Source organism: Deltaproteobacteria bacterium (genome assembly GCA_016874775.1).
Classification (GTDB): Bacteria; Desulfobacterota; Binatia; order Bin18; family Bin18; genus VGTJ01.
In genome coordinates, this window is the sequence record VGTJ01000012.1 from 1 (window position 1) to 53,762 (window position 53,762).

53 protein-coding genes and 1 pseudogene are annotated in these 53,762 nt (G+C 52.0%); 23 read left to right on the forward strand and 31 right to left on the reverse strand.

The window, feature by feature from the left end; translation table 11 throughout:
* Positions 1-41: 41 nt before the first annotated feature.
* The 4 genes from FJ147_03265 to mltG form a co-directional block, all read right to left on the reverse strand.
* Positions 42-1,415 (reverse strand): PAS domain S-box protein, encoded by a 1,374-nt coding sequence (locus FJ147_03265; GenBank protein MBM4254897.1) that lies wholly within the window; start codon positions 1,413-1,415, stop codon positions 42-44.
* A 214-nt stretch (positions 1,416-1,629) separates the two neighbouring features.
* Positions 1,630-2,628, reverse strand: coding sequence for an AAA family ATPase (locus tag FJ147_03270; GenBank protein ID MBM4254898.1), 999 nt, complete (start codon positions 2,626-2,628; stop codon positions 1,630-1,632).
* Positions 2,629-2,631: 3 nt separating this feature from the next.
* Complete coding sequence (locus FJ147_03275) at positions 2,632-4,083, reverse strand: hypothetical protein (protein ID MBM4254899.1); 1,452 nt, start codon at positions 4,081-4,083, stop codon at positions 2,632-2,634.
* Positions 4,080-5,105: an endolytic transglycosylase MltG gene (gene mltG / locus FJ147_03280; protein MBM4254900.1), complete on the reverse strand. Its 1,026-nt coding sequence runs from the start codon at positions 5,103-5,105 to the stop codon at positions 4,080-4,082. The genes FJ147_03275 and mltG overlap by 4 nt, the downstream gene beginning before the upstream one ends.
* Positions 5,106-5,270: 165 nt before the next feature.
* Between mltG and FJ147_03285 the strand changes: the two genes are divergently transcribed.
* From FJ147_03285 to FJ147_03340, 12 genes are all read left to right on the forward strand, one after another.
* Positions 5,271-7,274 carry a hypothetical protein gene (locus FJ147_03285; protein MBM4254901.1) on the forward strand — a complete coding sequence of 668 codons (2,004 nt, stop codon included), beginning with the start codon at positions 5,271-5,273 and terminating at the stop codon, positions 7,272-7,274.
* A gap of 63 nt (positions 7,275-7,337) precedes the next feature.
* Positions 7,338-7,739: an acyl-CoA thioesterase gene (locus tag FJ147_03290; GenBank protein MBM4254902.1), complete on the forward strand. Its 402-nt coding sequence runs from the start codon at positions 7,338-7,340 to the stop codon at positions 7,737-7,739.
* Positions 7,740-7,808: 69 nt separating this feature from the next.
* Positions 7,809-8,129: a 50S ribosomal protein L21 gene (gene rplU, locus FJ147_03295; protein ID MBM4254903.1), complete on the forward strand. Its 321-nt coding sequence runs from the start codon at positions 7,809-7,811 to the stop codon at positions 8,127-8,129.
* Between the two features lie 3 nt (positions 8,130-8,132).
* Positions 8,133-8,414, forward strand: a complete 282-nt coding sequence (locus tag FJ147_03300; GenBank protein MBM4254904.1) for a 50S ribosomal protein L27 — start codon at positions 8,133-8,135, stop codon at positions 8,412-8,414.
* An 88-nt stretch (positions 8,415-8,502) separates the two neighbouring features.
* A complete protein-coding gene (gene obgE / locus FJ147_03305) occupies positions 8,503-9,567 on the forward strand; it encodes a GTPase ObgE (protein ID MBM4254905.1) in 1,065 nt (354 codons plus the stop codon).
* Positions 9,568-9,569: 2 nt separating this feature from the next.
* Positions 9,570-10,703 carry a glutamate 5-kinase gene (proB, locus tag FJ147_03310; GenBank protein ID MBM4254906.1) on the forward strand — a complete coding sequence of 378 codons (1,134 nt, stop codon included), beginning with the start codon at positions 9,570-9,572 and terminating at the stop codon, positions 10,701-10,703.
* 151 nt (positions 10,704-10,854) lie between these two features.
* Entirely contained in the window at positions 10,855-12,111 is a 1,257-nt protein-coding gene (locus FJ147_03315; GenBank protein ID MBM4254907.1) for a glutamate-5-semialdehyde dehydrogenase, read from the forward strand.
* A gap of 40 nt (positions 12,112-12,151) precedes the next feature.
* The gene (locus FJ147_03320) at positions 12,152-12,871 is read left to right on the forward strand and encodes a nicotinate-nucleotide adenylyltransferase (protein ID MBM4254908.1); all 720 of its coding nucleotides are present in this window, start codon (positions 12,152-12,154) and stop codon (positions 12,869-12,871) included.
* The gene (rsfS, locus tag FJ147_03325; protein MBM4254909.1) at positions 12,868-13,263 is read left to right on the forward strand and encodes a ribosome silencing factor; all 396 of its coding nucleotides are present in this window, start codon (positions 12,868-12,870) and stop codon (positions 13,261-13,263) included. The genes FJ147_03320 and rsfS overlap by 4 nt, the downstream gene beginning before the upstream one ends.
* A gap of 157 nt (positions 13,264-13,420) precedes the next feature.
* On the forward strand, positions 13,421-13,852 hold the full coding sequence (locus FJ147_03330) for a hypothetical protein (GenBank protein ID MBM4254910.1): 432 nt from the start codon (positions 13,421-13,423) through the stop codon (positions 13,850-13,852).
* 51 nt (positions 13,853-13,903) lie between these two features.
* Complete coding sequence (locus FJ147_03335; protein MBM4254911.1) at positions 13,904-14,119, forward strand: hypothetical protein; 216 nt, start codon at positions 13,904-13,906, stop codon at positions 14,117-14,119.
* A 47-nt stretch (positions 14,120-14,166) separates the two neighbouring features.
* A complete protein-coding gene (locus FJ147_03340; GenBank protein MBM4254912.1) occupies positions 14,167-14,577 on the forward strand; it encodes a hypothetical protein in 411 nt (136 codons plus the stop codon).
* Between the two features lie 72 nt (positions 14,578-14,649).
* Here FJ147_03340 and FJ147_03345 read toward each other — a convergent pair whose 3' ends face one another.
* The 11 genes from FJ147_03345 to FJ147_03395 form a co-directional block, all read right to left on the reverse strand.
* Positions 14,650-15,852, reverse strand: a complete 1,203-nt coding sequence (locus FJ147_03345; protein ID MBM4254913.1) for an ArsA family ATPase — start codon at positions 15,850-15,852, stop codon at positions 14,650-14,652.
* Complete coding sequence (locus tag FJ147_03350; protein MBM4254914.1) at positions 15,849-16,889, reverse strand: ArsA family ATPase; 1,041 nt, start codon at positions 16,887-16,889, stop codon at positions 15,849-15,851. The genes FJ147_03345 and FJ147_03350 overlap by 4 nt, the downstream gene beginning before the upstream one ends.
* Positions 16,890-16,892: 3 nt before the next feature.
* Positions 16,893-17,867 carry a ketoacyl-ACP synthase III gene (locus FJ147_03355; GenBank protein ID MBM4254915.1) on the reverse strand — a complete coding sequence of 325 codons (975 nt, stop codon included), beginning with the start codon at positions 17,865-17,867 and terminating at the stop codon, positions 16,893-16,895.
* 61 nt (positions 17,868-17,928) lie between these two features.
* Positions 17,929-19,179 carry a beta-ketoacyl-ACP synthase II gene (gene fabF / locus FJ147_03360; GenBank protein ID MBM4254916.1) on the reverse strand — a complete coding sequence of 417 codons (1,251 nt, stop codon included), beginning with the start codon at positions 19,177-19,179 and terminating at the stop codon, positions 17,929-17,931.
* Between the two features lie 76 nt (positions 19,180-19,255).
* On the reverse strand, positions 19,256-20,044 hold the full coding sequence (locus FJ147_03365; protein ID MBM4254917.1) for an energy-coupling factor transporter transmembrane protein EcfT: 789 nt from the start codon (positions 20,042-20,044) through the stop codon (positions 19,256-19,258).
* 72 nt (positions 20,045-20,116) lie between these two features.
* Positions 20,117-21,346 (reverse strand): hydantoinase/carbamoylase family amidase, encoded by a 1,230-nt coding sequence (locus FJ147_03370; GenBank protein ID MBM4254918.1) that lies wholly within the window; start codon positions 21,344-21,346, stop codon positions 20,117-20,119.
* Between the two features lie 53 nt (positions 21,347-21,399).
* Entirely contained in the window at positions 21,400-23,214 is a 1,815-nt protein-coding gene (locus FJ147_03375; GenBank protein MBM4254919.1) for a hydantoinase B/oxoprolinase family protein, read from the reverse strand.
* Positions 23,211-25,289 carry a hydantoinase/oxoprolinase family protein gene (locus tag FJ147_03380; protein MBM4254920.1) on the reverse strand — a complete coding sequence of 693 codons (2,079 nt, stop codon included), beginning with the start codon at positions 25,287-25,289 and terminating at the stop codon, positions 23,211-23,213. Before FJ147_03380 ends, FJ147_03375 begins: the two co-directional genes overlap by 4 nt.
* On the reverse strand, positions 25,286-27,073 hold the full coding sequence (locus FJ147_03385) for an ABC transporter ATP-binding protein (protein MBM4254921.1): 1,788 nt from the start codon (positions 27,071-27,073) through the stop codon (positions 25,286-25,288). The genes FJ147_03380 and FJ147_03385 overlap by 4 nt, the downstream gene beginning before the upstream one ends.
* Positions 27,049-27,816 (reverse strand): QueT transporter family protein, encoded by a 768-nt coding sequence (locus tag FJ147_03390; protein MBM4254922.1) that lies wholly within the window; start codon positions 27,814-27,816, stop codon positions 27,049-27,051. The genes FJ147_03385 and FJ147_03390 overlap by 25 nt, the downstream gene beginning before the upstream one ends.
* Positions 27,817-27,877: 61 nt before the next feature.
* Positions 27,878-28,150: a hypothetical protein gene (locus tag FJ147_03395; GenBank protein ID MBM4254923.1), complete on the reverse strand. Its 273-nt coding sequence runs from the start codon at positions 28,148-28,150 to the stop codon at positions 27,878-27,880.
* A 301-nt stretch (positions 28,151-28,451) separates the two neighbouring features.
* Between FJ147_03395 and bamD the strand changes: the two genes are divergently transcribed.
* From bamD to FJ147_03410, 3 genes are all read left to right on the forward strand, one after another.
* Complete coding sequence (gene bamD / locus FJ147_03400) at positions 28,452-29,357, forward strand: outer membrane protein assembly factor BamD (protein ID MBM4254924.1); 906 nt, start codon at positions 28,452-28,454, stop codon at positions 29,355-29,357.
* 90 nt (positions 29,358-29,447) lie between these two features.
* Positions 29,448-30,002, forward strand: a complete 555-nt coding sequence (locus FJ147_03405) for a histidine phosphatase family protein (GenBank protein ID MBM4254925.1) — start codon at positions 29,448-29,450, stop codon at positions 30,000-30,002.
* Positions 30,003-30,054: 52 nt separating this feature from the next.
* Positions 30,055-31,230: a CoA transferase gene (locus tag FJ147_03410; GenBank protein MBM4254926.1), complete on the forward strand. Its 1,176-nt coding sequence runs from the start codon at positions 30,055-30,057 to the stop codon at positions 31,228-31,230.
* Between the two features lie 67 nt (positions 31,231-31,297).
* Here the strand turns inward: FJ147_03410 and ybeY are convergent, their stop codons facing one another.
* The 11 genes from ybeY to FJ147_03465 all read right to left on the reverse strand — a co-directional run bounded on the left by ybeY (position 31,298) and on the right by FJ147_03465 (position 42,445).
* The gene (ybeY, locus tag FJ147_03415) at positions 31,298-31,663 is read right to left on the reverse strand and encodes an rRNA maturation RNase YbeY (GenBank protein ID MBM4254927.1); all 366 of its coding nucleotides are present in this window, start codon (positions 31,661-31,663) and stop codon (positions 31,298-31,300) included.
* On the reverse strand, positions 31,554-32,756 hold the full coding sequence (locus FJ147_03420) for a PhoH family protein (GenBank protein MBM4254928.1): 1,203 nt from the start codon (positions 32,754-32,756) through the stop codon (positions 31,554-31,556). The genes ybeY and FJ147_03420 overlap by 110 nt, the downstream gene beginning before the upstream one ends.
* A gap of 18 nt (positions 32,757-32,774) precedes the next feature.
* A complete protein-coding gene (gene alaS / locus FJ147_03425) occupies positions 32,775-35,411 on the reverse strand; it encodes an alanine--tRNA ligase (protein MBM4254929.1) in 2,637 nt (878 codons plus the stop codon).
* Between the two features lie 11 nt (positions 35,412-35,422).
* Positions 35,423-35,932: a regulatory protein RecX gene (locus FJ147_03430; protein ID MBM4254930.1), complete on the reverse strand. Its 510-nt coding sequence runs from the start codon at positions 35,930-35,932 to the stop codon at positions 35,423-35,425.
* Positions 35,929-36,504: a Uma2 family endonuclease gene (locus FJ147_03435; protein ID MBM4254931.1), complete on the reverse strand. Its 576-nt coding sequence runs from the start codon at positions 36,502-36,504 to the stop codon at positions 35,929-35,931. The genes FJ147_03430 and FJ147_03435 overlap by 4 nt, the downstream gene beginning before the upstream one ends.
* A gap of 134 nt (positions 36,505-36,638) precedes the next feature.
* Entirely contained in the window at positions 36,639-37,688 is a 1,050-nt protein-coding gene (gene recA, locus FJ147_03440) for a recombinase RecA (protein ID MBM4254932.1), read from the reverse strand.
* 22 nt (positions 37,689-37,710) lie between these two features.
* A complete protein-coding gene (gene thpR, locus FJ147_03445) occupies positions 37,711-38,154 on the reverse strand; it encodes an RNA 2',3'-cyclic phosphodiesterase (protein ID MBM4254933.1) in 444 nt (147 codons plus the stop codon).
* 229 nt (positions 38,155-38,383) lie between these two features.
* Positions 38,384-39,667: a competence/damage-inducible protein A gene (locus FJ147_03450; GenBank protein ID MBM4254934.1), complete on the reverse strand. Its 1,284-nt coding sequence runs from the start codon at positions 39,665-39,667 to the stop codon at positions 38,384-38,386.
* A gap of 159 nt (positions 39,668-39,826) precedes the next feature.
* Positions 39,827-41,059 carry a hypothetical protein gene (locus FJ147_03455; GenBank protein MBM4254935.1) on the reverse strand — a complete coding sequence of 411 codons (1,233 nt, stop codon included), beginning with the start codon at positions 41,057-41,059 and terminating at the stop codon, positions 39,827-39,829.
* Between the two features lie 37 nt (positions 41,060-41,096).
* Complete coding sequence (locus tag FJ147_03460; GenBank protein MBM4254936.1) at positions 41,097-42,155, reverse strand: zinc-binding dehydrogenase; 1,059 nt, start codon at positions 42,153-42,155, stop codon at positions 41,097-41,099.
* Positions 42,149-42,445, reverse strand: coding sequence for a hypothetical protein (locus FJ147_03465; protein ID MBM4254937.1), 297 nt, complete (start codon positions 42,443-42,445; stop codon positions 42,149-42,151). Before FJ147_03465 ends, FJ147_03460 begins: the two co-directional genes overlap by 7 nt.
* Before the next feature lie 85 nt (positions 42,446-42,530).
* On the opposite strand from FJ147_03465, the gene FJ147_03470 reads away from it, so the two are divergent.
* The 4 genes and pseudogenes from FJ147_03470 (at position 42,531) to FJ147_03485 (ending at position 47,140) form a co-directional block, all read left to right on the forward strand.
* Positions 42,531-42,905 carry a hypothetical protein gene (locus tag FJ147_03470; GenBank protein MBM4254938.1) on the forward strand — a complete coding sequence of 125 codons (375 nt, stop codon included), beginning with the start codon at positions 42,531-42,533 and terminating at the stop codon, positions 42,903-42,905.
* Positions 42,906-42,971: 66 nt separating this feature from the next.
* A pseudogene (locus FJ147_03475) lies at positions 42,972-45,185 on the forward strand (site-specific DNA-methyltransferase).
* An 18-nt stretch (positions 45,186-45,203) separates the two neighbouring features.
* On the forward strand, positions 45,204-46,604 hold the full coding sequence (locus FJ147_03480; protein MBM4254939.1) for a 3-oxoacid CoA-transferase subunit B: 1,401 nt from the start codon (positions 45,204-45,206) through the stop codon (positions 46,602-46,604).
* Positions 46,605-46,606: 2 nt separating this feature from the next.
* Entirely contained in the window at positions 46,607-47,140 is a 534-nt protein-coding gene (locus FJ147_03485; protein MBM4254940.1) for a hypothetical protein, read from the forward strand.
* Between the two features lie 162 nt (positions 47,141-47,302).
* Here FJ147_03485 and FJ147_03490 read toward each other — a convergent pair whose 3' ends face one another.
* Both FJ147_03490 and FJ147_03495 read right to left on the reverse strand, forming a co-directional pair.
* On the reverse strand, positions 47,303-47,689 hold the full coding sequence (locus FJ147_03490) for a HEPN domain-containing protein (protein MBM4254941.1): 387 nt from the start codon (positions 47,687-47,689) through the stop codon (positions 47,303-47,305).
* Entirely contained in the window at positions 47,670-48,089 is a 420-nt protein-coding gene (locus FJ147_03495) for a nucleotidyltransferase domain-containing protein (protein ID MBM4254942.1), read from the reverse strand. Before FJ147_03495 ends, FJ147_03490 begins: the two co-directional genes overlap by 20 nt.
* Before the next feature lie 156 nt (positions 48,090-48,245).
* On the opposite strand from FJ147_03495, the gene FJ147_03500 reads away from it, so the two are divergent.
* Together FJ147_03500 and FJ147_03505 are read left to right on the forward strand one after the other, a co-directional pair.
* Positions 48,246-48,548, forward strand: coding sequence for a hypothetical protein (locus tag FJ147_03500; GenBank protein MBM4254943.1), 303 nt, complete (start codon positions 48,246-48,248; stop codon positions 48,546-48,548).
* 108 nt (positions 48,549-48,656) lie between these two features.
* A complete protein-coding gene (locus FJ147_03505) occupies positions 48,657-49,598 on the forward strand; it encodes an LLM class flavin-dependent oxidoreductase (GenBank protein MBM4254944.1) in 942 nt (313 codons plus the stop codon).
* Positions 49,599-49,708: 110 nt separating this feature from the next.
* Here the strand turns inward: FJ147_03505 and FJ147_03510 are convergent, their stop codons facing one another.
* Complete coding sequence (locus FJ147_03510) at positions 49,709-50,863, reverse strand: hypothetical protein (GenBank protein ID MBM4254945.1); 1,155 nt, start codon at positions 50,861-50,863, stop codon at positions 49,709-49,711.
* Positions 50,864-50,895: 32 nt separating this feature from the next.
* Entirely contained in the window at positions 50,896-51,558 is a 663-nt protein-coding gene (locus tag FJ147_03515; GenBank protein ID MBM4254946.1) for a DUF4124 domain-containing protein, read from the reverse strand.
* A gap of 157 nt (positions 51,559-51,715) precedes the next feature.
* Here FJ147_03515 and FJ147_03520 point away from each other — a divergent pair, with 157 nt between their 5' ends.
* Entirely contained in the window at positions 51,716-52,978 is a 1,263-nt protein-coding gene (locus FJ147_03520; GenBank protein ID MBM4254947.1) for a CoA transferase, read from the forward strand.
* Positions 52,979-53,054: 76 nt separating this feature from the next.
* Here the strand turns inward: FJ147_03520 and FJ147_03525 are convergent, their stop codons facing one another.
* Positions 53,055-53,519, reverse strand: coding sequence for an enoyl-CoA hydratase/isomerase family protein (locus tag FJ147_03525; protein ID MBM4254948.1), 465 nt, complete (start codon positions 53,517-53,519; stop codon positions 53,055-53,057).
* 17 nt (positions 53,520-53,536) lie between these two features.
* Between FJ147_03525 and FJ147_03530 the strand changes: the two genes are divergently transcribed.
* Positions 53,537-53,762: hypothetical protein (locus tag FJ147_03530; protein ID MBM4254949.1), on the forward strand; the 226-nt coding region annotated here is incomplete at its 3' end.

Here is a 53,762-nt window from a genome sequence, read left to right on the forward strand (position 1 = left end):
GTCGCCCGCGTTCATCCAGCTCTTCGACCAGACTTCGATACTTAGACCGAAGCCAGCACACAATGGTCTCGTCTCTCATCCCTGCTCTTGTGCAGAGGCTCTCCACTCCGGTCAATCACTATTGCGGTAAGTTGTTTCCTGCCACCGCCTAACTTCACCAGGTTCTTACTCACCGCTAACCCCAGCCACTGGCTGCGTTGGATCCGAGTCAACGTTGTGTTTGGTGCAGAGAGCGGAAATAGCGGGGCGAGTTGCGAGAGTTCAAACCCAGGGGCAGTGACGGAGAAACGAAAAGTGACACACGTTGGTGCACGGTGCGTCATCATGCCACGGATGGTCACGCTGCCAGGGGAGGGACTCGCGAGCGCATTTTCAATGATATTGGTAAACACCTGCCGCAATCGTCCAGGGTCTCCCCATAATGGGGTTGGCACATCATGTGACATGAGGCATGTCAATTCGACGCCGATATTTTCAGCGTGCTTGGTAAAGCGCCCAATCGATTCCTCGATTGTTGTGCGCAGATCAAACGCAATGGGTTCAAGTGAGAGCTTGCCTGACTCGAAGTTGCCGAAGTCGAGAATGTCATTGACTGTTGTTAACAGCGCGTCTGCTGCTTGGCGGCCAAGTTCTGTATATTGTTTCTGTTCAGGAGTCAGTTGGGTATCGCGTAACAAGCCTGTCGTTTGTAATGTCCCACCAACTGACAGCAGGAGGCGTTGGCTGAGATCCGCCAGGAACTCCGCTTTGGCAGCATTGGCCGTCTCCACTGTTTCTTTGTCTTGCGCAGCTTTTTCTTCTCGCCGCTTGTGCTCGGTAATATCGATCACGCGTGCCAACAGAAACGGCTGCTGGGCACGACGGAATTCTTTGATCACTAATTCGCCCCACAGTTCTTTGCCGCGCCGAGTTGTGTATGTCGCCTCCTTCGCCCATCGTCCTTGCTTGTTGGTACTCGTGAGGACTTCCAGCGCCTTTTCGTCTGTCAAGCGAACTCGTTGTAGGCTGCTAAATTCCACTCCCACCAGTTCGTCTTTGCTTGCCGCTTCAAATAGTTCGAGCGCGCGGGAATTCGCGTCGACAATCTCACCACTGAGGGGCTCAAGAAGAAAAAGTGCGTCGGGTGACGAGGCAAAGAGTGCTGGTAGGAGGTCTTCGTCTTTTTTCGACTGTTCTTCGACAGTCTGACCTTCTCCGGCAGCGAGAAGAAACCCGACAATTGCGGCTGCTATGAGAAAGAGGAAAATCAGCGGGAGACTGAAATTACTTCCGACAAGCAGCAAATAATTCAATCCGGCAATGGGCAACGCCAGGGTGGCAATAAAGCGTCGTACACTGACGATACGACTGCTGCTTGTAGTCGACGAGGAAGATCCCTCGTTCCGTCGAGCCTTTGCTGACTTTGCGGCTGGCATGTCTATGTCCTTCTTTCCACGCTTTGGGAGCTCTGGATGCCTGGGGCTTCCCTTAACAACTCAGACCCTCTAGGGAAAGACCGCAGTGATCTTCGTAGTTGCCGAATGCCAGCGTGATACGCTGAGTACCCCCTCATTGGTCCTCGGCACGCTCCACAGTGACAGCGCTTATGCAGTCTTTGTGGGTATCGGCTTGTATGGGGCGAGATTTACCCTATTTCTTAGGGATTCTTTTCAAGAGGAGGTCAATAATTTGATCTGCCGTCACATTTTCTGCTTCGGCCTGGAAGTTGAGGAGACAACGGTGACGTAGGGCTGGTAGGGTGACGTCAGCGATATCCTCAAAACTGACGTTCACGCGGTTGTCGAGCAAGGCGTTAACTTTTGCACCAAGGACGAGCGCTTGAGCCCCTCGTGGTCCTGGCCCGAAGCGAAGATACTGTGTGACTTCGGGAATGCTGCCCTGCTCTGTGCCAGGAGTTGCTGCAGCAATAAGACGGGCGATATACATGCCCAATGGGGGAGCCAGTAACACTTCGCGCACGAGCAGTTTCAGCTCTTCCACCAGCAGGTGGGCGCGGTCAGACGGCAGGACTTGACGGATTTGATAGCGTGACCCAGCGGTCGTACGTGCGAGAATCTCGGTTAATTCAACTGAGTTTGGTGGTTGGATAATTAATTTAAACAAAAAGCGGTCGAGCTGCGCTTCTGGCAGTGGATACGTCCCTTCAATTTCAATCGGGTTTTGTGTGGCCAAGACGAAGAACGGTGAATCAAGTGCATGCGTTTCTCCAAAAACGGTCACTTGTTGTTCTTCCATTGCTTCTAACAGGGCGGATTGCGTTTTGGGTGTCGCCCGGTTTACCTCATCAGCTAAGACAATGTTGGCGAAGATCGGACCGCGCTTAAACTCAAAATGGCGTGCCCCTGCACTGTCGGCTAGTAGTTGAGTGCCAACAATGTCGGATGGCATCAAGTCTGGAGTGAACTGGATGCGCTTGAATGTCAGTCCGAGTGCCTGGCTCAGCGATTTGACCATGAGGGTCTTACCGAGGCCAGGAACCCCCTCGATCAACACATGACCACTCGCGAAAAAGGCGGTGAGCACTTTCCTGACTGCCGCACGCTGGCCGACGATCACTCGTCCGACTTCTTCTTCAATGGCGGTAAAGAACCGTCGGAATTCTTTCACTCGTTCTTCTGGTGTTGGCATATGTCACTTGAGAATTGTACGGTACTCTAATGGTATGGGTTGTTTTGGTTGAATTTCACTAGCTGGTGCGTCCTTTAGCGGAGCATTGCTGTACGGTGTCTTAGGTTGGGCAGCGTCGTCGTTGTCTGTAAGCGTATCCCCTTTTCCTTGCGGTTCATTACCTGTCGGTATCCGAACCTTCACAAAGCGTGCATCTTTGGTCAGAAAGCCTCCCGGTTGCTCGCCAGGTTGAGAGAAACGCTCACCGCGTCCACCACTCGTTGGACCTTTCCCACCTTCCCCTTGTCCTGATTGCTGCGGATTCGGAGTTTCGCCTTTCTTTTCCTGATCTTGATTCGACTGGTCCTGTCCACCAGGCCGATTGGGGTCACTTCCTGGCGTGTTGCTATTGGGCGCCTGATTTTGCGCTGACTGTTGCTGCTCACCTGGTCCTTGTCCTCTATCCTCTTTCTTTTCTCCACTCTGCTGTTGAGGTTGATTAAATTTTATTCCCCCGCCACTCTCTTTCGGCTGTGGCTGGTTCTTGTTGTCAGATTGTTTCGTCTCTTGTGTTCCCGGTTGCTGCTGTTGTTGCTCTCCGCTCCCCGAGGATGAGGTGCCTTTTCCCTGTTCGCTCGGATCATTCGATTTTCCTGATGATTTGCCGTCCTGTTTCTGTTTTTCGCTCTGGTTCCCGTCTCCTGAGTCATTTTTGCTGTCATTGGCAAAAATTTTGAGATCAAAAGGCAGTATCTGCGGCATGGAGAGCTGAATTTTCTTCTGTGTCTCTTCAATCAGCTGCTGCTTTTCCTCTTGGGATAGCGTTGGGTCTTTGAGTTTCTCTGCCAGAGAACGCAGTTGTTGGCCTGCAGCTTGTTCCTGTGGCGGTGCTCCTTGCCGTGTCAATCGACGAGCTGCTTCTTCAAGCTTCTGAATTTCTTGTTCGGTAATAGAAGGCAGAGAGGTCGGAATCGACGCTTCAATATCTCCTGTTGGGGTAAAAAGTGAGGAAAGGACGATCAAAGCAAGAGTACACAGCGTAGATCCAACCCAAGAAACAAGCACGCGTCGATCGAGCTGAAATGGCACATCACGGTCCGGATGAAACGCAGCCGCTTTCTGTGCTACTTGGCCTTGAAGAATGGGGAATAGCGGGGAGCTGGTTTGTGTCGATGACGCCGTGGAAAAAGTGAGAAATCGGTCTTTGCTATCGGTCTTTTCGTCGATGAGGGTTGCGGCAAGGTCTTGTTCCACCGACCGCTTTGTGTGTCGAGCGAGGAGCGCGAGCCAGGTACCAAGCATGACGAGAGGACCGAGGATAAGTAACCGTGGAAGTGCGAGAAGGTCAACGAGTATCCCACAGCACCAGACAAGGGCGATCGCGATCGGGAGCATCACTCCCAAGCCGTTGATCTGTCGCTGCCGAACCAGCCGTTGCCTGGTTTGCGTAAGCAGTTGATCTGGAGACTCAGTCACGAACGCTGCCTTTTTTGATACCGTTGGACTGCACGGTTATGGGAAGTCAGGTCTGAAGAAAACTGGTGCGAGCCGTCACCCTTTGCCACAAAGTAGAGGTAGTCTTCATCGGCAGGGTGCAAAGCAGCCTGGAGAGACTTGAGGCCTGGGTTTGCAATTGGTCCTGGAGGCAAGCCGCGGATGACGTAGGTATTGTAAGGGGTGAACGTGCGCAGATGTTGGCGTGTCAGGTTGCCATCAAAGTCTTCTATCCCGTAGGTCACCGTGGGATCGCATTGGAGCAGAATCCCCTTACGTAAGCGATTATGCAACACAGCAGAAACTAAGGGCCGTTCTGGAGGGAATCCGGTTTCTTTCTCAACCAGTGAGGCTAATGTCACAACCTGATGGAGTGAGAAATTCAAGCTATCTGCCCGCCGATACATATCCGGCTGGACGACGCTATAGAAGCGTTTAATAATGATTTCGAGAATCTCCTCGGCTGAGGCAAAGCGAGAGAAGTAATAGGTATCAGGGAACAGGTACCCTTCCATCCCGTGTGGTGGGAGCCCCCATGTCTCCAAGAATACAGGGTCGGAGTTGAGGCAGAAGAAACTTTCTTCTGCCGCGAGCCCTTTCTCACTTAGTGCTGTCACAATCTGTCTAAACGTGTATCCCTCTGGGATCGTAACAACTACCCCGAGGCCTTGCCCTATCTGCAGGCGCTCTAAGAGCTCTATCGGTGAGAGAGCTTCGGTGAACTCATACTCGCCAGTTTTGATTTTACGATCAGCTCCAGTCCACCGTGCCCACCAGGAGAACAAGGTGCTATTGGTGACTAACCCCTTTTCAACTAGTTCCTGGGAAATCGCACGGAGTGAGATGCCCTTCGGTACAAGAACGACGACAGGTTGCTGGAGTGGTGGCCCGGGCGTGATCAGAAAATTATGCGCATACCAGACGGTGATTCCACTGGCCAAAATAAGGCCAAGTACGCAGAGAATAAAAATTTTTTTCACTGGGTGCACTACTACCACTGCTATGCTTGCAACTCAACCGCTCCAGGGTGAGGACCTGGGAGGTAGGTCGGATTTCACTTGACATTTTGTGCCATAGCTGGCAGGGTAGGGCATTCTTCTTTCCAGGAGAGAAGTCCAGGGGTGGGGTTGTGGTGACCAAAAGAAAATTTCTGCATCCGGGGGTGAGGTATGAGGTATGTTGTCCAAGCGAGGATACGCACCCTTCTGGCTCAGCAGTCTGGCCATATCCAACTTCTTATCTTTGCACCTATTCTGACACTGTTCCTTTTGAGCCTGGTTGTTCGTACCGCGAATTCCGCAGTTGACCCAACGGTAGAAAAAAAGAAGATCACGCAACAGTTGAAGCAGCGCCTTATTGAGGTGCGTAATGCTGAAGGAAGTCCGTCATCCCTTGCTAACCGGCCAGGGAATGGCTCTCCAACAGTGGCAAAGACCTTCAAGAATGAAGAGTCTGGTAAAGCTACCGGTCACGAGTCTCCAGCTCTTGTTTCCGCGACCCAAAGTCATAGCCTCCAGAGTGAATCCTCAACTGGAGAACGGTGGATTACAGTCGAGACCGAAATTGACGCGAAGCTGCTTTTGCAGCCGCTACCAGAGTCGCAGAAGATTGTAGCGTCACAAGATACAAGCGGGAAAAATCCAGCTCCTCTCAGCGAACAGAATTTTGCGACCATCAAATGGCAGGTTGCCAAGAACGGCTTTCGTGGGTTTTCGCTTCCTTCCACAAAGCCGAGCAAGCAAAGTAAGCAGAAAGACGAAAAAGGGCTGGTTGGAGTAGCACTTCGTAGCCCTGAAGATGTGAAGCGGGAGCTAGCGAACGCGACACCAAAAAGTTCGGCTCCAATTCTCACTGCAGCTATCACCCCGGTTCCTCTTCCCATACCAAAACTGACGCCTCCTAAGGAGGAGTCAGTTGTCTCCTACCCTGAACATCTGTCGTACCACGTCAAACGTAATCAGACTCTGGAAAAAATACTGAAAGAGGTGAAAGTTCCAAGAAAAGAAATGAGCCAGTGGACGACCGCAGCTCGGAAGCTTTCTGAGTTTCAGAGGCTCAAACCCGGACAAGTATTGGAGTTGTCCTTTTCCCAAGATATAGACAGTCCTGGACTGAGAATGGTCAGTCTAGCTCCAGAAGAAGAATTACAACTCATTCTTGAACGAAAAAATGCAAAACAGATCTCAGCCTCACGGATCCAGCCGCCGCTCCAACCTGTTTGGATTGTCTTAGGTGGGCGTGTGGAAAAAGGACTGTCCAAGTCTCTCAAGAAAACCGGATTGCCAGAACAGTTGGTGAAGAATGTCGTCAACCTGGAATGGGATGTCGATCTTTCTGATTTGCGGACAGGGGACTCCTTTAAGATTCTGGTCGAAGCTGTTCAACGCGGGCGAAAGATCGTCGAATACAAAACTGTCCTTGCCGCTGAGTTATTGAATGGCGGACAGACGTTCACTGCATTTTCGATTTCAGAAGAGCGAGAGGTGCTACGGAGAAAGCGCTTTGAAGAAAAATATCGTGGACAAGGCCTTGAGATAGAAAGCGAAGGACAGAAATTTCTTCGTTTTCCCTTGGAGTTCTCACGTATATCTTCATCGTTCTCTGAGTCCCGTGTTCACCCTATCTTGCACCGCGCTCGCCGTCACAACGGGATTGATTTTTCTGCCCCATATGGGACACCTGTTTATTCTGTAGCTAAGGGAAAAATCACTTTCGTTGGACGCAAGTCTGGATACGGGAATCTGGTTACAGTTGATCACCCCGGACCTTACGAAACAGCGTACGCACACCTCCAAAGTTTTGCCGCAGGTATAGAGGAAGGATCAGAAGTCGAGCAAGGGCGTGTTCTTGGTTATGTTGGTTCGACTGGTCTTGCGACCGGCCCTCATCTGCATTTCGAGCTGTTGAAAGAGGGAGTCTTTGTCAACCCATTTTCTGAACGCGCAGAAGATGTCGATGTTGCGGCACGAGAAGAGCAACCTGCCCCTGTGGACCCCGTTGTTGAGGCCAAGAAGCAGTCTTTCTTAGAGAAGCTTGCTACTCTCGATATCAGTGGCAAGGGACTTTCCTCGCTCGTGATTCTGCAACAGCATGAAACATCGGCGACTGCGGCAAGTGGTCGCCAAGAGAATGGGCCGAAACAAGCGTCGTCCCGGCAACGTATTCAACGTTAAGCTCGGCGCATCAAGTGATCTGGTGATCTGGAGACGCGGTATTTTCCTCTACCTGAGTGATAGATCGTGCTGAAACACGTCGAGAAAATACGCGTCCGCTGGGTCGATACCGATGCTTCGGGCCGCATTCACTATACTGCGGCTTTCCGCTATTTTGAAATAGCTGAGTGGGAGTTGTTCCGTCGTGCCGGGATACCGTTCCGAGAACATGAGAGAGAGTTTGGTTTACCGCGAAAGGAAGTTAAAGCAACTTTTCATGAGATGATCTCGGTCGATGATGAACTTGCTGTTCATATCGAACCGGAACGGATGGGCACGACATCGATTTCGTTCGTTATTGAAGTTTTCAAAGAGAAGCGAAACTGTATAAGTGGGAAAATTACGGTCGTGTTTGTCGGAAACGATGGCCGACCGATTCCTATCCCTGATTATATCCGCCAGGCACTTGCAGCCGAAAACCGTTAAACGTATTGTTCTCAATTCAAATTTCGTCGGGTCGTTGACAGAAACCAGCGGCTCACATAGGTGAGACTCATGCCGTATGCTGTTATTCGCACAGGTGGGAAACAATATCGCGTGACTCCAGGAGAGTTACTGCGAGTAGAATCGCTCCCTGGAGAAAAAGGTGGCGATATTACCTTTTCTGAAGTGTTGCTGACTTCATCTGAAGGGGCTGTACAAGTGGGCACTCCGCTTGTCTCTGGAGTGACTGTCTCTGCTCGTATCGTTGAACATGGGAAGGAAAAAAAGATTCTCGTGTTCAAGAAAAAACGACGGAAGAATTACAGTCGCCAACGTGGACATCGACAACATTTCACTGCGGTGCAAATTAAATCTATTAATATGGGAGGATAAGCCATGGCTCATAAAAAAGGACAAGGGTCGACCAGGAACGGTCGAGATAGTCCAGGCCAACGCCGTGGTATTAAGTTGTATGCTGGTCAGGTTGCCCGGGCTGGGAACATCATCGTGCGCCAGCTTGGGACCCGTATCCATCCTGGATTGAATGTCGGTATGGGGCGCGATTTTACCATCTTCTCGAAGATTGAAGGTGTCGTTCAGTATGAACGTGTTGGTAAAGATCGCAAACGCGTAAGTGTTTATCCGCAGTCAGCCGCTGCACCAGCCGCAGTTCAATAACGTACACCCTCAGGGGAGACCAGAGGCCCTGGTCTCCCTTAAATGAGTCTTCCTTATGAGAGCCCCGCTTGGGGCTCTTTCTGTTGTTATGCACTTTGTTGATGAAATACGGCTCCATGTAAAAGCCGGTGATGGTGGACGCGGCTGCGTTGCGTTCTTGCGCGAAAAATATCGCCCAAAGGGTGGTCCGGCTGGAGGAAACGGTGGGGACGGTGGCAGCGTGATCTTTCGTGTCGACCCACAATTGAGCACTCTGGTTGACCTCACTGCTCATAAGCATCTGCGGGCAGACGCAGGTGAAAATGGTCGCGGCAAAGACCAGCATGGCAAGAATGGAGCGCCCCTCGTCATTCGTGTACCACAAGGGACGCTTGTGAAGGACGAAACCTCTGGAGAACTCCTTGCCGATCTCAATACCCCTGGAGTTGAGGTGATTGTCGCGAAAGGGGGAAAAGGGGGGAAGGGTAATGCCTTTTTTGCCACTTCAACGAACCGAGCTCCACGCTTCGCCCAACCAGGAATACCAGGGGAAGAACGAACGATTGTGCTTGAGTTGCGGCTGCTTGCTGATGTGGGGCTAGTTGGATTTCCCAATGCGGGAAAATCCACCCTTATTTCCACAGTTTCTGCCGCCCGCCCGCGGATCGCAGATTATCCCTTTACTACTCTTACTCCGAACTTAGGGGTGGTTCGTTACAGTGAAGAAAAATCCTTCGTCATGGCCGATGTTCCTGGTCTGATCGAAGGTGCACACGAAGGACATGGATTGGGTATTCGTTTCCTGCGTCATCTTTCCCGTACCTCACTGCTTGTCCATTTACTCGATATCTCAGACCCGGAGCGCGATCCCTTGCACGATTATGATGTCATCAACCATGAATTAACGTGCTTTGGCGATGAACTCGGGGGACGCAAGCAGATTTTGGTGATCACCAAAATCGATCTGCCAACGACGCGCGAACGTTTTCCCGAGGTCCTAGAGGCCTTTGCGCGACGTGGCGTAGACGCATTCGCGATATCGGCTGCTACCAGAGAAGGGCTGAAGCCGTTGCTTGATCGCATTGTGCAAGAACTGGAGTTGCAGCGGGTGCAGGCTGCTCCTCAATCTGCAGTGCCGCCGACACCGCGTTTTGAACCAATACCGTGGGAATAGTCATGCTCCAGCATGCGCATAAAATGCGGATTCTTCATCGTGCGCGTCGTGTCGTGATCAAAGTCGGAAGCAGTGTGCTCTCGACTGCCGATGGCATTCAACAAGAAAGTGTTATTCGCCTGGTTCACGACCTCGCCGATCTGCGTCACCGAGGCAACGAGGTCATTCTTGTCACTTCCGGTGCAGTGGCCTCGGGCATGAGTCGGTTAGGCATGAAGACTCGCCCCAAGACCATTCCTGGCAAACAAGCCGCCGCTGCCGTGGGCCAAATTGCCTTGATGGCTCTGTATGAACGATATTTTTCTCAACACGAGGTGCATGTCGCGCAGATTCTATTGACGCATGACGATCTGGCGAACAGGAGACGCTACCTGAATGCAAAACACACGATGTTAACTCTGCTTGAGGCAAAAGTTCTGCCGATCGTTAACGAGAATGATACTGTTGCAGTAGAAGAGATTCAGTTCGGTGATAACGATAATCTCTCAGCTCTGGTGGCTGTCCTCGTGGAAGCTGATCTGCTAGTCATTCTCAGCGACGTTGCTGGACTCTACAATAAAGACCCGCGAGCCCACGCTGATGCACAGTTAGTCTCCCTGATTGAGAAAGTCGATAACGACGTGTTTGCCCAAGCTGGTGGGGTAGGGGCGCTCGGTCGGGGCGGAATGCTGTCCAAATTACAGGCAGCGCAGAAAGCTGCAGTCTCTGGTATCCCCACGATCGTGGCCGATGGTCGGCAAACACACACACTTGCCGCGGTCTTTGATGTGACGAAGGAGACGGGCACGCTGTTTCTGCCAGAAGCCGATCGCTTAACGAGTCGTAAACACTGGATTGCCTATATCCTCAAACCAGCGGGCGATTTGATTGTTGATCCTGGGGCGTGTACTGCCATTCGTGAACGAGGGCGGAGTCTCTTGTCCCCTGGTGTCCGTGAGGTCAGAGGCACATTTAGTGAGGGAGAGTGCGTGACCTGTTTTGATGATCTCGGCCGCGCATTTGCGCGTGGGTTGGTCAACTACAGTTCTGATGCCCTGGCACGGATAAAAGGGACCAAGACCAGCCAGATTGAGCAGATTCTTGGTTATAAAGTGAGTGACGAAGTCATTCACCGCGATGATCTCGCTCTTCTGTAAACAGGAAGATATGACCTTTGTGCACTTTACGATGTATCGTTCGGTACTGTCATTCTGAGTGAAGCGAGGAATCTCTCTGAGAGACCCTTCACCTCGTTCAGGGTGACATTTCCAAGGCGATAATCTCATGCCGTCTGAAAAGGAAATCGCTATGGACATTGAACAGATGGTCGTTTCCCTCTGCCAAGCCGCCAAGAAAGCTGCTCGGGTTGTTGCCCGCACGCCAACCCCCGTCAAGAATCAAGCGCTTCGTGCTGCAGCTACGCAGTTGCGTCAGAACAGCGGTCCCTTGTTGGCAGCGAATCTCCAAGATGTTGAAACCGGGCGAAAGAATGGTTTGTCGTCTGCCATGCTTGACCGTCTTACACTGACAGAAGCGCGTATAGATGCGATGGCTAAAGGACTCGAACTCATCGCTGACATCCCAGACCCTGTGGGAGAAACGATCAGCCAGTGGCGACGGCCAAATGGGCTAGAGATTGGCCAGGTGCGTATTCCCCTTGGCGTGGTAGGGGTTATCTATGAATCACGTCCCAATGTTACCGCCGATGCTGCAGGACTCGCTCTGAAAGCTGGCAATGCCGTCATCCTCAAAGGTGGATCCGAAGCCTTCCGCACGAATGGTGCGATCACTGATATTCTCACGTCCGCGGCAGTCAGCGCAGGGCTACCAGAAGTATCGATCCAGTTGATCCGGTCAACTGATCGCCAAGCTGTTGCCGCGCTGCTCCGGCAGGAGCAATTCGTCGATGTGATTATTCCCCGGGGCGGAGAAGAACTTATTCGTGCTGTCACTGAACGTTCGGCGGTTCCGGTCATCCAACACTTTTCTGGTATTTGTCACACATATGTTGATGTAGACGCTGACCTTGCTAAAGCGGCAACGATTTGTATGAACGCAAAAGTGCAACGTCCGTGGGTGTGCAACGCTATGGAAAATCTGCTCGTACATAAATCCATAGCGCCACAGTTTCTCCCCGGCTTCATTGCTGATCTGGAAAAAGCTGGGGTTGAAGTGCGAGGGTGTGAGCGGACACAACAGCTTACCCCTCAAGTCAAAGCTGCAACCGACCACGACTGGCGGACAGAGTATCTCGACTTAATTCTTGCCGTCAAAATCGTTGATTCTCTCGATGAAGCGTTAGATTTTATTCACCACAATGGCTCTGGACTCGCCGACGCGATTGTCAGTGAGAATTACTCGCATGTTCGCCGGTTCTTGGCTGAAGTCGATTCTGCAACTGTCTACGCCAATGCTTCGACGCGTTTCACTGATGGTTATGAATTCGGCTTTGGCGCAGAAGTCGGCATCTCAACTAACCGCTTGCATGCCCGCGGCCCGATGGGCGTACGCGAACTTACAACCTATAAATATGTCATTCAAGGTAACGGACAGATACGGGAATAGAGAATTCAGCAAGTCAGAAGGAGACTGGCCAAGTGACAAAATGGGGAACAGGGATTTGGCAGATCTCAATGCTGTGAAACCCGTATCGGAGAATCGCACCCTAAGAGTTGGCATTCTTGGTGGGACGTTTAATCCGATCCATCTCGGTCATCTGCGTAGCGCCGAAGAGATCCGTGAAGCCTTCGCGCTTGACCGTATCTATTTCGTGCCTGCCGCTCAGCCACCACATAAAAGTAGCCACGGGCTCGTCTCTGCCGTTCATCGTTTCAAAATGGTAGAGCTTGCCATTGCCGATAACCCATACTTTTTTCCTTCGGCAAGCGAACTTGAACGCTCAGGGCCATCATACTCGATTGATACGATCCGTCGGTTTCGCATGGATCTACCCTCCTCTTCGTTGTTCTTTATCTTAGGTTTTGATGCCTTTCGCGAAATTCATACCTGGAAAGAGTATCCGCTCATTCCTGCCCTATGTAATATGATTGTGACCTCTCGTCCTGGGGTGTCGGTACCGCCAATTGATCAGATTCTTCCTGTTGCTCTGCAAACAATGCTTTGGTACGATCCCGCCACGAAGATGTATTGTCACGCTTCTGGTTGTTGCCTCGCTTTTTACGAGATTCAGGGACTAAGCATTTCTGCCTCACAGGTCCGTCAGCTTGCGTTACAAGGCAAATCCCTTCGTTACCTTGTTCCTGCGGCTGTGCATACCTACATCAGTGAGCACGACCTTTATAAACAAGAGGAGTCAGAGCATTGAGAAATCCTGAGAGCTGGGAAAAAGCTCTCTTGTGTGCACAAGCGGCACTCGACAAGAAAGCCTACGATCTCGTAATCCTTGAAGTCGGAGAGTCTACGACGATTGCTGAGTATTTTGTTGTGTGTACGGGACGGTCGGACATCCAAGTCCAGGCCATCTGTCGCGCGATAGAAGAAGTGCTGGCCAAAGCTAAGACCAAGCCACTTGCAATTGAAGGGTTTACCCACGGTCAGTGGGTCCTCATTGACTGCGGAGATGTCATTGCCCATGTCTTTTATGAAACAGCCCGCCAATTCTACAATATTGAAGGATTGTGGGGACAAGCACCACGCCCTCAGTTGCCGGAACCGTATCGTACACAAGCGCAGCATCTGCGCATTGCCAGTGCGTGATTTTTCCTCTTCCTGGCTCGACGCCCGTTGGGTCTACGCTGCAGAAATTTGTAGAAAATTTTCCCTTCTGCCCTATCCTGTCTTTCTTTTCGTAAATCTTTCGCTTTATACTAGGTGAAAGGTTGCGTGTTGGTTCTTGTGAACCAACGGAGAAAATATGGGCCGCACTTCGCTCCCTTCTGAAACGCTGTATTACGGAAGTGATCGACAACAGCAATACTGGGAGAATGAATCCCAAACTTTACGCATCGTGCGTGAGAGCACTTCCTCGATATGGCTTGCGTACCGCAAGGAGGACGGGACCTATCATCCAGTGCCGGCACGACAGCCAACGCGGGCGGTTGCAAGAAAGCGGAGGCGAAAGAAAATCATTGATTCCCAACCACTTGCGGGGAGAAGTGCTGAGGAAGTGGTGGAGCAATTACGCAAAGCGCATCATTTGCATTTGTTTCTTGAACAGCGCCTGCGACGATGGATGAACAAAAATTCCGGAGAGCGGGTTCTTGCCTTTCTTGATCCGAATCAAGGCGGAGCCCCGGTGATGAAAGATCCAGGCCTTCATGTGTCGCGTTCAGCCTTAGAAGAGTAATAATAATAGAGCTTCACAAGACTGCACCTACAGAGGCAAAAGGAGACCCCCATGTCAGCAAGAGAATGGCCACACTGCCAAAGTTGCCATAAAGGAGTCCTCCTCCCATTATCTGACTACGGGCCACAAGGAAACGATATTCCTTTCAAAACCTGGGCGTGTAATAATCCCACCTGCGGGTTTTCTCTCCGCATCGACAAAGGGCAAATTAGCCTCGGTCAGCCGATTCGCGTCAAAGTGAACGGTGGAGAGCCGCGCAAATATTAGCAACCGCCGTCCAAAGATGCGGTCCGGTGCCTTATAAAGGAGGGGACATGACGCCCGAACAAGTACGTGACCAGAACAAAGAAGTGGTGCGACGCGCAATCGCCGCGATCAGCCGAGGGGACTTAGAAGGATTCATGACCGACGCCGACGAGAATATCACCTTAAGTGTTATGGGTGCGGCCATTCCCCCGATTCAGGGAAAGCAGAAGGTGTTGAAGGGGTTGCGCAATGCCCTTGGCGCGCGACTCGAGGGCAACGGCACAATCAAGGTGACGATCGAGAATCTGATTGCCGAGGGAGATTTCGTCGCTGAACAATCCCGTGGAGTTGCACGGACGAAAGACGGCAAAGATTACAACAATACCTATTGTCGTGTCTGGCGGATCACCAACGGCAAGATTCAAGCGATGCAGGAATACCTTGATACCGAGCTCGTGCGGTCGGCGCTTCTTGGGTAGTAAAAATTAGGCGTATTGGCGATTGACCAGGCATTGGCGAAGTTTGCAGAGGTACAGCGAATGTACCTCTTTTTATTTGTCTTTGTGCTTTCGCCGTGGCTTTGGGGGTGCTGTCGTCGGAAAAAGATGGGAAGCCAAATTGATCAGGCCACGAAAATCCCCCGGAAACTCAGGGAACACTGGAACGCGAATAAGTGGTGTGGTTGACGACAACTGCTCGGCGAACTGGGTGAAGCGAATTGTTTCTCCCTGCGCAAGGGTTTGATGCGCAAGAAAGTTTTTGACTAGCCATTCTTGTGCCTGCGTGTCAGTGGCAGTAGACGTGACAGCACGAGACAGTTGCTCAACCAATGCGCTTCCTATCTGCTCTTCAGCAATCCGCGCATCCACGTCTGCGTGCGTACGGTTGAAGATCACTGCTTTCAGGGCAATGGTGAGGCGATCAAGGTCAGTGAGAAATTGTGTTGCTTCAGTGAGGACTTCTTCCTCCAGTGTAGAAACAAGGACAAAAGCCGTTTCCTCGCTTGCCAGCAAAGCACTGACTCGCTGAAAACGTTCGCCGAAATCATCGAACATCCCTTGCATCGTGGTAAAGAAATCAGAGATTTCGGCTAAGGCGGAAATTCCGGTCGCTTCCTCGATTTTGCGCAACAGAAAGGCTGTGGTTTTATTCATTGCCGAGAAGATGCTCCACCCACCAGCCGGACGCACAAACCATTTACGCGCCCGACTATCAAGAAATCGCTGCAATCGTTGCGGTGCTTCAAGAAAATCGAGGGCCTGGCGAGCCGGGGGGGTGTCGACCACAATGAGGTCATATGTTCCCTGTTGGACGAGCGATGCGAGGGTATCGAGGGCAATATATTCATGTGATCCCGCAAAGGTGCGAGATAAGCCTTGATAAAAACGATTGGCGAGGATGCGCTCACGAATCTCGATCGTTGGTGCATAACGAGCAATGGCGGCATCCCATGCACTCGGTTGATCAATGAGTAAAGCGGTAAGCGTTCCACTCGGGTTCAACCCGTACGCTCGAAACGTCTCGGACGGAACCGGTTTCCCTTGTGCATTAGTCGGATCAATGCCAAAGCAATCGGCCAACCGCTTCGCTGGATCGATCGTCACGACTGCAGTTTGGCGTCCAGAAAGCGCTCCCCATAACGCAAGTGAGGCGGCAGTGGTCGTTTTGCCTACGCCGCCACTGCCAACACAAACCACCACACGATGATCTGCGATCACAGAGGAGAGGTCCGTTGGCCGCGATTTTTCTTTCATGAATGCTGGGGTGTCACTGACTTGGGTTTTTTTCTTTTGTTGGTGGTAGAGGTGGTCTTCCCCACCGATGATGGAATCACCGAGAAAGAAAGCTGCTCGACAGAAGTGACCTCAAACTTTGCGGCTGGCACGAGCGGAAGATGAAGCACCGGCAGTGGCAGGTCGTTGAGAGGTTGTAACCGTAGTTGTTGCGCTTCAGTTAATGCTGCCTCTTCCTGACCACACTTAAGCAATTGTTCCACCAGGGACTGCTCAGCCTGTGAGACTGAGAGCTGTGCTCTCAGAGCTGCAATGGCTTGAGCACGTAGTGGAGCTTGGTGGAGGCGGTTAATGAATAACGCGCCAATTGGCAAGCGAAGTTCTTGCGCGACTTGCTGATACGCATCTTGCGTCTCACTCACGGCCAGCTCATCTGCCGTTGTGACAAAATTGATCGCGGTTTTTTCTCTGTCTCGGAGTAATGATAAGATACGATCAGATTCGTAACCGACAATTCCACCGAATGCTTCGTGGGCTGCGTGTGGCATGTGCAGATACTGGAGGCTGTGGCCAGTCGCTGGTAAATCGACCAGCAGCATATCCCACAACGGCTGTTCGGTATGAGGATCGCGCTTGCGTTCTTCGTACCAAACCTTTCCCATGGTCAGCAATTCTTTCAGTCCTGGAGCTGCTGCAACAAAATACTGATACGCACGACTTTCGACGATAGCCCGCAGGAGAGGTTTCACCGGAATGATCAACTGTAAGTATTCTTCCAGCGCAACTGCACCGCCAGTGGAAAGCACAGAGAGTGAAGGCGAGAACTCGCGTGGTGCTCGATGTTCGTTATGGAGAGCAGGGAAGCCCAACAATCGCGCTGCACGAGTATTCTCATCAAATTCGATAAGAAGGGTCTTTTTTCCGTAGCGTGAGAACGCCAAGGCCACGCTTGCGGCGACGGTCGTTTTACCGACCCCGCCCTTACCAACAAAAAACAGCAAGCGTTTCTGTACAAGGGCTGCAACTGCGGGAGACAACAGAGAATCCGTAGGTGGCACGGGTTACCACCGCACGACCGAGGCTCCCCACGTCAATCCGCCACCACAGGCATTCAAAACCACGATGTCATTGTCACGGATCTTGCCTTGACGAACGGCTTCATCAAGCGCGATAGGAATGGATGCTGCAGACGTGTTGCCGAACTGCTGCACGTTGCAATAAACTTTATCCATCCCGACCCCCATACGCTCAGCCACGGCTTTGATAATACGCAGGTTGGCTTGATGAGGAATCATGAGATGCATATCACTCGCCCCCAGCCCTGCACGCTCCAGTGCCTTGCTCGCAACATCAGATAATGAGCGTACCGCGACCTTGAACAACTCCGGCCCTTTCATCTGAATACCCCACTCTTTGGGGTGCGACCCTTCTTGGTCGAACGCCTGACGGTGACCAGAGCGAACGTAGAGTAAATTCCATAGTGATCCACTGGATTCGATCACTGTACTGAGCAGTCCACGATCACCAGGCTGCACATCCAGAACGATTGCTCCTGCTCCGTCGCCAAATAACACACAGGTAGAGCGATCTTCCCAATTCACCATCTGGCTCAGCGCATCAGCCCCGACCAAAAGCATGCGACCATATTCACCGCTCTTGGCATAGCTGTGGACAACCGACATTCCATAGACAAATCCAGCGCACGCCGCGTTTACATCAAAGGCTGGAACGGTGTCGATACCAAGGCGCGCCTGCAACAAACATCCAGTTGAAGGGAAATAATAATCGCCAGAAACTGTGGCAACCACGATGGCTTGTAAATCACTGGCTTTTAATCCAGAGGCTTGCAACGCCTGTACGCTCGCTTCGTGCATCAAATCGAGAATATCTTCGCGCTGTTTCATCGCCCGTCGTTCTTCAATGCCGGTGCGCGAAACGATCCAGTCATTGCTGGTGGCGACGCGTTTTTCCATGTCCGCATTCGTGAGACGGGTCGGCGGCACAGCGGAACCAGTGCCAATGATACGTGCGCCCATGCGCAAGCCCTTTCTGTTGTGTTCAGTGATGTCGGAGCAATGGACCGTCAGGAGTGTGCGGTTATTCGGTCCACTTGCGAAAAGCTAAACAGGCATTGGTGCCACCAAAGCCAAACGAATTCGATAATGCAACACGAATCGAGGCTTTGCGAGCAGTATTCGGGACATAATCAAGATCACATTCGGGGTCTGGTTCTTCATAGTTAATGGTCGGCGGAAGCATACCGCGGTCCACTGCCAATACAGAATATACGGCTTCCACCCCACCAGCTGCGCCTAACAAATGACCAGTCATCGATTTGGTTGAACTCACTGCGATACGCGCCGCATGTTCACCAAAGACGCGTTTGATCGCTTGCGTCTCGGTTGCGTCGTTGTACGGTGTCGAAGTGCCGTGCGCGTTGATGTAATCCACTTCATACGGGTCGAGATCCCCGCTTCGTAAGGCCATGCGCATACAACGGACTGCCCCTTCGCCCTCAGGAGAGGGAGCGGTCATGTGATAAGCATCGGCGTTGGCCCCGTAACCGACCACCTCAGCGTAAATCTTTGCTCCACGCCGTTTCGCCATGTTCAGCTCTTCAAGGATAACGACTCCCGCTCCTTCTGACATGACAAATCCATCACGATTTTTATCAAATGGACGACTTGCCTTTTCAGGTTCATCATTACGTGATGACACAGCTTTGAGTGCAATGAACCCACCCAGCCCAAGCGGAGTCAGCGCCGCCTCGGCACCACCAGCAATCACCGCATCTTGCTCCCCTAAACGAATCAACCGGAAAGCTTCACCAATCGCATGCGCTCCAGAAGAGCACGCGCTTGTCGGTGTGTAGCTAATACCTTTCGCGCCATAGCGAATAGAGATTTGTCCAGGTGCAAGGTTAGCGATCAGCTTGGGAATGAAGAAGGGAGAGACTTTTTTCAAGCGCGTTTCCAAGAAGAGCTTATGGTACTCTTCAATGCTGGTGAGCCCACCGATACCAACGCCGACGATGGTCCCCACCATGTCTTCGTTTTCTGGTGTAATCGGCAGACGCGATTCATCCATCGCCATTTGGGCCGCAGCTACAGCGTACTGGATGAACGGGTCCATCTTCTTTACGTCTTTCTTTTCGATGAAGTCTTCAGGGGCAAAGTCTTTGACTTCACCGGCAATGCGCGTAGGAAAGTCAGAGACATCGAAGCGCGTTACCGGACCAACGCCAGAACGGCCCTCCATCAACGCTTGCCAATTTTTCTCGACACCAGTGCCAAGCGGACTGACCACCCCCACCCCGGTAATAACAACACGTCGTCGCTCGCGGTCCATATATCTCCTGCCTTTACCAGCGTACTTCTACGGAAGTTCGTGTAATCTTAATGGCTCTCATGGCGGTCTGCAACCACTACGGCAGCACGGGAATCCGCCCATAGCCAAGCCGCCAGAAATATACATAGAGAACGGCGAGACTGAATACGGTAAATAGGGCCAACGTATCTCCGCCGTTCCATAAGACACGCTGATACGATGTGCGCGTCCGACCGGAGTTAAAGCCGCGTACCTCAAGTGCAACGGCCATTTGATCCGCTCGTCGCAATGCCCCCATGAAGACGGGAATCATCACAAAAACGTAGTGACGCAACCGTTGTAGCAACGGACCACGACTCATATCGAGCCCACGACAGCGCTGTGCTTGAATGACAGTGAAGGCTGCTTCAAGAAAAAGCGGAACCAAGCGAAACGCCAAAGTGATAGTGAAACCTATCCGATATGGAAGCCCGAGCAGAGTAAAAGCGTAGGCAAACTCTTCAATACGCGTGGTAGATAAAAAGAGGATGCCAGTAGCGAGGAACGTACTCAGCTTCAGCGCCGTGCCAAGCCCGAACATCATTCCTTCGCGTGTCACTGGTACGTCAGGAAACATCGCAAGTGGAGATCCGCGCCCATAAAACACGCTCCAGATAATGATCGTAAAGGTAAAAATAAAGAAGAATAGGATACGTAAGCGACGAAGATTCGTGACTGAGTCGGTCAGCCAGATTAGCGTGAACATTCCGAGACTAATCGGCAAAATGAACAACGGGTGATCTACGACAAACGCGGCAATAAAAAACAGCAACATCCCCAGCACCTTCACAAGTGGGTGACGGCGATGAACAAACGTACGACGGTCGAGATAAAGAAACAGTGGCATAGCGGGCAATGGATGGTGAAGAATGTAAAATGAGAGAGTTATTTTTCTTGGTTCTGTAGCAAGTGAGAAACTTCATGAACGCTTTGCGTTGCTTTCGGCTAGTGCGTGGACAGTATCGGCAAGCACATCGATCCCCAGGCAAATATCCGCCTCGTTGGTGTCTTCGGTAATATCATGGCTGCGACCGCCAATACTGGGAATAAACAGCATCGCCGTCGGTACGTGACGAGTTAACACCATCGCGTCATGGCCAGCACCGCTCGGCATACGTAGGCTCGCTGCTCCACGACTAAGTGCGGCAGCTTCGATCATCGTAGCCACACGTTCATCCATCTCAGCCGGTGAGATACGAATCAGTTCGTTTGCCTGTACACTAACACCACCACGACCATTCGCTTGTGTGGCTGCAGCAATAATCTCACCTTGCATACGATCAAGCGTCACTTCCGATACGTCACGAAATTCGATGAGTACTCGTGCAAGATTCGGAACAACGTTGCCAGCGCCGGGTTCGAAGACGATATGTCCGAAGTTCCACACGCTGTCAGGACTACGAACCTGCGCGAACCGCTGCATGAGATCGTGACAATATGAGATCAACGCACCACCAGCGTCTTTACGCAAATGCATCGGCGTAGTGCCAGCGTGGTCAGCTTGTCCGGTGCACGTGACGTGCACACGTCGGATACCCACAATCCCTGTGACAACACCAATTTTTTTGCCTTCGATTTCAAGCCGCGGTCCTTGCTCGATATGACCTTCGAGATACGCAACATGCCGGCCCGGATCTAGTTTCACGCGTGGACGGCCTGCGTAACCGGATTCGCTCAGTGCCTCACGCAGTGTCGTTCCTTGCTGACTTTTCGCTGCCTCTATGTCCGCATCAGACAACTGCCCGCAGAAGGAAAGACTCCCTGCCAACGCGCGATAGGTCCCTTCTTCATCAGCAAAGGAAATGACATCGACACCGACATCGCTTTGCACGCCAGCTTCAATACGCGACCGTGCAATCTCCAACCCGTACAACACACCCATCGCCCCATCTAACCAGCCACCTTTCGGCACTGAGTCTGTGTGTGATCCCATAAGGATAGCTTTGCTAACCCCTTTGGTTCGCCCGTATACATTGCCGATACCATCAATCTGCGCGTCGAGACCAGCCTCGATCATCCGCTGTAACAACCAGTGTCGTGCTGCTCCGTCTTCGGGAGTGAATGAGAGCCGATGCACGCCAGTCCTCACCTGGCCAAACTTCGCCAACGTACGTAGATCATCGAGTAAGCGGCGGTAGTGTATTTGCATGAACGCCTCTTTTCTTGATTGGCCCATGCCGGAAACGCTTCGCGTATCCCGGCCTACTCGCGTACTGCCGCTCGTCGTTTCTCTCGACAGGCTGTGGTTACGGCTTCATCGAGTTGCAGTGACTCTGAGATAATCACCCCATACTCCCGCTCGGCGGTTGCAATCGAATAGTATCCGTCACGTACATCATCAAGCACCCGCTGCGGATCACGTGACAGGGGATCACCATACCCACCGCCAGTGGCGCCCACTGCAACAAAGATATCTCCGGCAGTCACAGTGCGATAGGCAACCTTCGATGGAAGTGAGATCTCCTCACCGTCTGCGGTCTGTTGAATCAGTTGACCTGGACAACCTGAGCCACCGCCTTTATATCCCCAAGCCGGATAGCCGAAGCCATCACCTTCGACCGACGCCCCTCCACCACTCAAGTAGCGAATGGACTTGATCGACGCGAGTCCGCCGCGCCACTGACCAGGCGCGCAAGCATCTTCGCGTAATTCGTAGCGCTCAACGCGTAACGGGACATGCGACTCGATATCCTCGATCGGGTTGTTGCGTGTGTTGGCATAGAGCGTATCCACCGCATCCATTCCGTCGCGGCCATAGCGTCCACCGTAACTTCCCTCGAAGATTTCGAGATGAACCCACGGTCGTTGGTTACGAAAACCACTAGCCGCGATCACTTTAAGATTGCCAACCCCTGCACACACTTGTTCTGGCAATGCTTGGGACAACGCCCGCATTACCGTATCGCACAACATGTTTCCACCAACGAAACGTGCAATAGTCGGCGCAGGAAAGATCGGATTTACTAAGGTTCCTTCTGGAGCAACGATAGTGATGGGCCGGTACAATCCGCTATTTTGTGGAATGTTGCCATACGTCTCCGTATCTAAGAGCACTGACCGTAAGACTAACCACACCGCAACATCGACCGTGCCGACGAACGGCAAGTTGATCGGTCGATCCGCTACTTGCGGTGCTGTGCCGGCAAGGTCGACGATCATGTCACTACCGTTCACGGTGAGTGTGACCACGATTGGGAGATTGCGTCGGCTTGGATTAGGATCGTCCAAATAGCCGTCCATATAGCCAGTGGCGGTGTAGCGACCGTCAGGAATGCGCTCGATTGCCTGACGCATGAGCCGCTCAGAATAATCAAACAATTCGGCACACGCAGCTTCGACCGTCGCAAGGCCGTAACGCTCGATCAACTCAACGTACCGTGCGGCACCGATACGACAAGCCGCAATTTGGGCTTCCATATCGCCAACGACCAAATCAGATACGCGAACATTATCTCGTAAGATTTGCCACACGGCATCATTGCGCTTTCCTTGATCAAAAACCTTAATCGCCTTGAATTGTAAACCTTCAGCATAGGCGTCCACGGCTTCGACAATACCAGTGCTTCCCGGTGTTTGTGAGCCAATATCAAGGTGGTGAGCGGTCGTCACCGAAAACCCCACCAACTGATCGTTGAAAAAGACCGGTACACAAAAACCAACATCAGGTCCGTGACTGGCGCCACCATAGGGGTCGTTATGCATGATCACATCCCCTGGCCGAATCGACTCGCCTCGTGCCGCGAGTTGTTGCAAAATGCCGCGGACATAGCCAGGAATCGGGCCAGACTGCAGCGGTGTACTTTGACGCGACTCACATAATTGTTGTCCTTGGGCATTCACCAGCGCCGCACCAAAATCTTCAGACTCACGGATAATGCTTGAGTACGCCATGCGCATCAGCTTATAGCCCATCTCTATGGCAATTTGCTCTAACGCGCCCAGGATCACACTCGTAGTGATGGGATCGATTGTCGGCTTTTTGTCAGTGCCGACGGTGGCAGTGGCGTGTTGGGTCATGCCGTATCTCCAATCGTTATGATAAAGTTGCCGTGCTCATCAGCCTGACCGCAACATCCCGGTGGGATTACTGTTGTACTATCAGATTGAAGGAGAATAGCTGGCCCATTCACAATCTGACCAAGGGGAAGTTTCTCGTGTCGATAGAAAGCAGTCGGAAATGCGTTGAGGCCGCTTTGGATGCGAAAGACGCACTCGTCCCTTTTGACGAACGCTTCATCCAGCGACCCACCCGTCTGTGACGGTAGTTGCTGGATCTTTTGCGTTGGCCCAATCCCCGTGACGCGAATATTGACGAATTCTATAGGGCTTGTGACAAAACAGTGGCCATATTCAGCTTCATGCTGACGATGGAATGCATCAGCGGTTTGTTGCATGTTCCTTTCACCGAGCGGTCCGTTTGGTATGGGCACGCGTAACTCATACCCTTGGCCAACATATCGCGCGTCAGCATAACGTTCGAACGTCACTGTCGTGGGCTCGACACCATCTCTCACAAATTGTTCATGAAGCGTTCGTTTCATCTCGGCAAAATCGGCATTGAGCTGAGGATAATCCAGCCCAGGATGGACTTGAAAGGCTGTTTTAAGTGTGTCGTATTGCAAATCGGTAGTGAGCAACCCCAACGCGGACGTTAGGCCAGGAAAGTACGGAACGATGCAGACAGGAATACTGAGCATCCTCGCAACTTCAGCGCCATGCAGAGGCCCGGCGCCACCAAATGCCACTAGTGCATAGTCGCGCGGGTCGATACCTTTTTGTACCGTGCGCGAGCGAATCGCGTTAGCCATGTTGTTATTGACGATCGTGATAATGCCTTCGGCTGCTTCGAGGTCAGATAGTCCCACTTGTTGAGCAAATTCATCAATCACTCGCTGTGCAGCAATAGCGTCAAGCCGCATTGCCCCGCCGAGGAAATTGTCTTTATCGAGTCGTCCCAACACCAGATTCGCATCGGTTACCGTCGGTGTTGACCCACCACGACCATACGCTGCGGGTCCAGGCTGCGAGCCTGCACTTTGCGGCCCAACCCGAAAGGCGCCACCGGCATCGATCCTGGCAATGCTTCCGCCCCCGGCACCAATGGTGTGAATGTCGATCATTGGCACCATTGCCGGATACCCGGCAATCCATGTGTCTCGCGCCGTCGCTTCGCTAAAGGTACCGTCAGTGACAACACCAATGTCGGCACTGGTCCCGCCCATATCAAAGGTGATCAAACGCGGATAGTGCGACAGCGCACCAGACCACGCTCCACCCAGCACCCCGGCTGCTGGACCAGAGAGGAGAGTGAGTACCGGTTTTTCTGCAATCATTGCAGGCGTGGCGACGCCGCCGTTCGATCGCATAATGTGCAACTCTGCACGCAAACCCGCGTCGCGCAGACGCTGTGCCAATCGCGTAATATATCGCTGCACAGTTGGCCCAACGAAGGCATTCATGGCGGTTGTGGTGAAACGTTCGAACTCTCGGAATTGCGGTGTGACAGACGCTGAGGTCGCCACAAACACCTCGGGATATTCTTCCCTGATAATGTCTCGCGCCCGTTCCTCATGCCGTGGATTCAGATACGAGAACAAGAAACAGACGGCGATCGCTTCAGCACCTTCGGCCTTCAGTTCACGCGCTGCTTGTCGGACTTCCTCTTCATTGAGCGGAACCAACACGTCTCCTTTTGGAGGAACGAGGCGTTCGCTCACGACCTTGCGGTGTCGGCGCCGTGCCAGCGGACGGTCTTGCCAGGGAATTTCCTGCTGAATGGAATAATGTTGCGGTCGTTGATGACGCCCAATATGCAGGAGGTCGCGGTATCCTTTAGTGGTAATCACACCAACACGAGCACCGTTGTATTCAAGTAATGCGTTGGTTGCAATTGTCGTCCCATGATAGATTCGCTCAATGTCAGTGAGGTCAAATTTATGGCGGGTGCAGAGTTGAGTAATTCCAGAAATAACTCCCAGTGATGGGTCAGTCGAGGTTGTTGGTACTTTATGGATGAATACCTGACGGGTTACCGTGTCTGTGTAAATCACGTCCGTAAACGTCCCACCGACATCGACCCCGATGAGATTCATGACTGAAAGGTCCTTTCCTGAGACGAATTGTGTATCCATGTCAACAACTCTTCAACCGATAACGGTGTTACTCCGAACTTCCTACCGATGAGTGTCACGTCAGGCGGTCGAAAAGCAGCTTGAGCGCATAACTCAGGTTGTGCGCACATGGAACGCATAGGGCCATCCCACAGCAAGCGCCCTGCGGACATCAACAACGCACGTTCGGCATATTCGACAGCCACCCAAGGTACGTGCGTGATGATAATAAGCGTTCGTCCATCGCGATGGAGCTGTTTCAGTAGTTCCATCATTTGTCGTTGTTCGCGGTAATCGAGACCGGTCGTCGGTTCATCAAGAATTAACACACGTGGGCGCATCGACAGCAACGCCGCAACCGCGAGACGTTGCCGCTCTCCTCTGCCAAGAAGGAACGGATCCTGCTCACGCACGTGTTGTAAGCCGACTGCTGTCAGTGCTTCGTCCACCCGTGAGCGGACTTCTTCTGAGGTAAGACCGATGTTCTGCGGCCCAAAGGCAACTTCTGCTTCTACCGTTTCAGCAAATAATTGATGGTCAGGATTTTGAAAAACATAGCTCACTTCTTGAGCCACCTGAACGAGTGGCAGTGTTGACAGTTCTTTCCCGCGTAAGAGCACTTGGCCATGAGTCGGCACGAGCAATCCACTGATGTGTTTTGCTAATGTTGTCTTTCCGGAGCCGTTCTTGCCCAACAGCGCAATAAACTCTCCCTCACCTATAGTGAGTGAAACCTGCTGTACCGCGGAGGGGCCGTCGGCATACGTATGCGAAATGGTGTGTAACGAAAGAAGTAGGGGTTGTTGCTGGTTCTCATGCTGTTCTTGCGAGGGAACCGTCAAGGACTCTGCCGGTGAGTGCTGTTGCAGGAGTGTTGCTGCGGCTTCTGGCTTTCGTGGATATTCACGCACGCCGAGCACGGGAAAGAGACGGTCGCAATCATGCGGTTTGATTCCGTAGTGTTCGAGCATCTCTACGTGCGGCAAAAGCTCATGAGGTGGACCATCAGCGACGATTGCACCCGCGGCCAGAATCAACAGTCGATCGGCTTCGAGTGCGGCTGTGATTTCATGCTCTATGACTACGAGCGTATGACCTTGGGTGCGCATCTGTCCCAGGAGCGTGAAAATCTCTTGTCGCCCCTCTGGGTCAAGATCGGTTGTCGGCTCATCAAATACGAGAACACGTGGGCGCAGCGCTAACAATGCAGCAATGGCTAACCGCTGTTTCTGCCCGCCAGATAACGTCGTTGGGTCCCGCTCCTCAAACCCCGACAAACCAACCTGCGCAAGCGCTGTAGTTAAACGATGGTGCATCTCAGCCGGTTCGACACCAAGCTGCTCTAAGCCAAATGCGACTTCGTCTCGGACTGTGGTCGAAAAGAGTTGTGCTTCAAAATCTTGGAAAACCATCCCGATGGTTTCGGCTAATTCCCCCACCTTTTCCACCGCCAAGCGTTTGTCGAAGAGTCGCACCTCGCCGGTAAATTGTCCGTTCTGAAAGGCAGGAATCACACGGTTCAAACACTTCGCTAGTGTTGATTTTCCTGCACCAGACGCCCCCATGATCACAACCATTTCTCCCTGCCGAATTTGCAGCGACACCTCGCGTAACGCAGGTATGGTCGTGTCAGCATAGGTAAACGACACCTGATCGAGCGCCAGTGCTTCTTCCCTGGACGAGTGGGCGACGTGGGGCTCGTCTTTTGAGGACTCTGGACTTTGGACTCTAGACTCTGGACTCACAGCAGCGCCAATCCTATGCATGCAAGGACGATAAACGGTAACAATCCTAATCCTACTTCGATCGTTTTGGTCTCGGTTACCCAACCCATCGTCACAAATAGTTCTGGAGTCCAACTCCCGCTAGATAAGAGGTTTCCGACCACAAATCCGCTTATGGTGGCACCTGCGAGCAGTCCCAAACCGAACAGTCGCAGTGCTGGAGGTTTTGGAGGTCGGGGTTCGAGGAGATCGGAATACAGTAATCGACCCTTGGCAACACGAGGATAAATGACAGCCAAGAGTAAAGGAGCGAACAACATCGACGAGACGAAGTTGTTGAACAAGATGATATTGGCAAGGATACGAAACGGGACGAATCCTAGCAGGTTGAGGCCCCAACCGATAAAGAGGGCGCACAGAGAACTTGCGAGCAGGATGGTAAAAGTAAACTTCACCCACGTCAGCGGAGTTTTCGGTACCGGCTGATCTCGTGAGACCAGCTGCCACGTTTTGTAAGGGACTGTCCCATACAAGAAGTTACCAAAGAAGCCGAAGAAATCGCCTGGCCCGATGCCACCGAAGAAATCACCAATAACATTGCCAATCGCTGCCCCCCACGCAGCAGCAGGACCAAAGAGAAACGAGCAGATGACCGGAACGGCGTTGGCAGGGCGCAACTCCGTTACTCCAGGAATAATGGGAATAACTTTGAAAGGAATGAGAATCGCTGCGTAGAGCGATGCACAGATGGCAGTAAAAACGACCAGGCGTGTGTTGTCCCACATTTTTTGTCCCGCCCTGAGGTACCACAAGGCGGGACCGGGGACAATGGCGAAAGCGGATGCGTTATTGAATCTTGGTTACGCGGATGTAGTCCACATCATAAAAATACGACACACTCTGATCCAGAGTCAGGGCAGGCTGTAAGCCAGCATCATAGGCTGCCGTCCATGACGAGGCTGGTGCCCAGAGATTGAAACGGACACTCATCGGATCATTGGCATGGGCAGCCGTAGTCGAGCGGGCAAGGACACCGTTGATATACCATTCGGTGCGGTTTTTGAGCCACCGGAGTTGCAGTGTCGTCCACTGGTTGCGATTTAATCCACCAACCGTCACTAAAGGCCGTTAAATTCGTCGCTGAACATGACCTGTGCGAACGCCGGTGCTTGGCTGGCAAGAAATGTGAGCAGGGTGAAAATTGACGATCTCACTATCGTTCCAAGATGTTGTCGCATTGTCAGGACATCTCCTTTCTCAGAGGTTCAACATGAGCAAAGACGGTCGGTGGTACAACAGGCGTCCCCTCCTTTCGTATGAGGCAAGTTGTTGTTTCAATGTACAAAAATCCCAAACGGGAAAGCAAATTGGGACCAAGGACGTTGACAACCGCTAAAAAAATCCTTTAGCGTGGCGCTTTATGACACGACGAATTGTATTTTTTTTCCTCGGATTTTTCATATTGATAGGCGTGAGTGGGTGCTCGCCAGCTATGCGGCGGCTTTCGGCGAAAGAGTATTACACCGAAGCGAGCGATTACTACAACAGGGAAGATTTCATCACTGCGGGTGAGAAATATCAAGAATTGCTCGACCAATATCCTCTGAACCCGTACGCTGAAGAGGCGCAGCTCAAAATTGCTTATGGTCGTTACCTCGATAGGAAATTCGCTGACGCACTTACTGGTTTCAGTGATTTTGAACGGACCTATCCCACGAGTTCGCACCTCCCGTTTGTGCAGTATTACCGAGGTATGTCATATCTCGATCAGATGCGTTCAATTGACCGTGACCAAAGCGTGACGGAGAAAGCGAATGATTTTTTCCGCGCGGTCTCTGGCCGCTTCGGTGACAGCTCCTTTGCCTTATTAGCGGAACAAAAAAGTCGCTCCTGCCGGGAATCACTCGCAGAACATGAGTTGTACGTCGCCGAGTTTCATATGAAGCGGTTTGCGCTTCTTCCGGCTAAATCGCGCTTACGGCGAGTGGTAGAGGAATACCCGGAGACGGATGCCGCGACCAAAGCGTTAGGTCACCTTCAAGAAATTCTTGAAGACATTAACAAGAAGAGTCTTGCTGAGCTTGCAGGAAAAGCCTTGGCTGCACGAAAAGCTGCCAAACCGGCCTCTGCGGATGCTGCGACTGGAACCGACAACACCCCTCCTCCAGAAGTTGACCCGTTACTGGCTCTCGTCACCCAACTGAAGAAACAAGAAGAAGAAGATCGAAAGGTCGTCTTTCAATCTTCTGAAAGTGAGAAGAAAGACACTCCACCACAAACGCCGACACAACGAGCTTTGCAAAAAGAAATTGAGAAGAGAGAGTAGAGTTCGGGGAAAGTGCCAGAGTAAAAGGCCTGGGTGATTCCTCGATAGTTTCTGCGTGTTGGTCACTTTTGGTTATTTTTCATATTGACTATGCCTCTCTTTCGGCTGTATCTCATCCGCCACGGACACCCCAGCGCTGGGTTCGCGGAAGCTACGGATCCTGGTCTCAATGAGATCGGTATCACTCAAGCGCAGGCCGTTGCGCAAGAACTTTCTGCGCTTGGACCATTACCAGTGCTGACGAGTCCACTCAAACGTGCGCGTGAGACTGCCCGCCCATTCGAAACAATATGGAAGGTCGACGCGACGGTTGACGTGCGGATTGCTGAGGTTCCATCGCCCAGTCAGAATCTGGAGGAACGAACTGCATGGATCCATCGTGCCTTGCGCGGACGATGGAGTGATCTGTCGACAGAATATCAGGCCTGGCGCGAGCAAGTAGTGCAGTGTTTAGTCACACAGAAAACGTCAACGGTCATGACTACGCATTTCGTTGCCATCAATGCAGCGGTAGGAGCTGCTACTGGCGACGATCGTCTGATGTGCTTTGAGCCTGACCATTGTTCGTGTACTGTCTTGGAAGTCGAGAATGAGATCCTGCGGGTTGTTGCTCTCGGGCGTCAGAGAGCAACTGTTATCCGCTAGCACCCGTTCTGCTGGAAAGCTGCCAATGCCGTAGCACGCAAGGAGGGAAACTATGCCAGGACCACTCGCTGGATACCGTGTTATTGATGTGACACAAATGATCTCGGGGCCGATGGCGACGATGGTGCTGGCTGACCAGGGCGCGGATGTGATCAAAGTTGAGCCGCCGGGAACTGGAGACCTGACGCGTGCGCTCGGCGGTCCTCGTGGGATGTCCCCTACCTTCACCATCGTTAATCGCAACAAACGCTCTGTGGTCCTCAATCTTAAAACGCCACGCGGGTTAGCAATTCTCAAAGAACTCGTCGCTAAAGCTGACGTGTTCGTGCAGAATTTTCGTCCTGGTGTAGCTGAGCAAATGGGCATTGGCGAGGCGGAGCTACGGCGCGTTACACCTGATCTGGTTTACGTTTCGATCAGTGGGTTTGGAGAAACTGGGCCATATGTCCATAAGCGAGTCTATGACCCGGTGATTCAGGCACTATCTGGACTGGCCTCGATTCAGGCTGATCCTGACGGACGGCCACACATGATGCGACTCATCGTGCCAGACAAAGTGACTGCCATGACCGCAGCACAGGCCATGACTGCGGCCTTACTCGCACGTGAACGGACGAAGCAAGGGCAACATGTGCGGCTGGCAATGCTCGACGCAGTGGTTTCTTTTCTCTGGCCTGAAGCGATGGTTGCGCATACGTTCATTACCGATAAAGAAGTGACCATTCGCCCAAACGCAAGAGACCTTGTTTTCGAGACAGCCGACAGTTTTATCACTGTTGGAACGGTCTCTGATGCTGAATGGCAAGGACTCACGCGCGCGCTTGAATGTCCAGAATGGCTGGAAGATCCACGCTTCACTACTCCCGCGGGGCGAGTAAAATACGCTGATGCGCGTTTAGAACTAACGGCTGAGGTTCTTAAGACGCGGACGTCAGCAGAGTGGCTCGCTCGTCTCGATGCGGAGCAAGTCCCATGTGCTCCTGTGCTCAGTCGCAAGGATTTACTAACCGACCCGCAGATCGTAGCGAATCAGCTGATTGTCGAGTCAGAACATCCATCGCTCGGTCGCATGCGACAGCCACGTCCAGCAGCACGGTTTGATCAGACTCCAGCGGAGCTGCGCATTCCTGCGCCACGGCTTGGGGAGCATACCGATACGGTGCTGGCGGAACTCGGAGTTGCGAATGAGGAAGTAGCAACGTTGCGGACGAGTGGGGTGATTGGGTAACACCTCACCCGCACTCGTTGCCCTCGTGTTGCCCTCTCCTTAAAATGAGACCATTCTTGCTCTATTCCTACATGCGGCTTTCAATCGACGACAGCATTGCCTTAATCTCCCGCCCCTTCCGATGCATGCGCATCGCCTCACTACGTGAGACTTCGTGATCGTAGCCTAGAAGATGCAGGATCCCGTGAATCAGCAGGATCTGCAGCTCTTCGCGTAACGAGTGATGGCGACGTTGCGCTTGCCGTGCAGCTGTGTCAACGGAAATCACCACGTCACCCAATAAGAACGGCTGCAGTTCATCCGCTAACGGAAACGAGAGTACGTCAGTCGGCTTGTCCTTCTGACGATACTGACGATTCAGGATGTGAATCTCCGGGTCCGTTACCAGTGCGAGACTCAGTTCCGCCCGCTGTTGATTCAGATGGCGTAAAATTGTTTTGCTCCACTGGCGAAACTCTTTGTGACTCACCTCTGGGGTCTTGCCAGAAACGTCGATCGTTACGTCGCTCTTGCGCGCGTTGGCGACGGAACGCACGCTTTTCCTCTTCGTATTTTTCGCGTTCTTCTTGTGCTCGCTCATACGCAGTAATGATATCTTGCACTAAACGGTGACGGACGACATCCTTCTCACTGAAGAAGGAAAATTTAATACCGTCGATGCCACGTAAAATGTGTTGGGCTTCTTTTAAACCTGACCGTGTGCCCGCCGGAAGATCAATCTGTGTGACATCGCCAGTAATAACTGCTTTGGAACCATAGCCAAGGCGAGTGAGAAACATTTTCATCTGCTCTGGCGTGGTATTTTGCGCTTCATCAAGGATGACGAACGAATCGTTCAATGTTCTCCCGCGCATAAACGCGAGTGGCGCAACTTCAATCGTTCCGCGTTCGATCATCTTGCTGGCGCGATCATAATCGACCATGTCGTACAACGCGTCATACAACGGACGCAGATACGGATTGATCTTTTCGGCCAGATCGCCTGGTAAAAATCCGAGCTTCTCACCAGCTTCGACTGCTGGGCGTGTTAAGACCACCCGGCTCACTTTGTGTTTCATCAGTTCAGCAACCGCCACCGCCATGGCCAAATAAGTTTTCCCCGTACCCGCTGGCCCTATGCCGAAGACAATGTCGAAGTGTCGAATCGCATCGATATACACTTTTTGTGCGATGCTCTTCGGAGTGATCGTGCGGCGGTTTGCCGAGATATAAACCGTATCGAGGAAAATGTCTTTCAGATTTGCCGAACGGTCCCGGCTGAGGATGCGGATCGCGTAATCGACATCGCTCGGGTAGACCGGATACCCGTTTTGTAGAAGGCCATAGAGTTGAGTCGAGACCCGACTCGCGAGGCTGCGTTGCTCTTCATCTCCAGTGATGAGGAGTGCATTTCCCGAAGTCGCGAGTTTCACACCGACGGCCCTTTCAATGCTGCGCAAGTGCTCATCCTGGTGTCCCAGGAGGTCGTGAAAGAAACGATGACTCTCGAATTGGACGCGTGAAGTATTCTCGTTGACCTGCTCCAAGGGTGTAACGTTCCTCCTTTATGCTCCTTTTCCCACTAGCTCATACACCTTTTGTAGCGCTTCATCCAGGCGCGTGGCGTCTTTTCCGCCAGCCTGAGCGAAATCGGGGCGCCCGCCGCCGCCGCCTCCCACTAGTGGAGCAATTTGCTTGAGAATGTTTCCTGCGTGATGCTGTTTTGTCACATCTTTACTGACCGCAGCCAACAATACCACTCGATCCCCTTGCACGGCACCGAGAACGATCACTGCCGGTTGGAACTTATCGCGCAGCCGATCAGCCGTGTCACGTAGAGCTTTGTCGTCAACACCTTCGATGCGACTTGCGACGACAGTCACCCCATTCACTTGCTGTGCATGCGATTCGATGTCGCCACTCTGCGCACCTGCCAGCTTGCTTTGCAACTGTACTAGTTGTTTCTCAAGGTCACGCTGGAGCGCAAGTAACTTCTCGATACGATCCGCGGCTTCTTCCTCTGAGCCCTTTAGAATGCTGCTTACATCTTTGAGAATCTGTTCGCGTTGCCGAACCCACTCCAATGCCCCTTTGCCAGTCGTTGCTTCGACCCGACGAACTCCCGATGCAACCCCGGCCTCGGCTTTCAGTTTGAAGAGACCGATGTCTCCAGTACGGTTCACATGCGTTCCCCCACACAGTTCAGTCGAGAAACTTCCCATCTTTAGGACACGGACCCGTTCCCCATATTTCTCACCAAAGAACGCCAGGGCACCGCTCTTCAACGCATCATTCAAGGCCATTTCCTGACTCGTCACTTCAGCATTCTCACGAATATGGGTGTTCACGATGTTCTCGATTCGTTCGAGCACGTCGTCCTTCACCGGACTGGTGTGAGTAAAATCGAAGCGCAACCGCTCAGGGGTTACGAGCGAACCTGCTTGCTTCACATGGGGGCCAAGCACCTCACGTAGCGCTGAGTGCAGAATGTGCGTTGCCGAGTGATTCAGACGTGTCGCCTCACGCCGCGTGGCATCGATGACCAACTTCACCCTGTCGCCAGCCTGAATCGCACCGCGTGTCACTTTGCCACGGTGAATCGTTAAGAATGGTTGTGGCTTCTGAGTATCGACAATTTCGATCAGATCGCCACGCGTTGTCTCAATTCTTCCAGCATCCCCAACTTGACCGCCGGATTCGCCATAGAAAGGGGTCTCGGCAGTGACAATTTCAACTTCTTGGCCTTCACGTGCTGCGCTGCGCTGAGTTTCGCCATTGACTAGAACCGCTACGACTTCAGATTCCCATTCTACGATACGATCGCCAGCAAACTTCGAGCGCAAGTCGGTAAGACTGGCACTTATGTACACCGTGCCTTTTTGTCCCTCGCGTGCACGGGTACGCTGCTCTTCCATCGCCCGGTCAAATCCCGCGCGATCTAGTGTAAACCCTTCAGACGAAAGGAAATCTTCGGTCAAATCGAGCGGAAAGCCGTACGTGTCATACAAACGAAAAGCGACTTCCCCGTTCAAGATTGACGCGCCATTCTGACGAACCGTGTTGATCTCCTGTTCGAGCAGCCCTAATCCTTTCCCGAGCGTATCAGCAAAGCGTTCTTCTTCGTTACGGACGACTTCAGTCACGTAACTCTTCCGCTCAGTCAATTCAGGATAAGCAGAGGCAAAGAGGCGAATCACACTCTCTGTCACCTGCGAGAAGAATGTCCCCTCAAAGCCAAGCAAGCGTCCGTGACGCAACGCCCGGCGCATGATACGGCGCAACACATACCCCCGACCTTCGTTAGTGGGGACAACGCCATCAGCAATGACGAACGCTGCCGCACGCGCATGATCGGCAATCACGCGAAATGAGATGTCGTTTTCTGCGTCGCTACCATAACGCTTGCCACTGAGCTCTTCGGTCGCACGAATGATGTCGCGCAACAGATCGGTGTCGTAATTGCCGCGCGTATTCTGTAACACCGAGGTGACCCGTTCGAGACCCATGCCGGTGTCGACATGTTTCGATGGCAACTCGGTCAACGATTGATCGGGGTTACGGTTGTACTGAATGAAAACCAGGTTCCACAGTTCGATATAGCGCGGGCAGCCACCATTGACGGTACAGACGTGGCCAGGAGTGTTTTCTTTTTCACACACGCCGGGCCCACGGTCGATGTGAATCTCTGAACAAGGGCCACAAGGGCCGGTCTCACCCATTTCCCAGAAATTATCCTTCTCGGCGAATCGTTGGATCTGATCTTTGTTGATATCGGTCTGCTTCCGCCACCATTCCTCAGCTTCATCATCGGTTTTGTAGACCGTGGCCCAGAGCTTGTCCTTCGGCAGTTTCCACACGTCGGTCAACAATTGCCACGCCCAGAGAATTGCCTCTTTTTTGTAATAATCGCCAAACGACCAATTCCCGAGCATTTCAAAGAGCGTGTGATGGTACGTGTCACGTCCGACTTCTTCGAGGTCGTTATGCTTACCTGAGACACGCAGGCACTTTTGCGAATTGACTACCCGTGTCTGCGTTGGCTTTTCGATACCAAGGAAGATGTTCTTAAACGGTACCATCCCGGCATTGGTGAACATTAAAGTCGGATCACTCGCGGGGATAAGAGAAGCGCTTGGAACAATTTGATGTCCCTGTTGCGCAAAAAAATGAAGGAAACTGTCGCGAATTTCTTTCCCGGTCATGAATTAGTCTCTCAGTCCTCTAAATCTGTCTCACGAGCATTGGTTGGCGCCTCACCAAGGAGACTCTCAACGACTTCTTGTGTATACCCCCGACGGAGCAGGAGCCGAAATGCTCGTGCGTACTGCTGGGACTGTTTTAGCGCGTCTGCTGAGAAACGGCTAGCGAGGAGTTTGCGTGCAGATTCCAGGTCTTCAGCTTTTTCATGCTCCTCTAGCGTCTGCTCAATGGTATCCGAGGCAAGGCCTTTCTGTCGCAATTTGACACGGATACCTTCTGCACCGAATCCCTTTTTGCTTAGACGCTCAGTCTGATCAACAGCAAGGCTTTCATCGTTCAGATACCCTTGCTCTTTGAGGCGAGCGACAGTGCGAGCGACAGCGTGTTCGGTAAAGCCCTTCGAGAGGAGTTTATCGGCAAGAGCCTGCTCGCTATGGGCGCGGCGAGCGAGCAGGCGATAGGCGTAGTCGAGGGGAGTGAGAAGCGATTGTGAATTGCGGATTAACGATTGCGGATTCTTCATGCTGGCAATTCGACTTTATCGTACACTTCAGTCAATGCCAGAGTACAATCAATAGAAGATAAGTGAAGAGCGTCCTCGATTTTATTAGTTTCAGCTAAGAGCCAGCGATTATCCGGCTGTCGCACAAAGTGCTCGACATGACACCGGTCTTGGGCGATCAAAACATATTCCTTAAAAGAGGCAAGAGAGCGATACTGCTCAAACTTTCCTCCTCGGTCGTAGTCTTGTGTAGAATCAGATAAGACCTCAACGATCAACGTCGGATTTACAATCATATCCGGTATCGCATCGGCAAACTGAGGCTGGCCACAAATAACCACAACATCAGGATAGGGATAAAGACCAGTCGGACTGACTCGAACGCGTAGGTCTGTCGAATAAACCGTACACGGCTTTCGCCTCAATTGTTCTCGTAGTTCACTGACGACATTCGTCACAATCAGAGCGTGGCGGGCGCTGGCTCCTGCCATCGCAAACATTTCGCCGTTGAAATACTCGCTTTTGTATTCAGCCTTGCGCTCAATGGCTAAGTATTCTTCAGGTGTCAGGAAGGGTTTCGGCTGTAGGGACATATTGTTCTTCTAAGTCATTTGTGCCGAACTCCGTTCATGCTTCGACTTCACCCTTCGGGTTACGCTCAGCACGAACGGAGTAGCACCGCTCGCCCTGAGCGTAGCGCAGCGAAGTCGAAGGGCAAGTTCTCCGTTTAGTCCTCCGCCTCCACCAATGCTGGAGAAGCCACTCCGAACTTCTCACGAATCTTCGCCTCAACGACCTGGGCAATGTCGGGGTGGTCTTTGAGATAATCTTTCGCATTCTCTCGCCCTTGGCCTATACGCTCACCATTAAACGAGTACCAGGCTCCAGATTTTTCGACCACACCGTTTTCAGAACCAATATCAACCAACTCACCTTCTTTTGAGACGCCAACTCCGTAGACAATATCAAACTCCGCTTCACGAAACGGCGGTGCCACTTTGTTTTTGACAACCTTGACTCTTGTGCGACTGCCAATCACTTCTTCACCTTGTTTGACCGCACCGGTACGGCGAATATCCAAACGAACCGAGGCGTAAAATTTGAGCGCGTTTCCACCAGTCGTGGTTTCAGGATTGCCAAACATCACGCCGATCTTCATACGGACCTGGTTGATGAAAACGACAAGTGTTTTCGAGCGAGAAATCGTACCAACCAGTTTCCGTAACGCCTGAGACATGAGGCGGGCTTGTAAACCCATTTGCGGTTCACCCATCTCGCCTTCAATTTCAGCCCGAGGTGTAAGCGCAGCAACAGAGTCAACCACGATCACATCCACAGCGCCGCTCCGCACGAGCGTATCAGTGATTTCCAGTGCTTGTTCGCCGTTATCCGGTTGCGACACCAATAGTTCGTCAGCTTTCACGCCAATCTTTTGCGCGTAGCCCAGGTCAAGCGCATGTTCAGCATCGATATAGGCGCAGGTTCCGGCCATTTTCTGTGCTTCGGCAACGACTTGCAGCGCCATCGTCGTTTTTCCTGATGATTCAGGACCGTAAATCTCCACCACTCGACCACGTGGCAAACCACCGATCCCAAGCGCAAGATCCAGAGTCAGTGAGCCAGTGGAGATGGCGGCAATATCTTGGGTAATCGCCTCTTCCCCCAGCTTCATGATCGCGCCTTTGCCAAATTGCTTTTCGATTTGACTGACTGCCAAATCTAAGGCGCGGCTTCGCTCTTTATCCTTCTCTTTGTCTTTGTCTTTTTCGCTTGCCATACGTCGTTGCTCCTTTGTTCCCTCACGCCTGTTGCAGAGGTACGGTTCCAAGGGGACTATACACAGCGCCATCCGGGCGAAGCGTGCTCTGATACACAGTGACGCGGTCAATTGCGCTGTCACCAAATTGGGCATGCTCGTGTTGCCTGACCACCGCGAACACCTGTTCCCATCCCCGGAGCGAGCGCACCCGACCCAACGTCAGATGAGGAGTGAAGCCTCGGTCTTCGCGTGGGAAATCGAGCGGAACCAACGCAGACTCAACCTTCTCCTGGAGTATCACAAGCCCTTCACCCCGTAATCCAGCCCAAAGTACCTTCGGTCGTTTGAGATTGGGAAAAGCTCCTAACCCCTGGGCGTGGACATGGAGGGTAGGCTGCTCGCTCAAGGCCGTACGCAGAGCTGCAAGAATTGCTTCGACTTGCTCGCGGCTGATATCGCCAAGGAATTTAAGCGTCAGATGCATGCCTTCAATCCGGGTCCAGCGAATATCCCCCCTGCGGTTTTTTCAGCGCAGATTGTATCTTCGCTATTTCTTCGCCTATCGATGGGGCCAGATTAACCGCGATGAAGGCGCGAATCAAGAGGGAAACCTCGGAGGAAATGAAAAATTAAAAATGAAGAATTAAGAATTATAAAGAGGAATCTATTTTCTGTTTCTTCCTCATTTTTCACTTTTAATTCTTCATTTTTCATTACCGTCTTATAAAGCTTGCTTCAGCGATATTGATTCCGAGCAACGAACGGCGAACCCAATCTAAGGCAAGTTGAGCGACAAGAGTTTTAATCCACTCGCGGTTGCCCCAGAGTTTGTAGTCACGAGCAACTAAGGTCTCGCCGGAAGAGAGCGCGAGATAGGCAAGTCCAATCGGCTTATCTGGGGTCCCACCACCGGGACCAGCAATGCCAGTGACGGCGACACCAATGTCAGCACCTAGCCGTTCGCGTACCCCGACTGCCATTTCGCGTGTAGCTTCTGCACTCACCGCGCCGTGCAGCTTCAGTGTTTCTGGCTTGACGCCAAGCAGATTCGTTTTCGCCGCATCAGCGTACGCGATGACGGTTCCCAGATAGTATGACGAACTGCCCGCGACATTGGTCACGCGATGACTGACCAAACCACCGGACGTCCCTTCAGCAATCGCCAGCGTTTTGCCCTTCTCTTTGAGTAGCTTACCGACGACTTCTTCCATCGTCACATCGCCTTCGCCGTAGACATACGAGCCAACTCGCTCACGAATGCGTTTCGACAATTCTTCCAAGCGGCCTTCGACTTCGTTGGGCTTGCCACGGACCGTGACCTTGAGTGAAATCTGCGGGAAACTGGCGCGGAAAGCGAGTCGCCCCTCTTCCTCACTCACAGTGCCTTTGACTGCTTCATCAAGACCGGATTCGCTAATGCCGAAAGTTTGGAAGGCTCTGGTGAGGAAGACATCATCTGTCCCGCGCATTTTCCGCAGCCACGGTAAGACTGTCTCCTCCATCATTGGCTTCAGTTCGCGTGGGACGCCGGGAAGAATAATCAGATGTTTCTTCCCGTGCGGGGTATCGAGATCAACCCGATAACCAGGGGCCGTACCTAAATGGTTCGCAATGATCTCTGCACCTTTGGGAAATTTTGCTTGCTTGAGGTTGTTCTCAGGCATGGGGCGTTTGAGCGACGCAAAAAGGCGACGAATATTGTCTGCAACTTCTTCAGAGAAGAACAACTCGACGCCAGCAATCTTCGCAACTAACTCAGTCGTGAGATCATCAGCTGTCGGACCAATGCCACCAGTCGAGATAATGACATCGGCTTTTTCGATCGCTTGTCGCCAGGCCCAAATGATGCGCTCAGCAACATCACCGACGGTCAGCACTGCAACAACCTCAACCCCAGCTTCGACCAGTTTATCAGCGAGATAATTTGAATTGGTATCGACCACTTTTCCCGTGGTCAGTTCGTCACCGGTACTAAGAATTGCTGCACGTTCGATCATAAAAGCCTCACAAGAAGAAAGTAATCAGTAGTCAGCATTCAGTAGTCAGTAGAAAGAGAGGAAAACGCCAGGAATTCCATCTATGCTGGCTCCTGGCTACTATTTTTCATTCATCATTCATCATTCATCATTCATCATTCATCATTCATCATTCATCGTTTAGAAGCTTCGCGACAGCTCCTCGCGAAAATTCGGATGGGCGATCGCAATCAACGCCTCAGCGCGGGCACGAAGGTCTTTTCCCTTCATCCGCGCAATTCCGTACTCCGTCACAATATAGTCAGTACAGAACCGTGGTGTGGTTACTACCGATCCTGCTGAGAGACGAGGGACAATTTTCGAGTGCTTTCCATCTTCGGTCGTAGACGGAAGAGCAATAATCGATACGCCACCCTCAGAAAGCGCGGCAGATTCAACATAATCGAGGCTGCCACCAACACCACTGATTTGCACTTCACCAATTGTTTCTCCGTTGCTTTGCCCGTGGAGATCGATTTCTACAGCGGAGTTAATCGAGGTAAAGCGCGGTAGCTTCGCCAGGGAAAGGATATTATGTGTCACGTTGACGGTGGCCATCTTGACCTGCGGGGTTCGGCCACAGAAGTCGAACAATTCCTGATCTCCCGCCAGTTCCCCAGTGATAATTTGTGGCGCATGTTTCACATGCTCGACAAAATGGATCAAGCCTTGTGACAACATGCCGGAATAGAGATTGATATTTTGCTTGTCAGCTAAACGGTACAACACCATGTCAGGGACTGAGCCAACGCCAAGCTGCACCCAGGCGTGATCTGGAATGAGGTCAAGAACATACTCGACGATCTTGGTATCGCGTTCACTCTGATGCGGGGTGTGATAGGTCAAAAGCGGCGCCGAAGACTCAACCGCAAGATGAATCTTATCGATTGGTACTTTGCTCTCACCCGCAGTGACTGGCATGTTGCTATTGATTTCAGCGATCACCATTTTGGCGCTCTTGATGAAATCCTGATACAAACTCACTCCAATCCCCAAACTCACCGTACCGTCAGAATCTGGAGGTGAGACCTGTGTGACCACGACATCTGGCTTGATCGGACCATCTTTACTGACAATACGGGTAATCTCACTAAAGCGCATCGGCACGAACCCGGCCTTTTTCTCTTTGAAGATTTGGCGGATGCGCGGTGCGGCTTGCCAGGTCATGTAGCGAAAATTCGTCCCCAAGCCTTTGCGTAAGAACGGGTATTCACCAAACGCTAACCCAGAGTAGACTGTCAGATTCTGAAATCGTTCAACCTCCTCTTGGAAGGCGGTGTAAATGGTCGTTGGCTCAACACAACCGTGCGGAAAAATGACAATGCTGCCATCGGGAATCGCACGGATCGCTTCATTCGGTGTCACTAGTTTCATAGTGTCCTACTTTTTCCTTCTTCCTACTGAATGCTGACTACTGACTACTCTTCTCAGGCACCACTGCGTACTTGATTCCCTCACCTCGCTGCAAGAGGTCAAAGGCTTGAGAGATTTGCGTGAGTGGAAAGGTCCCACTAATAAGCTTTTGGGTAGGAATTTTCTCAGCCGCAAGTAGGTCGTATGCTGCCCGCACTGCGGTAGGAGTGAAGTGAAATGGGCTCAGTACCTGTACTTGATCGTAATGGATACGGTATGTGTCAAATGTCACGGTCGTTCCAGCCGGACAACCACCAAAGAGCACCACTTGTCCCCCTGGGCGAGAAAAGAAAATCGACTCCTCCCAAACTCGCGGCTGGGCGGTACACTCGATGACTAGATCAGCTCCTTGACCAGCAGTAACTTCGAGGATCGCTTCGCGGGCCTCTTCCGCAGCATAGGGGATAATTCCGTATGCACCGAGACCACGTGCCGTCTGGGCGCGTTGTGCATTTCGTGCAACCACATACACGCGCTCGACTCCCAGTGCACGTAACACGACCACGTGTAGGAGCCCAATCGCGCCAGCTCCAATAACGATGGCGGTATCCTCGGGGCGGAGCTTCGCGTGTTGCAAACCAAACGTTACACACGACAATGGCTCCAGCAGAGCTGCCTCGGCAAACGACAGTGGTCCTGGTTTCTGAAAGACGTTCGTGCGCAGTACGCGGGCCGGAATGGTGACGTACTCTGCATAGCCACCGAGCACCATGGTTTCCATCAGCGACGTACATAAGTTCTCTTGCTGGCGTTGACAGTAGAAACATGAACCACAGGGGCCAGTCGGTGCCAGCATGACTTCGTCGCCTTCGCGCAGCGAACGGACATGCTTACCGCAGGCAACAATGGTTCCAGCATATTCATGGCCAAAGCGCGTTGGCATCGGCCATTTGGGATGTCCACGGCGAAAAGCTTTCAGGTCAGTACCGCACGTTAGCGCCGCACCGACCTTGATGACAATCTCATCCGCACCAGGTTGTGGTGTCGGCAATTGTCGACACGCGAGCTCACCTGGACTGAGCAGAAAAATTGCCTGCATGGTTTCTTGGTTTACCATAACAGCGGGCGAACGTGAAAATGATAATGATCAGGAATCTGCCGCATCTTGTGATCAAACACCCATTTAGGGAATTTGCCGGCGAATTTTTGCTCGGCGACAAGACTGAGGGCTTTTTCCATGTAGGCCACTTCTTCTGGTGTGACGTCTACACGATGGTCCCCTAATACGGCTATGGGCACATCACAGGCGTCGCAATCAAGAATCGTGAAACGTACTGGATAGTGGAATTCCGCGTACCATTGGGTGTAGCGGGCAAGCTCACAGAGGTCGCACTTCCGCTCGGCCACAGATGTCCCTCCTTCGGCCCAGATTGCACTCTTTCTGAGGCAACAGCATAATCGCTGGGCGGCATCTTACGGAGGAGCCCAAACAATGGCAAGGAGTGAAAGCAAACGAACGCAACGCACCATCGTCACGCTTGGAGTTGTAGCCGTACTTATTGGCTACTTCTTTTGGGCGTTGCAATCAGAAGAAGTGTTCCGTGTGGTCTCGAAAAAGCTCGAACAAACTGACGCTGGAGTTGTCGTGAGTGGTGAGGTCCACAATACCACCACCGACGCATCGGCAATCAATGTCGAAGTCACGCTCTTTAATCAACGCGGCCAAAAGCTTTCAGAAGAAACGGTGACGCTGGACAATGTGCAGGCTGGTAGTATTGCGCCGTTTCGTACTCAGCCGAAAAGAGTGACTGATGTGAAGGACTATACCATTTACGTGAATACTGGCAGAAATATGTATGGGAATTAGCAAATCTTCTAGCTGAGGGAGTAGGCTCTTGCATGCTAGGCCGTCTTGTCTTGCGAAATCTGCGAAATGAAGAATTTTAGTCAGCTTGACCTCTTTAGTATGAATAGACTCTCTCCTGGACAGGGAGGGAGTCTCAACTCCCTCCAAGAAAGTCGCTCTGGCACGTTCACAGATAACCTGCGGTTACCAATCCACCGCTGGTTCCGCTACTCTGCAGGATTCTCCTCTGAATGGGTTGAACAGTCAATCAAAGATTTCTCGGGAACCCAACGACCAGTTGTACTTGATCCATTCGTAGGATCAGGAACGACTCTCCTTGCAGCTGAGAAGGTGGGGGCTGTTGTTTACGGTTATGAGAGTCATCCTTTTGTCTATCGTATCGCAACCGCGAAGTTACTATGGCATCTCGACGAACATCACCTGCTGAAAATCTCACGCTCGCTACTCGATCACGCGAGAACGAGGAAGTCACAAAACGTGTCTGGCCAACTACCCGAGCTGCTGATCAAATCCTTCACGCCAGAGACACTTGAGCGGCTTGTTGCCTTGCGAGACACCTATACTGAAACGTGCCAGGAAACCGAAGAGTGGCAACTTGTCTGGCTCGCGATCACCGCCATCCTGCGGTCCTGTAGTTACGTCGGTACTGCCCAATGGCAGTACGTCCTGCCAAATAAACGTAAAGCAACTACCCTTGATCCGTTCCAAGCGTTTGAAGCTAAGGTCTTGGAAATGGCCTCGGATATGGCTTTTGCTAAACAGTCAGGGTTTCGCCAAACCGCCACGGTATTTTTGCGTGACGCGAGAGAACCAGCACCCATTGCAAATGATACTGTTGCCCTGGTGATTACGTCCCCACCATATCCCAACAACTACGACTACGCTGATGCGACACGGCTAGAAATGACTTTCTGGGGTGAGGTTTCTTCGTGGGGTGATCTACAACACGCTGTTCGACAGTTCATTGTTCGGTCATGCTCTCAGCACGCTGCAGCTGAGCGGCTTAACCTTGAAGAACTCTTACAAGATGCAGCCCTGGGACCAATTCACGCAGAATTAACAGATGTTTGTCATCAACTTGCGGAAATTCGCCTGACGAAGGGAGGTAAAAAAACCTACCACACAATGATCGCTGCCTACTTCGCTGACATGGCGAAAGTCTTTTTAAGGCTACGCTCAGTCTGTAGGGCTGGAGCACAAATATGCTTTGTGGTTGGTGACTCAGCACCATACGGAGTCTATGTCCCAGCCGACGTATGGCTCGGGCATCTTGCTGTTGCGGCAGGTTTCGACTCCTTCTCGTTTGAGAAGGTCAGAGATCGGAATGTGAAGTGGAAAAATAGGAAACACCGGGTTCCGCTTCACGAGGGGCGTTTGTGGATAAAAGGATAGTAACAGGTGGCAAGTTCCCCCTCTCATAGGTTTGGACAAATTATCGGGGATCTCCTTGAGGAGATCATGGGACCACAGTTGCAAGAGTTCTACGACAAACGTGGGCTGTATCTTGATAAGAAAGGGCAACGAGGAGCGGTACGAGATGGAAAGAAGGTCCGTTGGCAGGACAAGTTTGGCAACGACCACGACCTCGATTTCGTCATCGAAAAGGGCGGCACCAAAGATAAACAAGGCCGACCTCTAGCGTTTATTGAAGCGGCATGGAGACGCTACACAAAACATTCGAGAAATAAGACACAAGAGATTCAAGGTGCAGTGCTCCCCATAGCTGAAAGACACGCATGGGATAAGCCATTTCTCGGCGCAATCTTAGCAGGGGTTTTCACGGAAGGTTCGCTCACGCAAATGCGCTCTTCGGGTTTTGAAGTGGTCTTGTTTCCGTATAGCAACATTGTTGAAGCGTTTGCTTCGGTTGGGATCAATGCTGATTTTGATGAAAGTACGCCAGATGCGGAGTTCAAGCGAACAGTCAAGAAAATCGAAGCACTCACCAAGGAGCAAAATGTCTCTTTGAAGCGACGTCTTATCCGCAGCAACCAACAATTGCTGGATCAATTTTTCACAGGACTTCAATCTACGCTTGATCGAAAAATTGCTAGGGTAATCGTCATTCCGCTGCACGGAAATCAAAGCGACTTCACAAGCATTACCGAAGCTGTCGATTTCGTCCGAGGGTATGATGAAACTGCACCGCAGAGTGGCGTATTTCGGGAATGCGAAGTGATTGTTCGCTATAACAACGGAGATAAGATCGAAGCCGTTTTCAAAGACAAACAGCAAACACTTGGTTTTCTGAACTATGTCTCGGGCACTGAGGTCTTCTAACCCCTACGAATAACGACTATGCGAAAACCTTCCTTTTCTGCGGCTGCGGCAGTTGCGGACATTCCTGATGGCGCCAGTATTCTCGTTGGTGGCTTTGGCGTGCTTCAAGGTTGGCCACATGAGTTGTTTTTCGCTTTACGCGAGCGTGGCACCAGAGATCTGACGCTTATTTGTAATTCTCCTGGGTTTGGTCCCTATTCACCGCAAATCTTGGCTGAAAATCGTCAGATCAAGAAACTCATTGCCTCATTTGGTGGCTATTCGTATCGAACAACTCCTCTCTCTGAACAAATTGGTCGTGGAGAAGTCGAGTTTGAGATGGTTCCGCAAGGAACGCTGGTCGAACGTATCCGTGCTGGTGGTGCAGGAATCCCGGCATTTTTTACACCGACAGGCGTGGGAACAGTTGTTGAAGAGGGAAAAGAGAAGCGCGTTTTCAACGGACGCACGTATTTGATGGAAACCGCCATTCGTTCTGACTTCGCATTCATTCGTGCCCATCGTGCTGATGCATACGGTAATCTTGTCTATCGCCGCTCGGCACGCAATTTCCATCCACCATTTGCGACTGCTGCTGAGGTTACCATTGCTGAGGTCGACGAAATCTTTGAACCCGGCCAGTTAGACCCAGAAGCTGTAGTAACGTCAGGTATCTTCGTTGATCGCTTGGTGCACCGCAAAACACCACTGCGCAAAGAAACCGTCTTTGAACTGATGCGTAGCATGGGTCGTAACGTCAAAGTTGCCGAAACCGGCAATGAAGGTGGTCCGGGACTCTCACCTGAGTTGATGGCGTTACGTGCCGCACGATTGCTCGAACCTGGACACTATGTGAACCTCGGCATTGGCTTACCCACGTTGGTGTCCGATTTCATTTCACCCGATGTTACCTTGCACGCCGAAAATGGCGTCTTAGGCTATGGCCGCATCGCTCCAACCGGAGAAGAAGATATTGATCTGTATAACGCCAGCTCTCAACTTGTGACGCTCTTACCAGGAGCAAGCTTCTTTCACAGCGCTGATGCTTTCGGTATGGCACGTGGCGGACATCTCGATACGGTCATTCTCGGTGGCTTTCAGGTCGCCACGAACGGAGATCTCGCCAACTGGAAAACTCCTAGTATGGGTGCAGGTGCAGTTGGTGGAGCAATGGACCTCGCTGCTGGAGCACGAACGTTGATCGTCATGATGTTCCATACCACCAAGAAGGGTGAGTCGAAGTTACTAGAAAAGTGCACCTATCCATTGACTGCGTGTGGAAAGGTGTCGTGGGTGGTGACGAATTTGGCCTTGATCCAAGTTGATCAGGATGGGTTCCTGCTGCGCGAAGTGGCACCAGATGTCACCGTTGAGGAAGTCCGCGTAGCGACAGCAGCACCATTACGCATCGCGAGTGATGTGCGAACGATGGAGTTCTAAGTATGGAAGCTCAGCCTACTTTTGATCACCGTGCCTTTCGTGCTGGCACAGTTGCTGGAGGTCTTGCGCTCATTGCAGCCTTGGGTGCCTTCAAGAACTTCATAGCGATGTTTTCCGGTGAGCGTGAAGGCTATGTGTTATTTGGCTTTCTTGCTCTCCAATACTCTGCGTCACAGGTGTGGTTTGGTTACGCATTCAGCGGTCTGACAGGACAACTGCTACGCATTCCTCATATCTTGCTGTACTGTGCCGCGGCTTATGGTTTATGGACACGGCGCAAATGGGCGTGGTATCTGCTGGTCGGATATCTCGCCTACGTCGTCATATCACTCGGTGTGTTTACTTTGCTGTATCCGTGGGGATGGCTGACCGGCAACCCGTACCCCGAACCATATCTCAGCAGCGAAACGCGCTTTTTCTTTGAAGCACTCGCGATGATCGTCGTGCTTGAGTGGTTTCTCTACCGACAGCGTGGGGTGTTTGGCATAGCTGAAAATAGCGCTCAGCATTCGGCGGTCAGCTCTCAGCGAGAGTAACAACAACGCATCGTAGGAATTCCCGTGTGCGATGCAGGCGTTAGCCGAATTGTAACCTCCAGCGGTCGTTTGCCCCACACTCCAGTTACACTGAGAACTCAGAAGGGAGAAGATTGTAACGTCACTTACTTCCCAAACGCATACTTACCACTTTTGTCCTTATCAAACAGACAAGCCGAGTGAACTTCTGATCGTTCTCCGTAGCTGGCGACAAACTTTGAGGGCAGTGGTAGCATCCGATTTAGCGGCAGCAAATCCGGGATAGCGATAGGCTATTGCGTAGGGGTTCAGTACGGCTACGATGGGCTGCAAAGCAACCCAGTGCGGCTCGATACTCAGTGTCAACACTAGTAGTGAAATCAAATTGTGGGTTCTGGGGAAGCGTATCCCTGCTTCTTCAAGCTTAGCCTTGAGGTACTTTTCAACACATTGTTGGCAATGAAAGCAAACGCCATCGTAATTGGGATCCTTACGGACGCGATTGAGTTGTCTTGCCGCATTCCAGTCACCTTCCGCCTTATCAATCCATTCAGTCGTCTGCGGCTTCATACATGATCTTTCCGCGTTCAAGGACCTCTCGCATAAACCGATCACCTAAGCTCAGTCGCTTTTTAATGTCTTCAGCGCTACGGACAATTACGTCTACCGGCATCCAAACTTGCAGATGGCTTAAAATCTCCCCAGCCTTGTGAAGAGCCGTGCCTGAGTACGGCATCACAATCAGCAGGTCAATGTCCGAGTCCGAGGTTGGATTGCCATACGCCTGAGAGCCGAAGAGGATGATTTTCTCCGGTTTGAATTCGTGCGCAATGCGTGCACACAATTTTTTGATGTGTACGACTCTTTTGTGCTTGCTGGCTACATCTGTATACCAGGAAAGATCCGGGCTCTGAGTTCCAGGCACGGGTCCTGGATTAGTCTTTTTCCTGGTAATGGCTTTGGTCGACATCCTTCTGAAAACTCCTCGCTCGAGTTCGTTTGAGTACCCGATTCTAAGCAGTGTGAGTCGTCGAGTCAAAGCAAGTCACCCAGCGGAAGGATGGATTGCTTGACACGGTTCTACGTAGCAGGTGTTTTTGCGCGGGAGCCTGAGGGATGACAAAAAGTGAGAAAAATCTTTTTCATAGATCTTCATGCTGCGAATGGTCTTGCTTCTATTGTGAGAGTAAAGCTTTGGCCCCAATTTATGCAAGGTTTTCGCAAGCTGTGGCAGGAAGGCAAGCGTCATGAAGCTGTGCAGTGTATTTCTGACAAGATGGTTTACACGCTTGCCGCCATCGGTCCCAAAGAGAAGGCCCGCGATTATATCCAGGCGTGCTGCGTGGCTGGGCTTACCCATCCAATTCTGTTTCCGAAAAATGCGCTACAGGAATTTCCGCGTACGATGCGTGAGTTAGCGAATATGTAATATGCGCAGCGTAAGAGTGGACATTCGTTCCCTGTTCCCTGCTACCTATCTCCTCTGATAAGGTGCGGACCACGAAAAACAGACAAGTCACATGAAGGAGGGACCATCATGGCGCGGTTAGGAATTGTTATTGCAAATTTTTCTGGCCTTTCGTTTGCCGAGTTACAGCAACTCACGCGTGAGGCTGAATCTGCTGGTTTTGAAGCTGTCTTTTCGCCGGAGTTCATGAATGATGCGTTGGCTAATTGCCAACTGATGGCGCAGGCAACCTCAAAGGTCAAAGTCGGAACGTGGATTGCCAACATCTATTTGCGTCACCCTGCGTTGTGCGCGCAAACCGCGGTTGCGATCGATGATGCATCACGTGGTCGGTTGATCTTAGGGTTAGGCGTCAGCCATCGCCCAATCGTCGAAGGCATCCTGCAAGAAAAGATGGAAAAGCCGCGTGACTTTCTCCGTACGTACATGAACGTTGTGCGCAATATCACAACTGGTAAAGGATTCCCAGGTTCGCCGATGCAGCCGCGTGCTGCAACATACAAAGTACCGATTTACGTTGCGGCACTGGCGTTAGGCACGGTGGAACTGTGTGGGGAACTGGCCGATGGCACGATGCTGTATCTGTTTCCCAAGAGCCGCATGCCCAAGATCCTCAATGCCTTGGAGCGTGGTGCGGCGAAAGGTGGACGTAAAGTATCTGACGTCGACATTACTACTGGGCTTCCATCCTGCATCAGTGACGATCTGAACGCTGCACGTGCAGCGGCGCGGAGCAATCTCACGTTTTACGGTAGTATGCCGTTTTATAACAAATTGTTTTACAATAGCGGATTCGTGCAAGAAGCTGCTGCATTGGCCAAAGGTGATGCGAACGGTGTATCCGACCGTATGGCTGAAGAAGTGTCGCTGGTTGGTCCACCTTCTCGCTGCCGTGAACAACTTGCTGCCTTCCGTGAGGCTGGCGTACAACTGCCGATCATTTCGCCGGTTGTGGTTGGCAATCAAACCTATGCACAAGCGGTGAGAAAGGCGATTGAGACGTTTGCGTAGAAGACAAGTCGAGATAGGTCTCGGACAAGTCAAGGCAAGTCACAAGAACGTCTAAAACAGGTCAAGACAAATCCGAGACCCTTCCGAGACGTGCCTTGACTAGTTTTGACTTATTTTCCGAGACTGGTCTTCGGCAGTTCCCACCGCTCTCCAATCGCCAATACTCGAATTGGATCAGGGCTTCCACCCGCGGCGGTGACGGCCCTGCGCAGCTCGTGCGGTGGTTCGTCAATGGGTTCATCCGTCAGTTTAAATGTTCCCCAGTGGCACGGGAGCATCCAGCGTGCCCCTAAATCGAGGAACGCCTGATACGCTTCAGCAGGGTTCAGATGCTGATAGCGCATGACCCAACGCGGTTCGTATGCACCGATAGGAAGCATAGCCACGTCGATTGGGCCAAAGCGCTTGCCGATTTCTTTGAAGCCGTGAAAATAGCCGGTATCGCCGGCAAAGAAATATGTCCGTTCGCCAGACGAAATCACCCACGCACACCACAGCGTTGCGTTCTGACCATGCTCTATACGTTGTGACCAGTGTTGCGAGGGAACACAAGTGACTTTCCAGCGCCCGTGCTGAGCAGTTTGCCACCAGTTCAGTTCGACCGCATTTTGCGGACCACGGTTGCGTATCCATTGGCCTAATCCCATCGGCACAAACCAGGTGACCGTGTTTGGCAACGTTTGGACAGTGTAAGCGTCGAGATGATCGTAATGGTTATGCGAACCCACTGCGAATGCAGAACCGGGGATTGAAGAGATTGGTACCCCAGGCGGGTGATAGCGCTTCGGGAGCAGGGCGCGGGTGTTGAATTGTGGGTCAGTAAGAAAAACGTCGTCGTCATCATGGACGACAAACGTGGAGTGCCCGACCCAAGTGACAGAAGCAGAATTCTCACGCGTGGCAAACGACACGCCGCTGTTTGCTATACGCGGTATATCAAGGGGAACCCGCCGTTCTCCAGTATACGAACTTCGCGAGGTCCACCAGCGGAAGATTGTTGCCCAGCTCTTTTGCTGAGGGTTCCACGGATTAAACCACGCTCCTGGCTCGCCATGGGGGGCATACAACGAGGCGACGTCAGTGGAGAGCGGTGTCAGTGGGCGATCAGCCGGAACTGCACACGCTGTGATAATGAGGCAGAGGGCCAAGAGGGCGAAACGGGGAAATGAGTAGATTTCACGATAGTGAAGAATTAAGAGTGAAGAGTGAAGAGTATAAAAACCCCACAGGTGAGGAACGAAAAAGCAAATATGAGGAATACGAATAAGGGAGTTCTTTTTGCATTTTTAATTTTTCATTATCTTAAGGTGATCCCATGCCCTGAAAGAAATCCGTGATGAGTAGAATGACCGTGTGGGAAAAAGATACCGGTATTTCGCCGTCGAGTTCCAGGAAAGAAATGCGAGTGAGGTACTAACCGTCCTCGGCGAAAACCATACGAGTAGTGAGAGAAATACGGTCTCCCCCAGTGCCACGAGTATGGGGAGATCACGCCATAATACGGAAAGTGAGACGGTTCACGCTCGACGTAACGAACAATCGGCTCTGCAGGCTGCTGCTGAATAATAATCGTTTGTGGCGGTGGTGGTTGGCGAACTGCTTGCAACGTGGTCTTCAGAATTTCGTTGGTCATTTCCAACTGACGCTCGGCTACCAGAAGTCCGCGTTCGACACCACGTTCATAGGCAGTGGTCGACTCTGCGAGTGGTGGAGCAGAAGAGGGTGGCGTTGCGCGCTCAGGTGAGCTCTCAGGTGTAACCTTTCCTGCAAGCTTTGAGGTGAATTGCTTCGCCGAAGGCCGGTGCGTTTCCGGAACTTCCTCTGGATCATTACTGAAGTGCAACGCTCCACCTTCGCCTTTCCAAGAAAAGACCGTGGCGTGCGCAGCAGAGGATGAGCAACATAGGAATGCGGTGACAAGCAGTGCAGCCGGTGACAAGCAGGAAGTCATGTTCATCATACCAACACCTCATTAGGTCCTGCCTATGGTAAGCGAAAGCTATCGACAGTCAACTTCACCCTTCCTGATTGCAGATTCCTGAGAGATACGCCACAATTCGCCTGCCCCCTCCGTCGGGGGGCAATCGACCATTCGCAATTCATACTCAGAGGGAGGGATGATGGCGCAAGAAAGCAACGGCAAAAAGAAACTCCTCACAGGTGTCAAAGTCATTGATTTCACCCAATACCTGGCTGGTCCGTCAGCGACGCGCATCCTCGCCGATTTAGGAGCTGACGTCGTCAAAATCGAACGTGCCCCGGATGGGGATCTTGGGCGCAAGATTCACATCGTTGATCCGGGGATTAGTGCATTTTTTATTGCTGCGAGCGCTGGAAAAAAGAGTATCGGTGTTGATTTCCAACATCCCAAGGCTTTGGAGATTGTGCGTGATCTGGTCCGCCAGTGTGATGTCGCTGTCGAGAATTATAGCCCCGGTGTCATGGCGAAATACGGACTCGATTATGAATCGCTGAAAAAAGTGAACCCTCATCTGATCATGTGTTCGGTGTCAGGCTATGGGCAAGATGGACCGTATGCCAAGTTCACCAGCTTCGACATCATCGCCCAGGCACAAAGTGGTGTGATGGCGATGACCGGCGAGCCGGATGGTCCACCAGAGTACGTGGGCAACTACTTCGGTGATCCGAATGCTGGGATTCATGGCGCGTTAGCAATTTGCGCAGCGTTGTTCTCCCGTACGATGACTGGCGAGGGTCAGTATATCGACATCTCGCAACTTGAGTCATTGCTGTATCTCGATTACATCAACGTCCCGCTTTACATGATGAGCGGCGGCGCGATTCGTCCGCATCGCTTTGGTGCCGATTTTCCCACGATCTGTCCGTATGGCGTGTACAAAGCCAAGAAAGGCTATCTTGCTTTTGCCGTTGCTGAGCACCAATGGCCACCGTTGGTGAAAGCGATGGGCATGGCAGAACTGGCAACCGATCCGCGGTATGAAACCCAGAGAGCTCGCTGCGCCCGTCGTCCAGAAGTACGGAAATATATCGAAGATTGGTTACAGACTTTCCCAGATGATGAGACTCCACTCAAAATTCTTCGTGAAGCACGTATTCCTATTGCGCCAGTGCTCGATATTCCCGATGCCGTTGCTCACCCACAGTTAGCCGCTCGCGAGCTGTTCCAGACCCTACCGCATCCAATTCTCGGTTCTACTCCAGTAGCGAAGTCCCCGTTTCATATCTCGAACGCGCCTGTAGAAATTCCTTTCCGTGCACCATTGTTCGGTGAGCATAACGAAGAGGTGCTACAAAATCGCCTTGGCTATACCCCCGAGCAAATTGCAGCGCTGTATCGCGAGGGGATTCTTGTTAGAGAGTCGAAGGTGCAGGAGCTACGGAAAGCGGGGAAATTGTAATTTTGTTTTGGTGGTTCATTTGTCGTCGAGGCGCGACATGTCGCGCCTCGACTTGTTCTCTACTGCCTTTTTTTATTTACCGTCCCTTCCACACTGGCTCGCGTTTCTCAGCAAACGACCGTGGGCCTTCGGCGTAGTCTTCGGTTTGCGTGAGGGTGGAGAACAAGATGTTCTCGTAACGGAGCGCGTCTTCGAGGACGCGGCCGAGGCTGCGTAACATTGACTCCTTTGCTGAACGTACGCCGAGTGGTCCGTTTTTGATAATGGTTGAGGCATAGCGTTCGGCAGTGGGCATAAGATCAGCGGGAGAGACGACTTCACTGACGAGCCCAATACGTAACGCTTCGCGAGCGTCAATTTGTTCACCTGTCAATTGCATCTTGAGAGCGTTACCAAGACCAACGATTAGCGGCAACCGGACTGTGCCACCATCGCAGTGATGAAAGCCGCGTTTCACTTCCGAACAGCCGAACTTGGCATTCTCAGATGCGATGCGAATGTCACACGCAAGCGATAGCTCTAACCCCCCCGGCGAGGGCATAGCCGTTGACCGCAGCAATGAGAAAGTGTTTTTTAATTCGTATTTTCCGTCGTCACCATCCGCAGCGTGCGCCGGATACTGGCCAAGTACACCATAGCGTCACTGGAAACGGTGGTATGTTCGAAGTCCCGACACAAGCGCCGCTAGCGCCCCAGCCAACCGAAGGACCGCTCCACCACCCAGCGGCGGGGCAACACGGTAAAGCCTTTGGCGTCTGCCGAACGGCGCACCACCTCCAAGCGC

Bases quoted from the DNA above. Each gene is read 5' to 3' on its own strand.
- alaS (MBM4254929.1), bottom strand. From the start codon at position 35,411: ATGACCGGGAAAGAAATTCGCGACAGTTTCCTTCATTTTTTTGCGCAA.
- obgE (MBM4254905.1), top strand. From the start codon at position 8,503: ATGCACTTTGTTGATGAAATACGGCTCCATGTAAAAGCCGGTGATGGT.
- bamD (MBM4254924.1), top strand. From the start codon at position 28,452: ATGACACGACGAATTGTATTTTTTTTCCTCGGATTTTTCATATTGATA.
- FJ147_03485 (MBM4254940.1), top strand. From the start codon at position 46,607: ATGGAAGCTCAGCCTACTTTTGATCACCGTGCCTTTCGTGCTGGCACA.
- FJ147_03470 (MBM4254938.1), top strand. From the start codon at position 42,531: ATGGCAAGGAGTGAAAGCAAACGAACGCAACGCACCATCGTCACGCTT.
- FJ147_03515 (MBM4254946.1), bottom strand. From the start codon at position 51,558: ATGATGAACATGACTTCCTGCTTGTCACCGGCTGCACTGCTTGTCACC.
- FJ147_03525 (MBM4254948.1), bottom strand. From the start codon at position 53,519: ATGCCCTCGCCGGGGGGGTTAGAGCTATCGCTTGCGTGTGACATTCGC.
- FJ147_03410 (MBM4254926.1), top strand. From the start codon at position 30,055: ATGCCAGGACCACTCGCTGGATACCGTGTTATTGATGTGACACAAATG.
- FJ147_03450 (MBM4254934.1), bottom strand. From the start codon at position 39,667: ATGATCGAACGTGCAGCAATTCTTAGTACCGGTGACGAACTGACCACG.
- rplU (MBM4254903.1), top strand. From the start codon at position 7,809: ATGCCGTATGCTGTTATTCGCACAGGTGGGAAACAATATCGCGTGACT.
- FJ147_03505 (MBM4254944.1), top strand. From the start codon at position 48,657: ATGGCGCGGTTAGGAATTGTTATTGCAAATTTTTCTGGCCTTTCGTTT.
- FJ147_03405 (MBM4254925.1), top strand. From the start codon at position 29,448: ATGCCTCTCTTTCGGCTGTATCTCATCCGCCACGGACACCCCAGCGCT.
- FJ147_03495 (MBM4254942.1), bottom strand. From the start codon at position 48,089: ATGTCGACCAAAGCCATTACCAGGAAAAAGACTAATCCAGGACCCGTG.
- FJ147_03385 (MBM4254921.1), bottom strand. From the start codon at position 27,073: ATGCATAGGATTGGCGCTGCTGTGAGTCCAGAGTCTAGAGTCCAAAGT.
- FJ147_03460 (MBM4254936.1), bottom strand. From the start codon at position 42,155: ATGGTAAACCAAGAAACCATGCAGGCAATTTTTCTGCTCAGTCCAGGT.
- FJ147_03355 (MBM4254915.1), bottom strand. From the start codon at position 17,867: ATGGGCGCACGTATCATTGGCACTGGTTCCGCTGTGCCGCCGACCCGT.
- FJ147_03330 (MBM4254910.1), top strand. From the start codon at position 13,421: ATGGGCCGCACTTCGCTCCCTTCTGAAACGCTGTATTACGGAAGTGAT.
- FJ147_03270 (MBM4254898.1), bottom strand. From the start codon at position 2,628: ATGCCAACACCAGAAGAACGAGTGAAAGAATTCCGACGGTTCTTTACC.
- FJ147_03340 (MBM4254912.1), top strand. From the start codon at position 14,167: ATGACGCCCGAACAAGTACGTGACCAGAACAAAGAAGTGGTGCGACGC.
- FJ147_03345 (MBM4254913.1), bottom strand. From the start codon at position 15,852: ATGAAAGAAAAATCGCGGCCAACGGACCTCTCCTCTGTGATCGCAGAT.
- FJ147_03490 (MBM4254941.1), bottom strand. From the start codon at position 47,689: ATGAAGCCGCAGACGACTGAATGGATTGATAAGGCGGAAGGTGACTGG.
- FJ147_03370 (MBM4254918.1), bottom strand. From the start codon at position 21,346: ATGCAAATACACTACCGCCGCTTACTCGATGATCTACGTACGTTGGCG.
- FJ147_03320 (MBM4254908.1), top strand. From the start codon at position 12,152: ATGGGGAACAGGGATTTGGCAGATCTCAATGCTGTGAAACCCGTATCG.
- FJ147_03315 (MBM4254907.1), top strand. From the start codon at position 10,855: ATGGACATTGAACAGATGGTCGTTTCCCTCTGCCAAGCCGCCAAGAAA.
- FJ147_03480 (MBM4254939.1), top strand. From the start codon at position 45,204: ATGCGAAAACCTTCCTTTTCTGCGGCTGCGGCAGTTGCGGACATTCCT.
- FJ147_03430 (MBM4254930.1), bottom strand. From the start codon at position 35,932: ATGAAGAATCCGCAATCGTTAATCCGCAATTCACAATCGCTTCTCACT.
- FJ147_03435 (MBM4254931.1), bottom strand. From the start codon at position 36,504: ATGTCCCTACAGCCGAAACCCTTCCTGACACCTGAAGAATACTTAGCC.
- FJ147_03380 (MBM4254920.1), bottom strand. From the start codon at position 25,289: ATGAATCTCATCGGGGTCGATGTCGGTGGGACGTTTACGGACGTGATT.
- recA (MBM4254932.1), bottom strand. From the start codon at position 37,688: ATGGCAAGCGAAAAAGACAAAGACAAAGAGAAGGATAAAGAGCGAAGC.
- FJ147_03285 (MBM4254901.1), top strand. From the start codon at position 5,271: ATGAGGTATGTTGTCCAAGCGAGGATACGCACCCTTCTGGCTCAGCAG.
- FJ147_03455 (MBM4254935.1), bottom strand. From the start codon at position 41,059: ATGAAACTAGTGACACCGAATGAAGCGATCCGTGCGATTCCCGATGGC.
- FJ147_03365 (MBM4254917.1), bottom strand. From the start codon at position 20,044: ATGCCACTGTTTCTTTATCTCGACCGTCGTACGTTTGTTCATCGCCGT.
- FJ147_03300 (MBM4254904.1), top strand. From the start codon at position 8,133: ATGGCTCATAAAAAAGGACAAGGGTCGACCAGGAACGGTCGAGATAGT.
- FJ147_03390 (MBM4254922.1), bottom strand. From the start codon at position 27,816: ATGTGGGACAACACACGCCTGGTCGTTTTTACTGCCATCTGTGCATCG.
- FJ147_03265 (MBM4254897.1), bottom strand. From the start codon at position 1,415: ATGCCAGCCGCAAAGTCAGCAAAGGCTCGACGGAACGAGGGATCTTCC.
- proB (MBM4254906.1), top strand. From the start codon at position 9,570: ATGCTCCAGCATGCGCATAAAATGCGGATTCTTCATCGTGCGCGTCGT.
- thpR (MBM4254933.1), bottom strand. From the start codon at position 38,154: ATGCATCTGACGCTTAAATTCCTTGGCGATATCAGCCGCGAGCAAGTC.
- fabF (MBM4254916.1), bottom strand. From the start codon at position 19,179: ATGGACCGCGAGCGACGACGTGTTGTTATTACCGGGGTGGGGGTGGTC.
- FJ147_03375 (MBM4254919.1), bottom strand. From the start codon at position 23,214: ATGACCCAACACGCCACTGCCACCGTCGGCACTGACAAAAAGCCGACA.
- FJ147_03520 (MBM4254947.1), top strand. From the start codon at position 51,716: ATGATGGCGCAAGAAAGCAACGGCAAAAAGAAACTCCTCACAGGTGTC.
- FJ147_03335 (MBM4254911.1), top strand. From the start codon at position 13,904: ATGTCAGCAAGAGAATGGCCACACTGCCAAAGTTGCCATAAAGGAGTC.